Source organism: Enterobacter cloacae complex sp. 402C9 (assembly GCF_050030745.1).
Lineage (GTDB): Bacteria > Pseudomonadota > Gammaproteobacteria > Enterobacterales > Enterobacteriaceae > Enterobacter > Enterobacter intestinihominis.
In genome coordinates this window covers 2,808,652-2,862,715 of the sequence record NZ_JBLGUW010000001.1, presented here as the reverse complement: position 1 = coordinate 2,862,715, position 54,064 = coordinate 2,808,652, and the positions used below count along the sequence as shown (strand labels likewise).

Genomic DNA, 54,064 nt, shown 5'->3' with positions numbered 1-54,064 from the left:
ATCATACCTGGTGGGTGACGCTGCCTGCCGCGACCATGATTGGCCGTGAGATTATTATCTCTGCCCTGCGCGAGTGGATGGCGGAGCTGGGTAAACGCAGCAGCGTGGCGGTGTCCTGGATCGGTAAAGTTAAAACCACTGCGCAGATGGCGGCGCTGGTGTGGATGCTGTGGCGTCCGAATGCCTGGGTAGAGTGGGCCGGCATTGGTCTGCTGTGGGTTGCGGCGGTGCTGACATTGTGGTCAATGTTGCAATATTTGAACGCTGCGCGCGGTGATTTGCTTGAACAGTGATCGTTTCGGCTTAATTTTCAGCAAACGATCCTGAGATGCAAAAAATAACGTTGACTCATAACGTCATATCAGTAGAATGCAACGCATCGAACGGCGGCACAGTAAGCCGGACGATAATGAAATCAAGTGCTTAGCAAGTCGTTAAATAGTTACTTGATAACATGCGGGAATAGCTCAGTTGGTAGAGCACGACCTTGCCAAGGTCGGGGTCGCGAGTTCGAGTCTCGTTTCCCGCTCCAGATTAATGCATCGGCAGTTTGCGGGTGCAGGTCGAAAGACAAAAGATTTAAGGCGCGTTAGCAAAGCGGTTATGTAGCGGATTGCAAATCCGTCTAGTCCGGTTCGACTCCGGAACGCGCCTCCACTTTCTTCCCTGGCCGGATGGTGGAATCGGTAGACACAAGGGATTTAAAATCCCTCGGCGTTCGCGCTGTGTGGGTTCAAGTCCCACTCCGGCTACCATGGGAAAAAGCAGAATAATCAAAGCAATAAGCAGTGTCGTGAAACCACCGAAAGGTGGTTTTTTTATGACTGAAATTTGCTTTTCCGAAGATGCGTCCGAAGATGAATTTTCGTCGAACGCATATCCAATCAGTTCTTTTGCCCTCCGACTACCGGCACTACTTTTACCTTCCTGTCATAAATTGCTGTTTGTCTCGAATTTTTATGGCCGGAGATTGCCTGTTTCTCTTCGAGGCTACCCTCGAGATCAGAGATACCTTTTGCTTTCAGATCGTGGAAAGTAAAATCAATCGACAGGTGAGGGTATTTAGCCTGAGCTGCCAGCTTTGCCTCACGCCAGCGCGAGTTAAAACCATCGCGTGTGTATTTGCTTCCGCTGGGTTGATGGATAAGAAACATACTCCGTATGCCTGGCTTTAGAGGCAGTGCGCGCGCCAGCGAAACCGCTGCGCGTAAACGGGGTGTCCATGCCTTGATCTGCTTCACTCCAGTTTTACCCTGGCGGATAAATATCCCCATATCGCTGATCTGCTCTTCATTTAAAGACAGGACATCGCTCTGCCTGGCAACGCATAAGTAAGCGATCTCCATTGTGGCACGGACCACATCAGCCCCAACCTCATACACAGCATTGTATTCTTCATCCGTAACATATCGCTCGCGTGATACCTCCTTGAATTGCTTAACCCCCTGACATGGGTTTCTTTCCACATACCCACGTTCGTAGCCCCAACGGAATACCCGCGAAAGGAAACTCTTTTCCCTGTTTGCCTGTGTTCGGCTGGAAATACCACGCTGATCCATATAACGCCGAATGTGCTCGGGCTTTATTTTGTTGGGGTCTGTTTTGCCAAAAACAGGTAATACCTTACCTGAATATTTTGTGTAATCCTTTCTGGTCTCCGGTGACAAATCCATAAAGTCGGGAGAGGTCATAAACATATCCGCGAGGGTTTGGAATGTATTTTTCCTTACTTCTTCGCCCACAGCTTTCTCGAATGCCAGCCAGACAGCTGCCTGAGTTTCTTCAAGTGAGCACAGGCGTACAGCTTTATTATCTTTGGTCCGAAACTCATAGGCTGCTTTTCCGCGATATACCCGCGGCGGCATCCAGCTATCGGCAGGGTTTTTACGCTTTCCGGCCATCAAATACGGCTCCGAAATCTGGTTCTTCATCTTCGCGCACCGGGGTGATTTCCTGGTTGCGGTATTTTATGGGGTTCATAAAATGCCCCCATGTTGTTTTAGGGTGGCCGTCCGCTCTTTCCATAAAGAATATCCCGGCTCGACGCAGAGCATCGCATTGTTTTGATTTAAGCGGAGTCCCCGTCAGTTCTATCATCTCTTCTCTGGTGATAATGTCGTGATCGTGTCTCATGGTCTTTCCTCAACATGCGGTATATCGCATCGTCAGCGTCACTACAGGCGCGTTCGATATCTGACGTGGTCAGGGTCTTCTTTCGTACGCTCGCTGATAATTTTCCGATCTTGGTATCAAAGTCTGAGAGCAGGATTGCTCCGGGTTGCCAGTGCAGCATTGTGGCCTCCGTTGGTTAAGTGGGGCCACAATGCTATCGGCAGTGAGAGATTATTTCTGATTACGCTTAATCAGGTTCCCATCCATAAACGCTGCTTTCTCACGTGTAACCTTGACGTTCTCCGGAAGATGTAACCCCAGTTCGCTCCGGCTACGCGCTTCGATGATCCCGTTTGTTCCATCCGGAAACACCACGTGTACCGCATCACCTCTTTTGAGAGTCAGTTTCAGCATGATTAGCGCACCTGTAATGAACGTTCGCCGACTTCCAGATGTGCACCTGGTACCGGGTTAAGCAATTCTTCCGGAACTTCACCGCCATCGGCTTGGATTTGTGTTGCTGCTGCGGAGGCGGCTTCTATCGCTTCTTTGATTGCCTTTTTATCAGGGGCTATCACTGTCTGCACTGACACCATGTCATCAGGTAAAGCATCGACGTTATCGATCACAACGTTTACTGCACCCTGACGAGCAGTAAACGTGTTTCTTGGCGTTTTCAGTTTATCCAGGCCAGCGCCTAACAGGCATGACAGGATATATTTACGCAGGTGCTTGTCTTTATTTTCGAATGACTTTTTACGCTCAGCCAGACGTTTCATTTCTTCTTCGCAGGTTTTCGCGTGGCCCAGGTTATTGCGTGCCACCACCATAACAGCATCAAGACGATCAGCCAGTTCACCTTCAATCCCTCCCAGGGTGTCGGCGATCATTTCAGGTGTCAGTTCGTCGGAGGTCTCCAGCAGGTTCAACAGGCTGGAATAGTTATTTGCTAATGCGATTGCAGTTACGTTGCTCATGCTGTTTTCTCCTGGGCTTTGTTCAGTTCTTTAAGGCGCTCGTCTTTGATGGTGGTCAGGCGTCGCAGACGTTTACTCAGGTAACTGGCATGCTGGCTGTCGCCTTTAGCCTCAGCATCTTTACGGTGCACCTCCACTTCGCGGGCGATTGATGCGAATACTTTGGTCAGTTCGTTGGCAGAGACACCGGTTGCCAGCGTGTTTGCCACCCGCGTAAGTTTGTCGTCCAGCTCCTGGCGCAAGCGCGCAGCATCTTCTGCATTATCGCTGGCGATTTTAAGGGCGAATTCTTCTTTGTTTTTCTGCCGATATTCAGGGTTATCGTAGAGGCCCATAAAGATATCTGCGCTAAAACCGAGGGAAGAGAGCGCCTTTTTCGTGGCGTCGGTGAGCGATTTCTTTGTTGCCTCACCGTCGCATATCGGGCCGTATTTGCTCCCGTAGAGATAAGGGGTGCATCCGAATGAAATCTCTTCACCGCGCACGCCATCGCGCACATACCAGAGACGGATCTTAATAACGTGATGTTTCTCTGTGAGGTAGCCGCCAATGCCGTCTGGAATAAGCTCCCATGTATTGTTCCCGTCCTGGCCTTTTACTGTGCGGGTTATCGGCGCTCCATCGTCAAAACGCTCTTCGAGAATATCAACCCCCCAGCCAATACCTTTCGGTCCAAATTCACGGGTAGCCAGCATCGTCATGTATGTGCCGTTGATCGATGTGCCGCCACCGTTCTGAGTAAACTGTTTGGTAAAACGTTCATCAGTTTTAAAAACGCGTTTCCACAGGTCGAGATTTTCAAGCTCGGAACCTGTACGCTCGGTGATACTTTTTTCAACGTCATTAACGTTAGGGCGGGGATCTTCTTGCACCTGTTCGGGGGCTGGCTTTTCAGCACTAGTATCTTGCTCGCTGCTGTTCTTAGCCTGCTCTGATTCACTGGCGTAAACGCTGTAGCCCATCTTATTGAGTGTTTCGCGCGCGGCCTCTGCCTGTGAATCAGTAACCACTTCCGTTTTTTTCACCTCATTTGAGGCGTTTTGCGGAATGGGCTGAGTTTCAGTTTTCACCCACTTGGGATCGGCAGGGTCGCTTATACCTTCGACATATTCTCCACGCCCGGCTGCCAGCGATTTACTGGTTGCCTCCGTATCATTGGGATCCTGTTCAAGCACACCATTTTCGGCAAGCCAGCTGTCGATGTAACGACGCAATGAGTCAGGGAAGTGATGGGTATCTTTCGCCGGCACATTCTGAATCACGCCAAAAATAGTGTTGCGGGAATATTTGAGGATCTGCTCAGTAGTGCGCAGCGCCATGGACCAGCGTTTAAAGTCTGCCCGGTCTTCTTCAATGAGGCTCTCCGCCTGGCGCAAGGCGCTGACAGAGACAGTGGTTGCAGGTTCTATTGGCAGCAGCGCCAGAGCAATCTCCTGATCCAGTGTGGCATATGTGTGTTTATAACCGCGCTGTGGTGCAACCTGAATGTGGGTATTATCTTCCGTGCTGGTGCTGGTGCTGGTGCTGGTGCTGGTGATGTTCTGAGGCAGCATTTCTTCACGCTTACCCGGATTGTCAGTCCATTTTTTAATAAACGAGTAAAGCGCGGCACCGCCGGGTAACTGGTTCTCAAACTTCACATAAATTGCCTGCAGGAGATTATTAAGCCCTTCCTGGTGCATGTGGTGAACAGGCGGGTGCGCTTCCATCGCATTAAGGATGTAACGATTTAAGCGGTCATTAACCTCTTCATCGTACTGGCTGGTGTTCTCGAGGTTATCAAGATAATCGCGGACCTGAGAATAAAGATCGCCGTCCAGTTTCGAGAGGCCAAACAGTACCACCGTTGCAAAGCGTTCCCGCGGCGTGATGGACATGAAGTCTACTTTTTCATTACCTACAGGTAGATGGTTCATCTCGCTATTAGGTTCAGCGTCTGCCATCCACTTTTCACCATCGAACGTGTGGGATTTAGCAAAATGCTCGTCAAACTTTCCAATTTCCGGGTGGGGCTGACCTTCTGTGTTCTCCCAGATTTCAGGCTTGAAGAAGTTATCGCCATTCGCTGGATATTGCTCCCAGAGTTTACCCGTTACGATGCTTTCAGCGATTTTTTTGTTTGGCGCTTCCACGCTGATCGCCAGCGCAACAGCACCATCTTTGATGGCCGATTTTTTAGGCTTAAACAGACAGTTATAAATTGAGATTGTCACTTGGTCTTTCCTCTTTGGTTACTGGCGCGGGTCAGGCGCCGCTATCAAAACGGGATGTCACTTTCCTGGATTGTGGAATGGTCGATGCACAGCAGCTGCTGGATCTTGTCTTCGATGAAAGCGACGCGCTGGTGTGCCTGGTCGACAATTGACGCCTTTTCCTTCTGAAGGCGCTCAACTTGTTTACCGATGATATCGATCGGCTCTGGCTGGTTTATCTCAAGGCGAATAGTGCGCGTTTCCAGAAGCACATAAAGCTCCGGATAATTCTGTGACATGTCACAGGTTGCTACCGGGTAAATAGCTGGGGCATGAGGATTGGTTGAGGCGTGAATGTACAGAGTTACCTGCAGGGGTAGCGCTTCCATAGCGGCTCCTTACTGATGTATAATTCGAGCCGATCAGCGGCTCATGTCGTTGGTCTTTCCTCGGTACAGGGTTGGTCCCCTGTACCACCTCCGGGTGGTTTGGTCACTGTCCCGGGTAAAGAAGCCCACCTCGGTGGGTTTTTTTACGTCTGGTGCCCGTCTTTCCAGGCTGTCAGGGCTGGTCATGCCCGTTGGTCTTTCCTCGTATTCATTGCCGTGAAAAAAAGTGCCCCTCATGGAGACGAGGCAAAGACTACACACAGCAATTTTGGATTCGTTGCGGTCTTTCCCGCATGTCATCGTACTGGCGGCGACCCTCGAATTTGGTGCCTGTCTTTCCAGACTGTCAGAACGTTTTTCTGAACAACTGCCGCGTGGTTAGTGCGTCGTTGATGCTCTGGATATTAATAACGTTAATATAAATGGTCAATATTAATATATTAATTTTGGCAATATTTTTTGTATGACATTGATAAACATGGATAAAAAAAATCCCGGCGCGGTGGCCGGGTTTTGATGCAGATTGCTGGAGGGACTATTGTTTTCTGGCGGCTAAAAGCTCTTCGAAAAGCTTATCAAAATCTTGTATTTTTTCTTTTAAATCAGACAAATGCCTTTCTTTTTCGCTTTGTGGAAGTCTGTCATACAGTGTTATTAGTTCCACATGTTCTGGGCTGAGAAGCTTCCAGCCAGGCCCAGTTCTGTCCTCAATGTAATCCCCTGACTTACGCACATAGTTCATCATTTCGGCCAGATCTGGTCGAATAGCTTCAGGCTTAACCCCCAACAGAGACGCAAATTTGAGGGTGGCGTCCGTGTTTAAAGGAGTCGTACCGTTAAGGTAATGGCTTACCGAAGCCTGCGTGCTGAAACCAAGGGCCTCCGCCGCCTTTTCCTGAGTAAGGCGCAAAGTAACTTTTTTTGCATTCCATATCTCACGGAGACGTTTAGCTGCGTCAGTTTCAACTGCATCAAGGGTTTTCTTTCTCATGAGCGCATATTATTCGCAAAATTAATCAAGTTCTAAGGTCATTGATATTGACTAAAAATATTAACGTTATTAATATTCGGTTTAATCAACAACTGAGGATGTACGTATGAAGCTGAAAACTTACTTAAAGACATCCGGTGTAAGGCAACAGGCTTTCGCCGTACTCGTGGGGCGGACCCAGGGGTATGTCAGCCGTGTTGCTTCCGGAGAGTGTCTACTTGGGGCTGCCACGGCACTTAAATGGGCTGCTGCAACAGAATTCCAAGTAACACCACATGATCTGCGTCCTGATTTATATCCGAACCCAAAAGACGGGATTCCAGACAGGGCAGCAGCTTAACAACCAGCAACCAATAAATCTGATTAAGCCTAATCAGGTTTTCAGCGACAGGAGACGCGAAGGAAGTGGAAAACCTCGAAGAACTGAAACGGGAGATCTTCAACTGGGCCGTAGAGCGCGGGCAGGAACATGTTGCCATCGAAATCACACGTATGTGGTTCCGAATGGGTGGTAACACCAGCACGGTAAAGCTTCACCAGATGGAAGACCCAATGGGTAACGCCGACTGGCGGGCCATAAACAATAACCGCCAGCAAATTTTTCGCTGGTTACGTGGCGACACTAAAGCGGCAAGAGCCAAAACAAGAGCGCTGGCTAAGGCTATGGAAGCGGCGCTGCCTGCAGAACGATACGCGCAGCTGGGAATGACCACTCAGCACTTGATATGCGTAGCGATACGCGAGTTTGCCGCGGCGATCATCGCGCTACTGCTGGATGCCAGGGATAGACCGCAGAGGATAGCCCAGGCATTACAAGCCATCCAGGAAACACAGCGCCTGACCAGCGTTTAACTGTACCGAGGAAAGACCAACATGCTGAATTCAATTGACCGCATTACCTGGCGGAACGGCTTCCGTCTGAATGGCGCACCGGCCGTCATAGAAGACATCGAAGATATTTTCGAAGGCCGCCGCGCAGCTGCGTTATCTGTCTGGGCGCAGTATGAAAAACTGAAAGAAGAACTCCGCGAAATGAATTTGTCACCTGAGGAATATCAGGCGGCATGCCGTCAAATTGCTGAAACATTGGGGATCTGATTATGAGTATGACCCTGATGGCCCGCGCGATGGCAATTAAAACCGGAAACCCTATCCGCAAATTGGTGCTGATCAAACTGGCTGATAACGCCAATGACAGCGGTGAATGCTGGCCGTCGTACAAACATATTGCCGACCATTGCGAGTGCAGCAAGAGCGCTGTACGTGATCACATCGATGCGCTGATCGCTATGGGGCTGCTGGTGAAAGAAAACCGCCCTGGCGTCAAAAATGGTAAGGGTAATGCGTCGAATCTGTATTACATGAAACTCGATAACCCTATGCCGCCAAAAAGCATAGCCCCTATGCCGTCAAAAAGCACAGGTGTGCCGCCAGAAAGCACACCCCCTATGCCGTGTGGCGGCACCAGAACCAGTCACTCTTTTGAACCAGTCAATGAACCTAAAGATCCCCCTAACCCCCAAATGGGGGAGGGCGAGGAAATTATTCTCGCTGACGCGAAAAAAGCGCTCGAGTTTTATAACGACTGCACCGGTACCCGTTGCCGTGACGTTAAACCGTTCGTGCTCATGCTCACGCCGACCCTGACGCGTGAGGGGTATACCCTGGCCGAATTGCAGTTAGTTATCCGCTGGGTTCTGGCTACATGGCATCGCCGCGGCTCTGGCGCACCTAAGCCAGCAAATATCTGCCGGGTTAACCGGTTCGACGGTTATCTCGCTGACGCTGAGGCGTGGGCTACCACAGAGGCGAGTATTGATCCGGTAGCGGTTGTTGATGCCTACAACGAGATTTTCGCTGACGTACTTCCTGCCGCGACACTTGACGCTGATCGCCGCCAGAAAATTACGCGCCTCGCGGCTCACATGATGAATAAAACCACAGGTGCGTTTCTGGGTTACCTGGAAAAATTCCGCAATACCGCGCCAGATTTTTACTTTGGCGGCGAACACCGCGACGGCTGGCGCGCCAGTTTTGATTACCTGATGAAACCGGAAACACTGCGTAAGACAAGGGAAGGTGCACTGTGAGCCCTCAGGATCTCGAAGCCTGTGTGCTGGCTGGCCTGCTGAATGGCGGTGCCACTCCGGATGCGTTCGATGTGATCGCCAGCACGCCGGAGGAATCATTCAGCATCGGATTCCATCGCCGCGCTTTCAGCGAAATAAAAAAACAAGCCCTGGCGAACGGCATGATCGATATGCTTTTCATCAGCGAGGCTCTGGGTGGTTCAAGTCTGGCCGATTTGTCAGACATTTCCCGTATTCCTGCCACAGTACCAAACCTGAAAGGGTATGCAGGGAAGATGGTCAAAGCATGGCGCAGCAGGGCGCTGGCGAAACTGCTGCAGGAGGGGGCCGACGGCATCCGGCAGGCAGCAAACCAGGAGCAACGCGATCAGGTGGTCGAGAACGCCGTCGCGCAGCTGCTGGATATGACTGCTGACACTGGCGACATTCAGCCGGTACATATCAACGAGCTTTTGCCTGTTTACATGGATACCGTGCAAAAACGCATGGATGGTGATGAATCGACCCGCAATTTGTTGACGGGTATTTCGGATCTCGATAGCGCCACTGGAGGAATTAACCCACAGGATCTTATCGTCGTTGCTGGCCGCCCGGGAATGGGTAAAACAGAGTTCGCGCTCACCGTGGTGGAAGGGGTAACGGCCAAAGGCGGCGGCGCGCTGATTTTTAGTATGGAAATGGCGGCCACGCAGATCGTTGAACGCTCACTGGCTGGCGCCGGAAACCTTTCTGTATCACGGCTGCGTAACCCTCAGGACATGTATGACGAGGACTGGGCGCGCCTGACATCAGCGATGGCCACACTCAATGATCGTGATATCTGGATTGTTGACGCTACCGATTTGACCGTCGAACAAATCCGCGCCATTGCGGAAACTCACAAACGCCGCCACCCGCATTTAGCGATGATTATGGTCGACTACCTTGGTCTGATAAAAAAACCAAAAGCAGAGCGTAACGATCTCGCCGTTGCGCATATTTCGCGAAACCTCAAAACGATGGCTATGCGCCTGCACACGCCCACTTTCGCGCTGAGCCAGCTCTCCCGTGCCGTTGATGCGCGCCCGGCAGCACAGCGCCGCCCGGTGATGTCAGACCTGCGTGATTCCGGCTCTATTGAGCAGGACGCCGACAGCATCCTGTTTCTGTATCGCGACGAGGTTTATAACCCTGAAAGCCCTGCTGCAGGTGTTGCTGAGGTCATTCTCGGTAAGTGCCGCTTTGCCGCAGCTGGCACCGTGATCTACCAGGAATTCAAGAACGGCCATTTCTTACCAATCGATCAACATGTCGGGAAAGAGAAAACCCGTATTCAACTGGAGGCAGCCAAACCCAAAAAACAACCGCGTCGGTATTCCGACAAATACAACACCGAACCGTTTTAACCGCGCCTGACCAGCGCTAATTAACCAACGAGGAAAGACTAATGACCGATTTACTGTATGCAAAAACCACCAGCGCAGATGATGGTTGTGACTGGGGGCCAGTAATCATCTGGCGTATGAATGCTGGCGCGCGTGCCAGAAATCGTGCCTGTTACGTTCCGGCACCCCGCCCGATCCAGGTAAACCCTGTTTATCGCGTAGCGAAAACAAAAAAAGCACCTGTGCAAGCCGTTAACACCTCAGGGCGTTGGCTCAAAACCCACACTGCGACGGTTATCACTGCTAAAGGCGAAAAAACGGTAAAAATCCGCGAGACTGCCACCGTTTGGAGTGCCGGGAGCAATGAAAACTACGACAAGCTCACCGGGCAGCGCGTCGGCGCACCGGGCCGCTGCCGCCTCCTTCTGGAGTCGATCACTCCGATTGCACGCAAAGCAAAAGCGGAATCCCAAAAGGCCTCCGGAGAGTTATCAGCACAAAAGCTGGTGGCGCTGATGAAGGGCAAAACCCTTTCGTATCAGGGCATCCTCGCTGCGATCAAAAAATATCACCCGGACATCAATATTACCCCCGGCCAACTGCAAAAGCGTATCTGGCGCATGGTTCAGTCCAAATACGTTGGCATTGAGCGTCACGATGATATGCCGGTGACTCATTTCACCCTGAAAAGTGTTGATCCTCGTTTTTACACCCATTCAGAGAAAAGCGTGAAGGATTAAGGCATGGCCGGGGAATCGGATTACCTACCGCCCGGCTTACCCCTCAATCGCTCCAAATGGCCGCAGGAATTTCAGCTCAAAGAGCATTACGACATGCGCGCTGCCGCGCTCGTTCGCCAGCTCTATGAGAAGAAAACCACGCGTTACGCGGTCGTTCAGCAAATTGAGGCAACGCCGGAGAGTCAAAGAGAGTTTTTTAGAGAGCGCTTAAATTACTGGCGCGCGCAGAGAGAAGGGTTAAACGATGAATAACAAAGAATTAGTCAAATCCGGGCACGAACTGGCAAAAGCAATCAGCAGTGATACGCCGCTGATCGAGATCGCGAAGATGGTTTCTAATCTCGCCACTCAGTTGGATGTTCAAATCGCACGCTCTCACCAATTATCAATAGCACTGGAAGCCGCAGAGAAGCGGACCGCCGAGCTGAAAGCGAAAAAAGTAAAGATTAAACTGCCTGAATCATTCTATCCGGACGGTGATATCGACTGCCCGTTAGTTATCAATGAATACCAGATTATTGAGGCGATTGTTGCAGCAGGCTGCAAGCCGTTCGCAGTCTGCCCACGATGCAAGCGTGAGCTCGATTTAACCCACAAGCCTGACGGGGCGCATTATTGCCACGCCGCTGATACCGCTAAAGGAGAGTGAGTATGGCTGAGCAAACCGTTCTGGATATGTGCTGCGGTTCCCGCATGTTCTGGTTCAATAAACGCGATACGCGCACGCTCTTCGCCGATATTCGCAGCGAAGAGCACGAATTATGCGACGGCCGCCGCCTCGTTATCCGTCCTGATTTGATTGCAGACTTCCGCTCGCTGCCGTTTGCTGATGCGTCGTTTCCGGTTGTTGTGTTTGATCCCCCACACCTTGAGCGTGTCGGCCAAACGGCATGGATGGGTAAAAAATACGGACGCCTCAACAAAAAAACATGGCGGGCGGACATTCGCGCGGGGTTCAAAGAGGCTTTTCGCGTATTGCGGCCACACGGCGTACTCATTTTCAAATGGAATGAAACGCAGATCCCGGTGAGCCAGATTTTGGAGTTAACAGACGAGAAACCCGCTATCGGCCAGCGTACCGGGAAGAACGACAAAACCCACTGGATCATCTTTGTTAAGGACTAAGCTATGAGTGAAAACCAAGCAATAGTGTATCGTGACGAGAATAATCGCGTCATCGTTCTTGAACAGGGAGGCAACCGTAGGGAGTTCACTCCAAATGAGTGGCGAGTCATCTGCATGGCGGCAGACAGCGACATGGAGAATCGTGTCTATACCGCCACCAGAGCTATGGAGTTACGCCAACAGCGATGGGAGGAAGAACGGAAAAAGTTGATTTCTCGCATTGCCGAACTGGAGGGCGCTAATGGCTAAGACCGCAGCTGAACGTAAAAAAGCGCAGCGCGCACGCCAGGCCAAAACCGGTAACCGCAAGCTGGAGCTGCAGCTCGATGCGCAGGAGGTTGAAATGCTCGAGCGCAACTGCGCCGGCCGGCGCCCTGGTCGTGCGCCGTATGACATGACCGAGTATATCGCGCTGCTGATCCGCCAGGATGATGCACGGATGCGCAACCGCATTAAGCGTGTAAGCACCACCAAATGCACCAAGTGCGGCGACGCGCTTCCGGTTAAAAGCTGCATCATGTCAGGTGATTCGCAGTGCTGGATAACAGGTGGCTGGAAAAAATTCATACTGACAGTATGAGTCAGCAGAGCAAAGCATACTACCGCCGGAAACGGCGGTTTTTTTGTTTAAAAACAAAACAATACGTACTTGTATTTTTAATTATTTTAACGTTTTGTGCTCTTAAGGATTTGCACTTCCTGCCACTTGGGAGTATATATACTGTAATTTTATACAGTTGTTTGAGAGGGGGAGGCGTGATTGAAAAAACGGAGATTGGGGATCATCTTCCCGATAACGGCCGCGTACTCGTGACCCTCAGAAACGGCAAAATATCTGCCCTACGAACTGCTCATGATGATGAGCACCTTGCATCACTTAAGTCGTTGTTTGAACTGGCGGAATTGTCTGGTTTTACCATTGTCGGAAAAGACAAAACTAAGGTATAATTAGGGCATCGGACTGAACACCCGATAACCTGTATTTCTGAGCAATTGCTGCGCTAAAGGGGAAACCAATGGCGCAGTATTCTTTTGTAAAATCAGCAGGCGGAGTATTAATCCCGGCAACGCCAGAAGCGCGCGAATTTATCGAAAAAAAATGTCGCATGGGCGCTGTGCTTTACGCCGACTTTAAACAAGCGCGCAATCCGGCATTTCATCGCAAATTCTTCGCGTTGCTTAATCTGGGGTTTGATTACTGGCAGCCGACCGGCGGAACCATTTCCCCGGCCGATAAAAAACTGGTTCGTGGGTATGTGCAACTGGTGGCCCATTATGCCGGGCATGAAGAAACACTCCAGGAACTGGCCGATCAGTATCTCCGCGACGAAGCAGAAAAACGCGCCGGAAATATCAGCGCAGTAAAATCGTTTGAGGCGTTCCGTTCCTGGGTAACTATCCAGGCAGGTTTTTACACCGAATACGAAATGCCTGACGGCACCACCCGCAAAGAACCAAAATCCATATCGTTCGCAAAAATGGACGATATCGAATTTTCCCAGCTCTACAAATCCGTTCTCGATGTGCTCTGGAATTTCATCCTCTACCGCACGTTCCCAACACAGCAGGCCGCAGAAAACGCAGCCTCACAATTATTCAGCTACGCCGCGTAAGAAATATCGCCATGACTAACGACGATAAACGCTGGCTGGCAGACGTTGCCTCTCTGGGTTGCGTTGTATGCCGAAATCTTGGCTATGGCGCATCACCTGCAGAAATCCATCACATACGCACAGGGCAGGGAATAGCCCAACGTGCAAACCATAAAAAAACATTACCTCTGTGCGCACCTCACCACAGAACCGGCGGGCACGGCGTTGCTATCCACGCAGGTCAGAAAACATGGGAAAAAAATTACGGCACCGAGACTGAGTTACTGGATCAGGTGACCATTGAAGTGGGGGAATTGCGATTATGCAGAATTTAATTCCACTCTTGGCGGTAGCAGGAAAAACCAAAAAGTGGCATGGCGCCCAGCGTCAGGAAAGAACAATATTCTGTTTACCTTCTTTTCTCACCACAGCGGCGGGCGATTTTTCCCTTCTCTATGTTCGCGCGCGCGCGCGTTTTGGGGGCTGATAAATGCCGCTGGTTGCCACCTTCAAAACCGACTGGTTCCGGGTCATTACCGACCTGACCAGAAAAAACCTCACGACACAGGAAATTGCCAACGAACTTGGCGTTTCGAAATCTGCCGTTCTGGGCTGGAAGTCAGGATCAGAACCTCGCCACGGTCATGGTGAGGCACTTATTGCGCTCTGGTGCATGGCAACCAGCTCTGACAGAAAAAAATTACCCACGGTCTTGCATCGCCAGTGGTTCACCTTTCGGAAATCGCGTTTTGGTCGGGAAACTGACCAGACATGCAAATAACAATGACCGCTCAGCATTCATCCGGAGATAACTAAAATGGGTCGACCAAGAAAAAACGTTGAGGTGCCGGGGCAGGAAACTGCTGGTACCGATACAACCAATATCGTGGCGGAAGGGCAATTGCTTAATTCTGCCCCTGTCAACCAGACTGTAGCTGATACCCCAATTACAGCGACTGAGATCCTGACGCTTAACGCAGACGGCCAGCGCGCAGAACAGGAAGTTATCCAGCAGCGCGTTGCCAGTCTGTTGGACGATGCCGCACTTGCTGAGCGCAATACTCTGCTGGGTACCATCAACGAGAAGGGAGCGGCCATCATCGCCCGCTTTGAAACGCTGGGTTACACCGACCTGGCTGACCAGCAGCTGACCGACAATCTCGAATTCCTCCAGCTCGTCAAAAAAGCCACCACGGCGGAGCCCGCCGCGCCGCTGGGCTACGTGACGAACGACGAGGGCAAGCCGCAGCCGGTTACGGGTAAGCCCGTTCTGACTGAGCACGGCTGGCACGTTCCGGGCTAAGAGGGGGAATCGTTATGTGTGGAGGTGGAGCGCCAAAGGTCACGCAGACCGACCCGCAGGCCGAAGCGGATGCAGCTGCCGATGCAGCAGCAAAAGCGGCAAACGCCGATGCAGCAGCGCGCAAGAAGCGCAAGAAAGGCTCGTCCCTTCTCGCCAGTGGTGCAGAGGGTGCAGCTGATTCGGGCAGCTCTCTGCTGTCCTCTGGTGCGCAGGCAGCGCAGCAGAAAAACACTCTGGGGGCGTAACTGATGGATGAACTCGCCGTTAAGCTGATTAAGCGTTCCGACACGCTGAAAGCCAACCGCCAGCAGCATGAAAGCGTCTGGCGCGAGTGCTATGACTACACCTATCCGCTGCGCGGCGCGGGATTCTCTGACGAAGTGCTCGACGCTCAGAGCGCAAAACACAAGGTGGCGAAGCTACTGGACGGCACCGCCACCGACAGCGCACGCATGCTGGCCTCTGCGCTCATGTCCGGCATGACCCCGGCGAACGCGCAATGGCTGAACCTCGACAGCGAATCTCTGCCGGACGACGCCAAAGCCTGGCTGTCTGAGTGCGCCACGCTGGTCTGGGAAAATATCCACGCCGCCAACTTCGACGCCGAAGGCTACGAGGCGAATCTCGACGTGGTGTGCGCTGGCTGGTTCGTCCTGTACATCGACGAGGACCGGGAAGAGGGCGGCTACACCTTCCAGCAATGGCCGCTGGCGCAGTGCTATGTCACGTCCACCCGCAAGGATGGCATCGTGGACACGATCTACCGCCGCTACCAGCTGACCGCAGAGCAGGCCATCAAAGAATTCGGCGCGGACAAGGTCAGCGAGAAGATCCGCGACGCGGCGAAGAAAAAGCCCGACGATAAATTTGATTTCCTGCACTGCATTTTCCCGCGTGAAACCTACATGGTCGATGCCCGCCTGGCGAAGAACATGCGCTTTGCATCGTACAACGTCGACGTGAGCAACAAGCAGATTGTGCGCGAATCTGGTTATCACGAATTCCCGTGCTGCGTGCCGCGCTGGATGAAAATCCCCGGCGGTTCCTACGGCATCGGCCCGGTGTACGACGCGCTGCCGGACTGCAAAGAGCTGAACGAAACCAAACGCATGGAGAAAGCCGCGCAAGATCTGGCTATCTCCGGCATGTGGATTGCCGAGGATGACGGCGTGCTCAACCCGCGCACGGTCAAGGTTGGCCCGCGCCGTATCATCGTGGCGAACAGCACCGACAGCATGAAACCGCTGCTGACAGGCGCAGATTTCCAGGTAGCGTTTACCGCAGAAGACCGCCTGCAGGCGTCAATCCGCAAAATCATGATGGCCGACCAGCTGCAGCCGCAGGACGGTCCAGCCATGACCGCCACCGAAGTGCATGTGCGCGTCGCGCTGATTCGCCAGCTGCTTGGTCCGGTGTATGGCCGGTTCCAGGCTGAATATCTCCAGTTGCTGGTGGTGCGCTGTTTTGGCATTGCATTCCGCGCTGGCGTCTTCTCCCCGCCGCCTGAGAGCCTGCAAAACGCCAATTTCAATGTGCGTTACATCTCGCCTCTGGCACGCGCCCAGAAGCTGGAAGACGTAACGGCAATCGAACGCCTCGGCGCGAACGTGGCAAACCTCGCGGGCATCAACCAGGACGTTGTTGACCTCATCGATACAGACGAAGCCACTCGCGTTGTGGCTGAGGCTCTCGGCGTTCCGGCAAAAGTAATTCGCTCATCCGATGCTGTGGCGGATCTCCGCGATCAGCGCCAGAAAGCACAGCAGCAGGCCGCTCAGCAGCAGCTCATGATGCAGGCGGGATCCGAGGCAGCAGGAGCCGCAGGGCAGACCGCTGGCGCGGCAATAGGGCAACGACTGGCAGGTAACCAATGAGAATAAAACAGGCCACGCCTCAGGACTTTAAGCGCATTTTCGAGGAAATGCCTGGCGGCTCTCAGGTGCTGGAAGAGTTAACGCGCCGCTTTGGGCGCGCTGCGTACGTCCCCGGCGGTACCGAGGGCGACCGGGAAACATGTTACAGAGCAGGGCAGCGATCCGTACTGGATTACATCCTGCGCGAAATCAACAAGGCCGATGGAGTCGAAGACGATGTGGAAGCTTAAACACTTATTCATGAACGCAGAGCCGGGTGCAGAACAGCCAGGCGGTGGTAACGGAGGTGGTGAATATGGCGGCAATAATCCTGGTGCTGGCGAACCTTCTGGTAATTCTCTGCTCAGCACCGGCGCGGGCGAACCGGGTGCTAATGACTGGCTACCTGAGAAATTCCGCGTTATGGGCGAAGACGGAAAACTCAGTATTGAAAGCTCTGCCCGCAAACTGGCGGAAAATTACACTCACCTTGAAAAACGCATGGGGAGCGGCGACGCGCCGCCGAAAACGGCAGATGAGTATGCGCCTAAGGTAGAGGTCGAGGGATTCAACTGGGAAGAATTCAAAGCCGATCCGCGCATGCAGGGCTTCATGAAAACTGCGCACGCCAAAGGCATCACCAACGATCAGATGAGCTTTATCCTGGGCGAATACGCACAGCGCGCTCCTGAGCTGGTGGGTGGCGCCGCTGCGCTGGATTCGGAAGCGGCCACCACGCAGCTGCGCGAAGTGTGGAAGACTGACGCAGAGTTTAAGCAGAACATCGGTCTGGCTTTCCGCGCGTTCAACTCTCTGGCGGACGACGCCGATAAAGGCCGCATTGACGAAATCGGCAATAACCCGATGGTTATCCGCATGCTGGCTAAAGTCGGTGCTGAAATGCAGGAGGATGCGCCAGCGGGCGGCGATGTGAACCTCGAAGAGCAGCAGACCATTCGCGACCTGATGAAATCTCCGGCCTACATGGATCCAAAACACGCCGACCACGAACGCGTATCTGCGAAGGTCAAAGCGTATTACCAGCGTCGTTACGGCGATCAAACCGTAGCGTGACATGTCACGACAACTTAAAACGAGGAAAGACCAGTGAGCGAAGCAAAACCACAAGATGGTAGTACCGTTAAGGGATATCGCAGCCTGACCGAGACGGAAATCGGCGCAATGAACGATCTGAAAGCTATTAGCCGTAATTTCCTGGCTGAGATTGAAATGCTGTCTACCAACAGTGAATACGATCGTCGTTGGTTAGCCATCGCGAAAACCGATATGCAGACTGCATGCATGGCGGCCTGTCGTGCCGTTGCTCGCCCTGATGCGGATTGCTAACTCCTCAGCACTCTAACAAAAAGCCAGCCTAACCCGCTGGCTTTTTCATTTGGTCGGGATTCCGACCGCGCACCTCGCTAACAATCTCCCCACAACCAGCCCGGCGGGGACGCCGGATAACTGAATTTTCCCGCAGTGCGTACGCGCCACGCGCATTGTGTTAATCGGGCCGGGCAACCGACAACCCAGCAGGCGATATTTTCTGGAGTGATTGTTATGTCATTTGATACCAATAAGAACATGATCACCGCTGCGTTTATCACGCAGTTTCATGATTCTTTCGAAATCGCCGCGCAGCAGAAGGATTCCCGCCTGCAGGCTGCGGTAAACGACCGTGGGATGATCACCGGCGAAGCGTTCACCATTAACGATATGGGCACCATCGAAATGACGCAGATCACCACGCGTTTTGGTGACACCGTATGGGACCTGCCAGACGCTGGCACCCGTAATGCGTTGATGGCGGACTACGCTGTATTCGTGCCAGTTGAAAAACGTGACCTGCGTAAACTGCTGGCCGACCCGCAGGGTCCATATCTGCAGCTCACCCTGGCGGCCTCCAACCGCAAAAAAGACGATGTTGTTTATCGTGCTCTGCTCGACCCTGTGATGCGTAAAACGTCCAGCGGCGGTGCGTACGCACCGGTGGTGCTGCCTGCGTCGCAAAAAATCGTTGCTGGTGGCACGGGCATGACCAAAGCCAAGCTGATCGCCGCGAAAGCGATGTTCCGCCGCAACGAGTGCGATGAGCAGAACGGTGAAGAACTGTATATCACCTACAACGCCGACATGCTGACGCAGATCCTCAGCGATACCACGCTGACTTCTGCCGACTTCATGGCGGTGAAAATGTTGCAGGAAGGTGCTGTGTCCGGAAACTGGCTTGGTTTTAAGTGGCTGGCTTACGAAAAACTGGATTCTGCGACCGCAGGCGATCCGGCCGTGACCACCAAAACCGCCGTCGCATGGTGTAAATCCGCTGTGCATTTCGGTACCGGCGCTGAGTACAGCGTTGATATCGGCCCACGTCGCGATAAAAACAACACCATTCAGATCTCTGTTGATGCGTCTTATGGTGCTGGCCGTGCCAACGAGAAAAAAGTCGTCGCCATCGATTTTGTTGCTTAATGCCGCTGGTGTGTTTGCCGGGGACTACCCCCGGCCTTTTTTCATCTGAGGTTCTGCCATGACTTCGAGTGTATCGATCTGCTCAAACGCACTTCTGGCGCTGGGTGCTCACCCGATAAATGATTTCGACGAAGACACGGATCATGCCCGTCTTTGCGCCAACCTTTACCCTACTGTCCGCAATAAATTACTCCGCGCTCACCCGTGGAACTGCGCGATAAAACGCGTTGTGCTCTCACCTGTCAGTGCCGCGCCTGTCTTCGGGTATGGTTATCAGTTTTCTTTGCCTGGCGACCTGATTCGCGTTCTCTCTGTTGGCGAACTACGTGACGATATTGATTACCGGATTGAGGGAAGCCGACTGCTGGCTAACGTCGATGTGATTCGCCTGCGTTATATCTTCCGTAATGAGGACGAGTCCACATGGGATGCCGCGCTGGTGGATGTTGCTGAAATGACGATGCAGTCCAAGCTGGCGTATGCAGTGACCGGGTCCACCAGCCTGCGCGATAGTCTGGCGCAGGAGGCCTCATTCCTGCTGAAACAGGCAAAAGCCGTCGATGGCCAGGAAGAACCGCCGGAAGAGCTGGGCGGCTATCCAACTTATGAGTCGAGGTTCTGACATGCGCGCGAACCTTATAAAAACCAATTTTACAGCTGGCGAAGTTTCCCCACGTTTGATGGGGCGCGTTGATATTGCCCGCTACGCCAACGGCGCGAAGATTATCGAAAACGCGGTAGTGGTCGTGCAGGGTGGTGTTGTCCGCAGACCTGGTACCCGCTTTGCGGCGGCCACGAAATTCGGCAATAAAAAATCACGTCTTATTCCCTACGTGTTCAACCGGTCTCAGGCTTACATGCTGGAGTTCGGCGACGGCTACATGCGTATTTATCAGAACGGTAAGCAGCTGGTTAACGGCGACAATACGCCTTATGAAATCGCCAGCCCATACACCGCCGATATGTTGGCTGCCGTGAATTATGTCCAGGGCGCTGACACCATGTTTCTGGTTCATCAGTCTGTGAAGCCTCACCGCCTCCAGCGCCGTGGTCAAACAGACTGGGTGCTTGAACCGGCACCGTTCATCGTTGAGCCATTCGACGAGGTGCGCGATACACCGCAGAAATGGTGTAAGCCATCCGTCAAAGAGTTCGTGGGCTCTGAAATTACGCTGACCCTGAGCGATGCGGAACCGGGAGACACCCCAAATCCACCATTCACTGGCGCGGGCTGGGTTGCTCAGGATGTGGGTTCCTACGTTCGCCTTAACGGCGGTCTGGTGCTGATTAAAAGCATCACCAGTGCTCAGATTGCCGTCGGTACCATTCGCAGCGACCTGACGGCAACGCAGGCGGCATCGCCAGGATCATGGACGCGTGAGGACACAGTCTGGACCGATGAATTTGGTTACCCCGGCGCGGTGACGCTATACCAGCAGCGCCTTGTCCTGGCGGGTTCGCCAAAATATCCGCAAACAATCTGGTGGAGCGAAACGGGCGTTTATCTGTCCTTTGAGATTGGCACCGAGGATGATGACGCGATCAGCTTCACGCTGTCTTCAGACCAGCTCAACCCGATTGTGCATCTGGCGCAGATGAATACCCTGATTGCGCTGACATACGGCGGCGAGTTTACGATCACCTCCGGCAACGATGCAGCTATTACGCCGACCAATATCTCGGTGAAAAATCCGAGCCCGTACGGCTGCAACGGGATCCGCCCGGTGCGCGTTGGTACCGAAATCATGTTTGTGCAGCGCGCTGGCCGCAAACTCTACGCGGTAGCGTACGACCCGGACAGCTTTGTTTCCTATTCCGCCAACGATATGACGGTGCTGGCCGAGCACATCACCGCTGGCGGCGTGCTGGATATGGCATACCAGCAACAGCCGGATGCGTTTATCTGGATGGTCCGGGCTGATGGCGCTGCGGTCACGATGGCTATTGACCGTGGTCAGGATGTAATTGCATGGTCACGTCAGGTCACAGATGGCGCGTTTGAGTCGCTGGCGACCATCCCATCGGAAGCTGACGATGTGGTTTATGCGATCGTCCGTCGCGAGATAAACGGCCAGACCGTACGTTATGTCGAGGTGTTCGACAGCAAACTCTATACGGATTCAGCCATTACAGGGGCCAGCGGCGGCGATGGTGCTACGACATGGTCGGGGCTTTCGCATCTTGAGGGGCAGACGGTTGATGTGGTGGCCGATGGTGCAGTTATGCCGCAGTACACCGTTTCCTCTGGTCAAATCACCCTGTCACGTAAGGCTAAAAGCGTGGAGATCGGCCTGCACTTCGAAAGCACGATCGAAACGCTATCGCCGGAGGTTTCCACTACCGAAGGTACCACCCAGAATGCGAAAAAGCGTACCAGCGAAGTGACGATGCGGTTTCTCGATACTACAGGTGCAGAGTGCAACGGCCAGGTTATTCCGTTCCGCCGGTTCGGGCCGAAAATCCTCAACCAGCCAGCGCCACTTTTCACCGGCGATCACTACTGGGGAAAACTCGGCTGGGAACGCGGGGAAGACACTCTGCTTATCCAGCAGCGCCAGCCGCTTCCATTCCATCTTCTTGCAATTATTTTCACATTCACCAGTAACGGGGGCTGACATGGTACGTAACGCAACAGCCGGGGATATCCCGGCGCTGATCGAGCTGGGCGCGCGGATGTATATCGAATCCCGGTACTCGCAAAACTCACCATTCGATGAAGAAAAGTGTGCAGAGCTTGCCCGAAGCGTTATCGCGTCGCCCGCAGGGTGTGTACTGGTGGCAGAAAAAGAGGGGGTAGTCATCGGCTGGATGGCTGGTGGCATTGCTGAGCAGTGGTTCAGCCGACAGCTGATGGCCTTTGAGTATGGGCTCTTTGTCGCTCCGGAGCATCGCGGCGGCACTGCGGGCCCGCGTCTCGCTAAAGCTTTTATCACCTGGGCGAAAGAACACGGTGCCGCGCTCATAAACATGGGCATAACCACGGGCGTACATGAAGAACGCACCGGCGAAATGTATTCCCGTCTTGGTCTGAAACGTTCCGGCCTGCTGTATTCAATGGAGGTTTAAAAATGTGTACTGGCGTGGAAATTGCGGCTATTGGCGCATCCGTGCTTGCCGCCGGTGGCGCGGTTTATAGCGGGCAGCAGCAAAAGAAAATGTCCAACTATCAGGCTGCGCAGGCGGAAGCTGATGCCGAGGCTGCACAAGCAGCTGCACGGGTGGAAGCCGATCGCATCCGTAAAGCTGGACGGGCACAGGCAGCTGCAGCGCGAGCTTCTCTTGCCGGGTCTGGTGTGGACACGGGGGAAGGCACGGCGCTGCGTATTCAGTCCGATATCGTTGGCGATGCTGAGCAGGATGCTTACCAGACCATTCTGAACGGTACGAACCAGAGCGCCAGACTGAATTCTCAGGCGTCCGCTGACCGTATCTCTGGCCGTAACGCTTCAACATCTGGCTACATCAGCGCGGGTAGCTCTGTGCTTAGCGCGGGCGGTACCGCATATAACGGCTGGAAAAAAGCAGGGAGTAAATAACCGTGAGAATTCCAACGGGTAATTTTGGTAACGTTACGCCGCAGGCGAATCCTACCCGCGTCAGTGTCAGTAATGTCGGGCAAATAGGTAACGCAGTCGCAGGTCTGGGGGCGGCTTTAGGTCAGACTGCTGATGAGGTACAGCGCACGCAGGATAAAGCGGATGTGGCGGCAACCCAGGCTATCCTTACCGATCTTGATGCGAAATCCAGTGACCGCTGGGAAAACCCGGAGACCGGCGCGCTGGTAACCCGGCAGGGGTTCAAGTCTTCCGGCGTTGGTCTGGACATGGATAAACAGGACTCTTCCGACTACGAAGAGGCCCGTAAACGCGTACCGCAGAGCCAGCTGCAGTATTTTGACGCGCAGTGGAAAGCGGGTCAGATCCGCCGAGCCAGCACTTATAACAGCTTTGAGCGTAGCCAGACTGAACAGGCGCAGCGCCAGCAGCTCGACGCGACGGTTAAATCGTCTGTTGAACAGGAAGCGGGGGCGTTTGACGATCCGCAGGCTGCCGCACTGATTCGCAGCGCCCGGCAGCACTCAATTTCATTGTATGGCCAGGCGCAGGGGTGGTCACAGGAGCAAATAGACCAGGCTGTTTCTGAAGCCAATTTGCGAGCAATGGACCAGCGAGCCCAGAACTACGCGGTTACAAACCCACAGGGCTGGTTAAATGGCGATTTTCCCGTGAAAGATACCGGTGCGCTGGATATGCGCGCCATCGGGATTGTTGAATCCGGCGGTAAGCATTTTAATGCTGACGGCAGCATTATCACTTCGTCCGCCGGCGCGCAGGGAAAATACCAGCTGATGCCAGATACGGGCAAAGAGCTGGCGGCGAAGCGCGGAGTTGAATATAACCCGGCAGATGAAGAACAAAATGCCCTGCTGGCGAGCGATTACGCAAATCAGCTGTACGGTAAATATGGCTCTGAAATGCTGGCGGGTGCTGCCTATAACTGGGGTATGGGTAACGTTGACAAGCTGATCGCGAAAACCGGAGACCCACGCAAGGGCGAAATTTCTGAGTCTGAGTTTATCAGCAAGCTGCCCTCTGAAACTCGCGGGTGGCTGGCTCGGTACCGTAAAAATAAAACCGGTCTCGATCCTGTGTCGGTTAACAAAATCGATAACATTGCTGAGTCGAAAATCCGTGAGCAGCGTACAGCCCTGCGCGAGCAAATCGACCCTATCCTAAATAATACGATGGCGCAGCTGTATAACGGTGAAGTGCCGGATGCTATGCCTGATAAAGCGTCAATTATGTTTGCGTACGGTGAGCAGGGAGCAAAAGCCGTTAAGCAGCTCGATATCGCGATCAACAACGCCAAAACCTTCCAGGCGATACAGTACGTGTCCCCGGAACAGCAGCAGGCAGAAATCGCAAAGCTCAAACCTCAGGCAAATGACCCAGATTATGCGCTCAAGCTCGATGCGTATGGCAAGCTCGGCGCGCTGGTGCAGAAAAGCAATGAAGCGATACAGGCGCAGCGTGATACCCGTCGTTTTAACGAAGCGCTGTCTATGGGCGAGAAACTCGACCCTACCAATAAATCCATGCAAAAAGCCGCCGACGCCACGCAAACGGCGCAAAACTTCCGGATTAACGACGCCACCACCCATGACGGGATTGTGCAGCAGGTGGCCCAGACCGGGATCATTCCTTCGCAGGTAACCACCCAGTTATCGGCGATATCCCGCGCGCGCAGTCCTGAGGCGGTCCGTCAGGGGGCTGAGTTATTTAATCGCCTCTATGACACGGATCCCGCGTCTGTTGGCGACATGCCAAAGGATATGCAGGGATTTTATCTCACCGTTAAACAGCTTACCGATTCTGGCATGGCGTCCGAAACCGCTATCGAACAGGCGCAGAATCTGACCTACAACCAGACCGATGCACTCAAAGCGCAACTGGCATCAACCCAGAGCACCAAGGAGTACAAAAAAGACCGTGGCAAAGCGATGGATTCTGCGGTGAGCAGCATGTCGGGCTTCTTTAGCTGGGGAAATCCATCTGCCGACGATCAGACGCCGGAGGCCGCACGTTTCCGCAACGATTACCAGTCGCTGTACGACATCAATTACCGCACTACCGGCGGTAATGCGGATGCGGCCAAAAAAATGACCAACCAGCAGATCGCCCGCACATGGAGTATCAGCGAGGTTAACGGCGACGCAAAACTTATGAAATACGCGCCGGAGGCGCTCTATAACTACGGTCCGTCAGGCTGGCAAGCTGCACAATGGAAAGAAGAAAAAGAAAACCTGATGTACGGCGAGCGCAAGGGCGAGATCACCACCAGCCCAGCGCAGCTTGGGATCACTTCTGGTAACGCGGTAACTGTCACCAGCAAAACGCCGGAGTCGCGTATTGGCGGCGATCTGGAAATTACCCCTGATGTGCTGACGGCCCGCAATGGCGATTATGCCATCATGGTGCGAACAAAAGATAAGGATGGTATCGAGGCGGTACAACCGTTCTACGATTCGTACGGCAGGCCGATGCGCTGGAAACCGTTACTGGAAGAGTGGGCGCCATACAAAAAAATGCAGGAAGAGCGCGAAGAACATGATCGCAATGAGTTGCAACGCGGTCAGGATATTCGCGGGTTCAAAGATAAACACCGCGCGCTCGATGAACAATATAAACGTCTGCATAACGAGCGTATGGACAGGGTTAAAAATTACTTTTCGTGGAGCACTGAATAATGCCGGTATACGCCACTCCTGAAGAACTGAATAACGGATTCACTCCGGCGGGTAATGTTCTGGCAGCACCTACAGGATTTGATGTGCCTTTACCCGAAGGTACCAACCCTGAGCCTCAACAGGATGAGCCCTCTGTCTGGGGGGCAGCATTTCGCCAGAATAACCTGCTTGGCGAAATGTTCCGCCCGGCCAAACAGTTTGAGCCGGTAGAGGGTTATAACCCTTATGCGGATAAAACCGAGCTGCACGGGTACGAACAGTGGGGCTCGGCGTTTGCTGATTCCCGATCGCCGGAGGAGACCGCCTGGCTGAAACAACAGATTGACGACGAAAACGAGGACCGCAGGGTACTTTCCGAGGCTGGCGGCGAAGGTGTCCTCGCCAGCATTGCAGCCGGAGTGGTAGACCCTGTCACCGTAGCTTCCATGTTTATCCCCGGTGCGCAGGGCGGCGCGGTTGCCCGTATCGCGTCGCAGGCTGCAATCGGTGCAGCTGCAACAGCAGCGAGCGAGGTTGTGCTGAATAATCAGCAGATAACACGCACGTGGGGGGAAAGCGCCTCCCACGTCGCAGCGGGTGCGTTGATGAGCGGCGTATTCGCTGCTGCCGGGGCTGCGTTATCGCCATCTGTTCGCACTGCGGCCACGCGCGAAGTGGCTGACGCGCTCGATAATATGAGCATCACGTCAGCGACGGACACAGCTGCTGCCTCGCTCCCCGAAGGGGGCAGCGTCGGCGCGGCGAGAATCAGCGAGGCAACGCTCGAGGATCTCACTCCTGCAGCTGGCGGTCCGGTTGGTAAACTGGCACGCAAGGCGGGCAGTTATCTGACGCCGTTCACCCGTCTTATGGAGTCACCGTCCAAAACCTCCCGCCGTACGGCGCTGGAGCTGGCAGAAAATAACTACACACTGCAGGGTAACGCCCGGGGTATTGAGACACCCGTCGCGGCAGAAACCCGCGTTCGCGGGTGGCGTCGTGAAGAGGCCGCCGTCGTGGTGACGAACAAGCAGGCCTACAGCCAGTATAAAGCCGCTGGCGGTGACCTGAGTTTTTCCCAGTTCCGTGAGGAAGTCGGTAACGCCATGCGCAGTGGCGATGTGCATGCTAACCCGGTGGTGCAGGAAGCGGCGCAGGCAATGCGCACCGTGGTTAACCGGGTGAAAGTGGCGCAGCAAAAGCTTGGCCTGCTGCCGCCCGACGAGGAACTGAAAGCCATCGGCCAGGAAAGCTATTTCCCCCGCGTGTACAAAGTCGGCAAGATCGTCAACGAGCGTGATAAATTCCGCGAGATGCTGGTCGACTGGTGGTCGCGCGGCGAAAAAACCATGTCACGCGAAGAGGCGGAAATTACTGCTGATGCCACGATCAATAAAATCGTCGGCGCAAAAATTCCTCAGGATTTTGCGAACGTCTTTATGGTGAAAGCGGCAGGCAGTACCCGGTCGCGTACGCTCAGCGTTCCCGATCGCCTGATGAAAGATTATCTGGAGAGCGACGCCAATTATGTACTGCAGCGTCATATCCGCGAGGCGTCAGCAGAGGTTGAGCTGACGCGCGCATTCGGTAACAAATCGCTGGAAAAGCAGCTCAAGGATATTCAGGATGAATACGATGCGCTGATGCGTCAGAACCCCAAAGACCAGGCGAAGCTGGCGAAAGCCCGCGATAACGATATTCGTGATATCACTGCGCTGCGCGACCGTCTGGCGGGTACCTACGGCATGCCGGACGATCCATCATCATTTTTCGTACGTGCTGGCGCGTTCCTTCGCAGCGCTAACTTTGTTACCAAGCTGGGCGGTATGACCGTTTCCGCTATTCCTGATCTCGCCCGTGGTGTGATGGTTAACGGGTTTGGCAATACCATGCGCGGCTACTCTGCGCTGATAACCCGGTCGCCGGCATTCAAGGCCAGCCGGGCCGAACAGTTAAAAATGGCCGTCGGGCTGGAAACCATCCTGCATACCCGTGCGCGTACGATGGGTGACCTGGTAGACAGTTCCGCCCGCACTACAGCGGTAGAAGCGGGAATGGAGCGCGTCACCGATGCGTTCGGCAAGCTCACGCTGATGGGCCACTTCGACGATATGAACAAATCGGTAAACGGGATGATCACCTCCGACGGCATTTTGTCCGGCGCGTTCGCTGGCCGCCGCCTTGCCAAGCTCGGCATTAACGACAATATGGCCGCGCGTATCCGCAGCGAATTCGAAAAGCACGGCGAGGTAATCAATGGCTGGCATATCGGCAATTTTGAAAAATGGGACGATCAGCATGTGGCTGGTGTCTTCCAGTCGGCGGTGCTCAAAGACGTTAACAATACCGTTATCACACCGGGGATCGGTGATACACCACTGTGGGCCAGCACGCCGCTGGGTAAAACTATCTTCCAGTTTAAATCGTTCGCTACCGCGTCCTACAACCGCGCAACGCTGGGCGGCCTGCAGGAGGGAACCGGCCAGTTTTATTACGGTACCGCTTTCCAGATTGGCCTCGGCGCACTGACGTACGCACTTAAACAATCTGCAAATGGTAAAGAGGTTGACTGGTCGCCTCAGAAACTGGCCATTGAGGGTATCGACCGATCCGGTATTCTCGGCCCGCTGATGGAATATAACAACATGGCAGAAAAAGCCTCCGGCGGTATGGTGGGGCTGGGTGCACTGCTCGGTACCGGAACGCAGTCACGTTATGCCAGCCGTGGTTTTATTGGCTCTGCGCTTGGTCCAACGTTCGGCCTGCTCGATACCGTTACCGATGTGACCGCTGGCGTGCTCAACGGCGATGCTGGCGATCGGGTACTGCATAACGTGCGTACGCTGCTGCCGGGTAATAATCTTTTCTGGATAGCGCCGCTGATAAATCAGGTTGACCCCGGCATGCGGTAATCGGTCGGGATTCCGACCTCTGGACTGCTCCATCATAGCCCTGTATTCACTACGGGGCTTTTTTATGCATCAAGATTACAAAACACGCCTTACCGCACTGAGTGATAAACTCACCGACGTGGTGCTCGAAGAAGCCGATCCGGAAAACTGGCCGGGGGCGGGGAAGAAACCGAGCGAACTGACCAAGGATGAACGCGGCGATCGCTACTGGGATAAGAAGAATGCAGCCGCATCGCTGACGCTGCTGATTAAGGTGCACTCCCTGATTGGCATGCAAACGCGCGGCGGTACGCCATCCGATAATCCAGGTCAGGATGATGAAGCCTTTGCGCTGGGCCAGCAGGTTTCAAAAGCTGAGCGAGAGGCGGCCGCCATTATTGAGCGCCTGCAGAAAGGGAAAAAATGATTTCGTTCCTCGCCTTCTTTTTAATGTGGGCGGAGCGAATGAACTGGGACGTTCCGGACTGCCACTATCAGGCCTGCCACTGGCTGGAGCATCGCGGAAACCTCGCGGTGCTTCGTTGTTTCCGTGGTTTCGGTAAATCAACGATCCTTGCGGTCTATAATGCCTGGCGATACTACTGCGATCGTCAGTACCGAATTCTTCACCAGTCGGAATCAGACGGAACCGCGTATAAAACCAGCCGTGACACTCAGAACGTCCTGCGTAATCATCCGCTGACCAAAGGCATGCTCCCTGACGGGCAGGGAACCGTTGAGCAATGGTGGGTTAATGGCGCGCTGGATTTACGTAACGGCAGCATGTACGCAAAAGGCATCCTGTCTAACGTAACTTCGGCGCGCGCCAACGAATGCCAGAACGACGACGTGGAGGTACCACGTAATATCCAGACTCCGGAGGCGCGCGAAAAGCTGCGCTATCGCCTGGGAGAGCAAACCCACATCCTGATCCCCGGCGGCCGCAAGCTTTATATCGGTACACCGCACACACATGACAGCCTTTATGATGAGGTGGAGTCTATGGGAGCCGACTGTCTTACCATCCGGTTATTTGATAAAGAAAAGCGCATTGAAGCGAAAGAGGCCTCGCAGCTGCGCTACGCCGTGCCTTTTCGTCCGGATTATGTTTTTGCTGGCATCCACAAGGCGGCGCGGCTGTTGGTCGAAAATGTGGATTATAAGCTGACCGCCGACGGCGTTGAGTTTGCGGCCGCACCGGACACGGTTATCGATTTTTATGCAGACTGCGCCTGGCCTGAACGGTTCACCCGTGAAGAAATGGAAAACCGCCGCAAAGAAACCCGCACGATTAACGAGTGGGATAGCCAGTATCAGCTGCACAGTAAACCCGTTGGAGACGTTCGCCTCGACCCTGACCGCATCCGGGAATACAACATTCATCCTCAAATTCGCTATGCGAACCGTACGGCTTCGCTGTGGCTGGGTAACGTGCAAATCGTTGGTGCGGTCGCCTGGTGGGATGTGGCAACCGGTAAAGTTAAGGCCGACGCCTCGGCGTTCTCTCTGATACTTACCGACGCACGCGGCCACCTGTACTGGCATGTCTGCCAGGAGCTTACGGGGGAGCTGGCCGAATTCGACGACAACGACAAAATCACTGGCGGCCAGGTGGCGCAGATAAAAGAGTTGGTGCTCAAATATCAGATCCCGGTTGTGTGCGTTGAGGTAAACGGACCCGGCAGCTTCGCGGGTAAATTGCTGCGTCAGGCGCTCAAGGGTACCAGCTGTGGTGTTCGGGAAGAATTCAGCATCACTAACAAGCAGAAACGTATCCTTGACGCGTTTGAAGCGCCGCTGTCGTCGCGATTCCTGTGGGCACATACTGACGTGCTCGACGGCCCTGTGTACGACCAGATGCGTGACTTTAACCCGGCGTTGACCAACCAGCCGGACGACTTTATAGACTCTGGCGCGGGAGCAATAAGTCAGACCCCTGTACGCATCGGGAAAGTGGTCGGGATTCCGACCGGGCATGCGCGCGAAGATTGGCAGTTAAGTGACGGAGATCATCTGGTCGACGTCGATTACTAACCTGCCAGAGGTTTCCCATCATGTCGGTACCGAACCAGACTCCGTACATAATTTACAACGCTAACGGTCTGACGACCGTTTTTCCCTTCGAATTTTATATTATCAACGCCAGTGATATACAGGTGACCATTAACGGGACACCGGTCACCAGCGGTTATAGCGTCTCGGGTGCGGGCAACGTCGGTGGCGGAGATGTCATTTTTATCACTCCACCCGCCAACGGTTCTGTCGTGATGCTGGAGCGCGTGGTACCAACATACCGGCTCACAGATTACCAGGACAACGGCGACTTATTGGCTGATACGGTTAATAAAGACTTTGATCGTCTATGGATGGCTATTCAACGGTCATTTATTTATCTTGGGCTGGCACTTCGCCGGCCGCTTTTCGGTGGTCCATTTAATGCCGAAGGGTACCGGATTGAAAAGCTTGCGGATCCGGTGAACCCTCAGGATGCCGCTACAAAAAATTATGTTGAGTCGGTCTCCTTAGCAAAGGTTTTACGTGTACCGGAAAGCTCAGTAAAAGTTGTCCCGCCTGTAAGTCAACGCGCAAATAAACTTCTGGCATTCAATGCAGATGGAGATCCGATTGCTGTTCTTCCTGAATCCGGCTCTGCTGCGGATGTTTTAATCGAACTGGCAAAGCCAACCGGTGCAAATCTTTCGTGGTTTAAGCAGCCGGGGGTGGTAGAAGCTATTAGTTCTCCTGTTTCTGCACGCTTCATCAGAAAGTTAGATGCTGTTGCCGACTTTGGTGCTGATCCTACCGGGGCGACCGATTCTTATGCGGCCCTTCAGGCATGGGCTGATGCCTGTACCAGTAATGCTTACGTGACGGCAACAATTAATGGGATCTTCAAAATTAGCCAACCAGTTACATTTGTTGGGTTGCAGGGCCTTACGTTAATTGGTAATTGCTTTATCTATCCAATGTATACATCAGGAACTCACGTTCTTGGTTTCAAAAATGGTGCTGGTTTACGAATTTATGGCCGGGTTGAGGCTTCTGGGGTAAACCTTTTAGGAATTAAATCGGCATGCAAGCTATGGAGCGATGGTTCAGGAATTAGTTTCTCATACCTCTATGGATTGATTGGTAGTTATGCTCTGGTTGGTATTCAGTTCGGAGATTTGGCCTATCCTGGAGCTTTGGTTTCAGAGATGTCGTTAATGGGAGGGCATACGGTTGGTACTCCATGTGCTGTTAAGGCTATTGGTACTCAATGTTACATTAATATTATTGGCTTCGATGCGGTATCTGGTGCAGCAGGAGATCTCGAGCCTGTAACCCAATACACAATTACTATTGTAGGAGCACAAGTCAAACATATTGGTGGTGAATTGCAGCACAATAACAATATTTTTGGCGCAGGCGTGTTATTGTCACCAATAGCAGACCCTGATTTCGGTAATACTTATGGGAACTATTCAAGCTCAGAGGTGCATACTGAATGTGCAGCACAGCGCGTATTAATAGCAAATTTAGATGGTGTACCATCACCTATAAGTAACAGATCATCGGTATCAGTTTATGGGGACCATGGATACCACTCTCAAGATAATGGTGGTCTGATATCAGTTCATGATTCATCTTTAGCTGACTACGCTGGTAGTATCCACACTGATAATATGAGTCTGTATGCTCCGGTACAAAGAATTCAGCCAAACATTGTTGCTGGCCCGTTGACACATGTTTACTACGATGAAAGAGGATTCGGCACCAACTTCGTAAAAGGTTTGCAGGCTGTCTCTGGTGGAATACTGCATTTTACAGAAAGACCTGTTGCAATTCTTAAAAATGCTAATGGGCAGACATTAAATACATCGTTAAATACTGTTATATGGGCAGAACCAACGTTTAATGATGATACATATAGATGGCGAGCTAATATATCATCCGGCGTTTTTACTGTGCCCACTGGTGGTTTAAAAAACGTAAAAGTTGATTCTGTTATTAGAATTAACTCCGGCGCTACTATTTCACTTGATATTTTTGTTACGCCGTCAGGAAGTTCGCCAATAGTTAGATCTCTTACAATGCCAAAAGCCACTACTGCAAACGTATCTACTTTTCTTGGTGATTTAGCGGCTGGAGATAAGGTGTTTGCACAGGCAAAAATTGATTCTGGGACAGCGCAAACTAATGGCGGCGCTCTGGAAATGATGGTAATTACTGCATCACGATAATAAAAAAGCCCCTTTAAGGGGCTTTTATTTTACGGTTCAACGATAACGTTAGAATATATCTCTACAGTTTTTGAATTATATATTCCTATTTTTATTTCCTTAATCTTGTCTAGTTCTATGTTTTTAGCGTCGCTGTAAGTATACCAGTAACCATCAATAAATAGTGCTTGCTCAACGGTATCTTTATTGAAGGTCGAACCGTCTTTCATGAAAACATGAGAGTACAACGCATATCCATTGTTAAACAGTTTATTTATATCACCTACTGTGCGATATAATATTTTCGTATCACCTGAGATTTTATCATGGAAAAGACAAACACTTTCAAGTGTAACGCCATCAAAGATACGCTGTCCTACCTTAACATAATTACACTTACTTAGCGCTGAATAATCGAATCCAATTTGTTTTTCTGTAATGGTGTTCACGCCAAAATGGTAAAGCATGTACGGGTTCTGAAAAACTGGATATCCATCAGTGGTTTTTAGGAGTCTTGGGAAGTAATAATTAGGTATTACAGGGTCTTTGCTACCATTAGAAATTTGCTCAGCCAACATCTCCATTCTTATCTTTTCTTGCTTCCAGGTGCTTAGAACAGAATGAGTGAAGAATGTGTATGATGGAATAAAGTAAACGATACAGAACAGTAAAGCCACACCAGGAGCGACTAACCTTGCAATATTGGAATCATTTTCATCAAACCCAAAGATGATAAAAGATGTGGCTATCAGGAGCATGAAAAGCGATCCAATATATGCTCTCGCTGGCATGTATGGAGACGCGAGGAAGGCGGCATTGCACATAAGAGCAGCGATAAAAAACACTGCGGCAGCAACAAACGGTTTGCGGTCCTTGATTCCAATGATTGCGTGGCATAGGACCATAAAAATGATTACTAGGTAGACCTGCCAAAATCCTGTAAGAGAGTCAGGCATTCTCGTAAACAACTGAAGATCCAGCTTGCCTAAAAACGACAGAGAATGCCAGTCAGTAAAGACGAGTGAACGCTTGGCGGAGCCAGGGCTAAGAAGAAGAGCCGCCGCTCCAGCCAATAACCCTATCAGGTATGGGTAAGATACATTTAATTTTCTTGTGTATACCAGATAGCCAACTGTAAGGAGAATAAGAACTACAGATGTGTTTTCATTTGAGCAACCCGCGAGAAATCCCATTGCTAATGCGAGTGGTAATTTCCATGCTGCCATTTTCTCTTTCTGAAGAGCAACGATTACCATGAATAATGAGACATACATGGACGGCCATAGGTAGTTAGCAGAGCCAACGAACCAGAATGATGTTTCGCCAAGTGCAGGGTTTGCTATCCACATGAGAGTGAAAATTACAACCATCCCAATAGGGTATAGTTTGAATTTTCCGCGCAATACTGCACATGGAATAGAAGAAATCAGCACAGCTATTGCAGTGAAAGCCATAGCGTTAAGGCTCATATACACCGTATGGCTGGCGTATTTCATCATGTAAGCGCTGAATATGTTTGTGACTATTCGTCCGCTCCACTCTTTATAGTGCCCAAGCTGGTCATGCAAATTAGCAATGGCCATATAGAAATAGTCGTCAGAAAGGTGCGGGACGTGCAGACTCGGAATTAGCACCAGAATGAAAATAGCTGTAATTGTTAATATTGATGAGACCTTCATCTTCATTTTGTGTCCTTTCTCTTAATCAGGTATCTAGGTCGCATTTTGACCTCATTATAAATCCTTCCAATGTACTCCCCTAGTACTCCTATCCCTATCAACTGGACTCCACCAAGGAAAAGTATTGAAACTATCAGGGAGGGGTAACCACGAACTGCATTGCCAAACGCAACGGTGTCGATAATCATCCATGCCCCGTAAATGAAAGCAACACTGGCGACAAATAGGCCTATATAAGTCCAAATGCGCAGGGGGAAAGTAGAAAAACTGGTAATTCCCTCAAGAGCTAGGTTCCACAGCTTCCACCCATTGAACTTTGTGCTCCCGGCAATGCGTTCTGCGCGGGCGTATTCGACTACGTCAGTAGTTCCACCGACCCAACTTAATACCCCTTTCATAAAAAGGTTTCGCTCAGGCATGAGCTTAATGTTTTCTACCACCTCCCGAGACATAAGACGGAAATCACCAACGTTTTCTTCTATCTGCGGGTTACTAATTTTGTTGTGCAGCTTGTAGAACCACTCAGCGGTTTTTCGCTTGAGCCTGCCATCAGTAGAGCGGTCAGAACGCTTTGCCAGTACCATATCTGCCCCGGACTGCCACTTCTCTATTAGATGCGGAATGACTTCAATGGGGTCTTGCAGATCTACATCAATCGGGATAACTGCGTCACCAGAGGCGTGATCGAGGCCGGCGAAGAGGGCTGGCTCCTTGCCAAAGTTCCTGGTGAATGACAGAGATATTACGAGCGGATCTGCAACTGAGATAGCACTTATGATTGATTCAGTGGCATCCTTGCTTCCGTCATTGACAAAGACTATCTCTACTTCATGCTGCTTGAGTGCATCAAACTCCCGAACGGTTTTATAGAAGATGGGAATAGCTTCCTCTTCATTAAATACCGGAACGACCAGAGAAATTTTCATTTCGCATCCCTAAATACAATGAACTTTGAATATATAAATCCGCATACCAGGCTGATAGCGGAGAACACGATTAACGTGATGGGTGGTGCCAGGCCAGACTTATCAGCAGTCCAGCCCACTATTGCGCTCAGGGCGCCCATGAACCCAACATAAAGCATGTATCGCATAGTCGTGGTTGATGATTTGAACGTGAATCTGGCATTTGCGAAGAAGCTGAACGATACAGCCACAACAAACCCGGCAAGGTTACCGAGCGCCTGACTTGTATTAAATGCATAGATACAAATGGCAAACACCACCCAGTGAATGAGTGTGTTGATGACACCTATCGATGTGTATCGGGCGAATAACTTTAACATTATAAAAATCAGTGAATTCTAAAAGGTCTGAAGTGTAGCACCACAATAACTCTGGATCGACATTCTCTATATGGTCAGGATTCCGACCGTAGCCTAACCATACTCTTGCGGGACTACATAAATTTCCCTCCGGGGTAAGGTTTGGGGATGAATCCGCAAAACAACTGGCTGTCCTGGATCGGCAATGGGTTAACCACCCTTGCAGCTTATCTCGGCATTACCACTCTTGATTTAACATATCTCGTGCTTGCAGTTCTCGGTTTCCTGCTCTCGTTTCTTGGCTGGCTTGACCGCCGGGCAAAGATTAAAGCTGATCGCCACACATCCGCAGAACGTCTGGCATTAGACCGCCAGCGAACAAGAGCGGTTATCGAGTTCCTGAGCAAGTCGGATTCACACAACCTCGAACAGGCCGACGAAGTTGTCGCTAAAGTCCAGCGGGTGATGACTGAAACGGAGATTCAATCATGAATAGCCGGGCGAAACTAAGTGCCGCCGTTCTGGGGCTGGTACTCGCTGGTGCACCAGCATCGGTCATTCTCGATCAGTTCCTGAATGAGAAGGAGGGAAACAGTCTCACCGCGTACAAAGATGGCAGTGGCATCTGGACGATCTGCCGTGGCGCCACAATGGTTGATGGCAAGCCGGTGATACCGGGTATGAAACTGACGCAGGCGAAATGCGACCAGGTAAACGCCATCGAACGTAATAAGGCGCTGGCATGGGTAGACCGCAACATCAAGGTACCGCTGACAGAGCCGCAGAAAGCCGGGATTGCATCCTTCTGTCCGTACAACATCGGACCCGGCAAATGCTTCCCGTCAACGTTCTATAAGCGAATGAATGCCGGTGACCGAAAAGGTGCATGTGAGGCGATCCGCTGGTGGATCAAAGACGGGGGCCGTGACTGTAGACTGACCAAAGGCCAGAAGAATGGCTGCTATGGTCAGGTTGAGCGCCGGGATCAGGAAAGCGCGTTAGCGTGCTGGGGGATAGACCAGTGACGATAAAAGCAAAGCTGTTAGCACTGGCCGTTCTGCTGGCGTTTTTTGTCGGTACCTTTTATGTAGGTTACCTCAAAGGGTGGTATGCGCACAGCGAGCACGTTAACAGCCAGGCAAAAGTGAAGCAGAAGAAAGCTGAGAAAGCCGTCGCCATCGGCGAGCAGAAAGCGGCGGCGGCCAGTGCAGAGGGTAAAGTGATTTACCGGACCATTTACCGAGACGTGGTGAAATATGTTAACGACCCGAATCATGTTAAGTGCGATTTTGACGATCACGCTGTGCAGCTGCGTCAGCGAGCCCTCGACGCGGCCAACTCCATCAGCGGATTTGATGCAGGAGCCGTGCAAGGGAGCGAGTAAAGCTGGAACAGACAGCGACGAAGATCTGCAAGCAGACATCGAAACAGCGGAATGCCTGCGCCAGTTACGGCTGGATAAGTATCGTTGGCAAGCGTGGTACAGGGCTACGGAATGAAGCATTATTATTCACTAATCATTCCGAAGATTGGCACCAAAGAGATTGTAAGTTCATGTATTTAAGCTGGTGTTATTTGGGGCTATGTTCGGAAAAATTTTCTAATGCGTTGATTTTACTGATTTTAACAACCAATTTAAAATCCCTCGGCGTTCGCGCTGTGTGGGTTCAAGTCCCACTCCGGCTACCATGGGAAAAAGCAGAATAATCAAAGCAATAAGCAGTGTCGTGAAACCACCGAAAGGTGGTTTTTTTGTGCCTAATTTTCGCCGTTCGCCATTCGCCATTCTTTCGCCATTCAGCTTCACCACAAAAAGAGGGCATTACTGCCCTCCGACTACCGGAACTATAGGAATTTTTCTATCATAACGTGCTGTCTGTGACGCGTTTTTATGACCAGCGATTCCCTGTTTTTCGTTAAGCGTTCCTTCCAGATCCGATATCCCTTTAGATTTGCTGCTACGAAGTTAGGTTATGGTAATAACCAGGCTGAGTTAGTCTATGGCGTCGTTGATCTCTCTTTATCGGCATATGGTGCGGGCAGAAAAGTTTTGCGTCCCAGAGAGAGGTCCTGGAGTTTATTCCACGATTATATCAGAGGTTGGCAAGAGGCTTTTAAAACCGCAATGGCGCTGGATTTGACCAGTGGAAGCATTACGGGGTGGCAGATGTACCAGATAGCAAAAGAGAATTGATTATGTCTCAAGAGTTAGAATTTTCGCTTCATCCACCTGTTTGGCCTGCCGTGGCCTATTTTATTGTATCTATTGCAATTTTTCTCTTGCTTTATCTCGGCAAACTAAAAGTTAACAGGCTGCATAAATACCCGCTATTTATCGCGTATAGGGTGTTTGTAATCGCTATTGCAGCCGTTCAGATAAACATCTTTGCCAATGGCTACGAGTTTGTCAGCAGCTTTTTGCATATAGATTTTGACCCCTATCGCTATGACTCGGTATATTGGGGCTCATTGTTTTTCTCCATAATTTACTTGCTGGCATTGCCCCGTAACAAGTTTTAGCATAATGAATTTTTCATTTAAGGGACGCTATGTCTTTACCGCCATTGTATGCACTGCGTGCGTTTGAAGTTGCTGCGCGGTTGAACTCCTTCAGTAAAGCCGCTGAAACGCTCAATATTACGCCGGGCGCGGTCAGCAGACATGTCCGTACCCTTGAACTGTGGTTCGACTGCGAGCTTTTCAAAAGGCAAGGTCCTCGCGTGGAGGTCACTGAAGCCGGGCGAGTGCTTGCCGGACAGCTTAACGAAAGCTTCACGAGCATTGAATGGGCCTGCCGGGCATTTCGCAGTGAAAACCATCTGCTGCGGTTAAAAACACCCAGCACCCTGACCATGAGATGGCTTCTCGACGTGCTGCGATCTTTTCGCAACAACCATCCAAAACCGCAGGTGGAGATTGCCAGCGTCTGGATGGACATTGACACCGTTGATTTCAATCTTGAGCCATACGACTGCGCCATCCTTCTCGGTAATGGCCGTTTTGGTGAGACAACGGAAAGCCAGCTGCTTTTTCATGAATGGCTTATCCCGGTTTGCACCCCATCGCTTATCGAACCGGCCCGGCAGCAGCTTTCGCAATGCGATTTGATCCATCCTTCACCGGACAGACGTGACTGGCGGCGCTGGCTGCGAAGAACAGGATTGTTTCCGGGGCTCGATATGAGCAGCGGCATGGTGTTTGATACCCTTGAACAGGGAAGTATCGCCGCGATGAACGGGCACGGCATCGCTATCGCCGACCTGCATCTCACGCTTGATGCCCTGAAAAGCGGCCTGCTGGGCCTGCCGTTCAGGGAAGCTATCGCGACGGGAGATGGTTACTACCTCGTCTGGCCAAAAAATTCGCTCAAAAGAGAGAGCATCCAGCACCTTCTGGGCTGGCTGCAAAACCATACCCCGGTCGTTCCGGCTCTGGATATCGATTACCTGGAATACGATGAAAGCCGGGTTTATTAATACCGTTATGAGTAAGAGATGTTGGCCATCTTTTTATAGCGTTCTGGCAAAGCGCTGTTCAGGCTGAGTACCTTATCCAGAATATAAAATGCTGGCGTGTTTTTCTGCTGCTCAGCGTCAATAATTGCACCGCGTAATATCGTGGCGGCAGACGAAATCCTGTGAAAATATTCTTCAGTCTCAGGCGTCTGTAATTCACCCGACGTGGCGTAGCGCACGTGCGGCCAGCCGGAGAAGTCGAGCAGCGGAAGGGGCTTTCCTGCTTCAGGATGACAGGCTGAAATCAGCGCAGCCGCTTGCTTAGGGTCGCGATGGGCAACGGACAGCATGTATACGCGCTGCGAAAACGGTGACAGAGCCTCTGAGTGATGTTTCTTAGCCATAAGCATGGCCATAAAATCCTGTAAATCATCGGCTGAATCGGTGTCAGGTGGTAATACAGTTTTCAATAACTGATATAACGCATCAAGTGTCATATTTGCCCCGGATCCTCTTATCATTATTATTCAGTTTGCGGCTGAACGTTTTATCGACCCGCGTAAAGGCGGGTCGTGAAGATGATATTTGAATGCGGTCGCATCAGAAAAACGATTAATAATGGCAATCACTGTGAGTTTTTCTCACTATAGCCTCCAGGCTTCACACGCCGCCCAGGTACGCCTTCCTCACCTCCGGATCCTTTAGCAACGCCTCGCCGCTGCCGCTTAACCGAATCTGGCCGTTAACCATCACATAGCCGCGGTCGGACAACTTCAGCGCGTGGTGGGCATTCTGCTCGACCAGAAAAATCGTCATTCCGTTACGGGCCAGTTCGCGCAGCGTCTGGAAGATCTGTTTAACCACGATTGGTGCGAGGCCGAGGCTGGGTTCATCCAGCAGCAGAAGTTTAGGACGGCTCATCAGCGCCCGGGCGATAGCCAGCATCTGCTGTTCACCGCCGGAAAGCGTCATCGCCCGCTGATTACGCCGCTCCCTGAGGCGAGGGAAGAGGTCGAACATGCTTTGCATATCTTCAGCTGCATGCTGATTGCCGACGGGGATTGTCCCCATCAGCAGGTTCTCTTCTACAGACATATCCGGGAAAATGCGTCGTCCCTCAGGTGCCTGCGCGATGCCGCCGGTGGCAACATAGTGGGTGGATTTGTGGCTGATATCCTCGCCGCAGAAGAGGATCTGCCCGTTGCGGATCCGGGGCTGACCAAAGACAGACATCAGTAATGTTGACTTCCCCGCGCCGTTAGCGCCAATCAGGGCCACGGTTTCCCCTTTGTTTACCTCAAGTGAAACCTGCTTCAACGCCTGGATCACCCCGTAAAAAACGTCCACATTATGAAATTGAAGCATCGGTGCGCTCACAGATTTACCTCGCTTTCGTCGGTGCCCAGATACGCGGCAATCACTTTTTCATTGTGCTGGATCTCAGCCGGTTTACCTCTGGCAATCACATCGCCGTGATCGAGCACAATGATGTCATCTGAAATGCCCATCACCATCCCCATATCATGCTCGATCAGCAAAACCGTGATGTCGTGGTGGTCGCGCAGGAACCGGATGATCTCGCTCAGCTTGTGCGTCTCCACCGGGTTCAGGCCGGCAGCAGGTTCATCGAGACAAATCATCTCCGGGCCGGTGCACATGGCGCGGGCGATTTCGAGGCGTCGTTGCTGGCCATAGGACATTTCCCCGGCCAGACGGTTCGCGCAATCTACCAGATCCACCACCTCCAGCCAGTAAAACGCCCGGTCCAGCGCCTCGTTCTCTGCCCGACGATACGCAGGGGTGTTCAGCACCCCCGCCAGCAGATTGCGGTTGACGCGCATGTGCTGTGCCACCAGCAGGTTTTCCACAACGGACATCTCGCGGAACAGGCGGATGTTCTGAAACGTGCGCGCAAGACCCGCGCGGTTCACCAGATGCGTGCCGCCAAACATCTTATAGAACAGGCGTTGACCAAGCTGCGCCGGGCTGAGCCAGTCGCCCGGCTGGAGTTTCTGGCCGAGCACCTGAATGACATTGGTAGTTTTATTTCGTGCATTGAACAGAATGTTGCCGCCGGAGGCCCGGTAGAAACCGGTCAGGCAGTTAAAGACGGTTGTTTTTCCCGCTCCGTTAGGCCCAATGAGTGCAGTAATAGAGCCGCGCTGCACCTCAAGATTGACGTCGATTAAGGCCTTGATCCCGCCGAAGTGCATCATCAGATGTTCTACACGCAAAATCGTTGCGTTCATGGCGCCACTCCTTTACGCACGGCAAATCCGCTGCGGTTGATGCGGATCAGACCGCGAGTACGCCAGATCATCATCACCACCATCAGCATGCCAAACAGCAGCACGCGGTATTCCGCAAAGCTGCGCAGCAGTTCCGGCGTGACGGTCAGCACAAAGGCGGCCAGTACGACGCCGACGGTGGAGCCCATCCCGCCCAGGACCACAATCGCGAGGATGAGGGCCGATTCAAAAAAGGTGAAAGAGGTGGGGTTAACAAACCCCTGCCAGGTGGCAAAAAACACCCCGGCGATACCTGCCATCGATGCGCCCAGAGTGAAGGCCGAGAGTTTGACCAGAACGTGATTCAGCCCCATGGAACGGCAGGCAATCTCATCCTCACGGAGCGCTTCCCACGCCCGTCCAATGGGCATTCGGGTCAGCCGGTGTTTAATGTACAGCACCAGCATGACTACCAGGAAAAGCACCGCATAGATGAAGATAAACTTCATGTTGGGGTTATAGGTCAGGCCGAAGAACTCGTGGAAAGGGACGCCGCCTTCTTTGGCGCGTCGGCCAAACTCCAGGCCAAAAAAGGTCGGGGCAGGGGCTGAAACGCCGTTAGGCCCGCCGGTGAAGGTAAGCCAGTTGTTCAGCACCAGACGGATGATCTCGCCAAACCCGAGCGTGACGATGGCGAGATAATCCCCGTGCATGCGCAACACCGGAAAGCCGAGCAGGGCGCCCGCGCCCGCAGCCATTAGCGCCGCCAGCGGCAGCATGCTCCAGAACCCAAGCCCCAGATACTGATACCCGAGCGCCAGTCCGTAAGCGCCGATGGCATAGAAGGCGACATAACCCAGATCCAGCAACCCTGCCAGGCCAACGACAATGTTCAGCCCAAGACCGAGCAGGACGTAAATCAGTCCGAGTATAGCGACCGTCAGAAAGTATTTTGTGGCCACAAACGGGAAGCAGATCGCCAGCGTGACAATCAGCGGAATGATCCAGCGCATGCGGCTTTTATACGCCGGTGGCCGGACATACACCCCCGCATTGTCAGATTCAAACCGCGCCTGTAAACGTCTTCCGGCCGCCGTAGCTGAAAAGGCGCTCAGCAAAAAGCGTCCCACCATCACCGTGCCTACAATCCACGCCAGCCGCTGGCCGTCAAAGGTAAAGCTGTAACCATCCAGTATCACGCCCGCAATCGGGCCGAAAATAATCAGGGCGATCATTCCGGAAAAAATCGCGTCCAGAATGCAGCGCTTCAGGGAAAAGCCGTCAGAGGTCATCGCGTTGTTCCTTACACTTTAGCCACGACAGGGCGGCCCAGCAGCCCCTGAGGACGGAAGATCAGGATTAATACCAGCAATCCAAACGAGAACACGTCTTTATAATCCGAGTTCACCATCCCGGAGAATTGCGCTTCTGCGACGCCCAGAATCAGCCCGCCAAGCATCGCACCGGGCAGAGAGCCGATGCCGCCCAGCACCGCCGCCGTAAAGGCCTTGATGCCGATAACGAACCCGACGTAAAAATCAAAGGTGCCGTAATTCATGGTGATCAGCACGCCCGCCAGCCCGGCCATGGCTGCGCCGATAACAAACACCAGCGAAATAATTCTGTCGGTGTTGATACCCAAAATGGAGGCCATCTTACGATCCTGCTGCACCGCACGGCACATGCGCCCTAAGCGGGTACGGTTGATAATCCAGGTCAGCACCAGCATGCCCGCGAACGAGGCGATGAGAATAAAGACTTTGGTATAGGTTATCTGGACAAACCCTTCGCCGAGGTGAAAACGCAGCACGCCATCCAGCATGGTCGGTACGCCCTGCTGCCGTGGGCCCTGGCTGAGCTGGACGTAGTTTTGCAGTATCAACGACATCCCGATGGCCGAAATCAGCGGCGCCAGACGCGTCGAATTGCGTAGCGGCTTATAGGCGATGCGCTCAATCGTCCAGCCATAAACGCCGGTGACCACGATGGTGAAAACCAGGGTTCCCAGGATCAGCAGCGGAAAGGAGTGGAGTCCAAAAAACGCCAGCAGGGCCAGGCCAATCGCCGAGAGATAGGCGGAGATCATATACACTTCGCCGTGGGCGAAATTGATCATACCGATGATGCCGTACACCATGGTGTAGCCGATGGCGATAAGACCATAGACCGAACCCAGCGTTAAGCCATTAATTAATTGTTGCAGGAAGAATGTACTCATGGTCGCGCACCTGAATAAAGGGTTACGCCGACAGTCAGACCTGCCGGCGTTGAGCAGATTCCGTCCCGTTATGGCACTTCTTTATATTTGCCTTTGTCGTCCCACTGGTAGACCACGTAGTCAGACACTTTGAGGTCACCTTTGCTGTCCCAGGCTTTTTTACCCATCACCGTGTCGACAGGGTTGGCCTTCAGCCACTCGCTGGCTTTTGCGGAATCCGTCCCTTTCGTGGCCTTGAATGCCGCTGCGATAGCCTGCACAGACGCGTAGGCGTAGAGGGTGTATCCTTCTGGTTCGAATTTACCGGCGCGGAATTTCTCGATGACGGCTTTTCCGTCCGGGATCAGGCGCGGGTCTTTACCGAAGGTCATGTAAATACCGTTGGTGTACTGCGCCCCACCGGCGGCGGTGACCATCTCTTCATTGACGATACAGTCTCCCGAGAAGAACTTCGCCTGCACGCCCTGTTCACGCATCTGGCGAACCAGCGGGCCCGCTTCCGGGTGACAGCCCCCGAAGAACACCACGTCTGGTTTTTGTGCGCCAATTTTGGTCACCAGCGCGTTAAAGTCTTTCTCCCCACGGGACAACCCTTCGTACATCACATCCTTAACGCCGCGTTTCGCCAGCGCCGCTTTAGTGGCGTCCGCCAGCCCCTGACCGTAGGTGTCTTTATCGTGGATGATGACGACCCGTTTGGCTTTAAGCTTATCAAGAATAAAATCGCTGGCGACCTGGCCCTGCTGGTCGTCACGTCCGCACATGCGGAACATATCGCTCATGCCCCGCTCGGTAATAAGCGGGTTCGTTGAGCCGGGGGTGATGGAGAGGATCCCGGCATCGCTATAGACCTCGGAGGCGGGCATGGTCGACGAGGAGCAGAAGTGGCCGACGACCGCTTTCACTTTATCCTGATCGACTAAGCGGTTGGCGACGGCAACGGCCTGTTTGGGTTTGCAGGCGTCATCGCCCTGAACCAGTTTGATTTTCTCACCGTTGATCCCGCCAGCGGCGTTAATGTCTTCCGCCGCCTGCGTAGCGCCATGCCAGTATTGATCGCCATAGGTTGCGTTCGGGCCTGTGAACGGCCCGGCCACGCCGATCACGATATCGGCCTGTGCAGAAAAGGCCGTCACCAGACAACCGGCCAGCAACAGGGAGAGGGGAGTTTTGGTAAATTTCAGCGACATTATTATGTTCCTTAGCAAAGAGGTTTTTGCACCAGGTATAAACCCGAACGCCTGATGGCATCGTAAATCCAAAAACAAGAGCGAGAACAAAATGCACTTTAGAAGCAATCTCGTGCTTAATACGGCGAGGATCCCACGCACCGCGAAGCGCGCAGAACATTAAGCAAAAAGGTTGCCAGAATGGTTAATCCCTTGACCGGGTCACAACACGTTGAGTATAGAGCGCCGTTTTATGCGCCTTTGCGGGATGAGATGAATTTACAGCGGAGATCACATCTCCTTAACAACAAAGCCCATAAGTTGTGCAACGGTCACGATTTGCACGTTTTTGCAGCAATAAAGACCTAAACTTCAGATAGGCATGCGCGGCGATATATGTCAGGATCGTTTTTTTTATCAGGAGTATCAGCAATGGCTGAAGGCCCATTAAATGAAAGCGAGATGGCGTGGCTGGAAGAGACATTAATCTCTTACGGACACGACGATGCATCCGTGATTGACGTGTCCGAACTGGACGGCATGCTTACCGCAGTACTTTCCGGTCCCGTTGTGGTGGAGCCCGACACCTGGCTGGTGGCGGTATGGGGTGGTGAGAAGTATATTCCACGCTGGAAAAACGATCGTGAGATGAACCGTTTTATCGATCTCTGCTTTAAGCACATGAACGATATTGCCGAGCGCCTGAGCGAATACCCGGATCAGTTTGAACCGCTGTTTGGCTATAACGACGTTGACGGTCAGAGCTATACCGTAGTGGAAGAGTGGTGCTATGGCTACATGCGCGGCGTGGCGCTGACGGACTGGACATCCTTGCCGGAAGCGCTGGAAGCGGATCTGGCGGTGATTGCCCTGCACGGAACGGAAGAGAACAGCGAGAAGCTGGATGCGCTGACCGAAGAGGAGTATATGGCCAGCATCGAGAGCATTCAGCCTGCGGCGCTGCGTTTGTACAACTACTGGGTGGCTAATCCGCAGCAGTCGGAAGCGAAAAAGCCGATCGTGAACGGGTCGAAGGTGGGACGTAACGATCCGTGTCCGTGCGGGAGCGGGAAGAAGTTTAAGAGTTGCTGCCTGCATTAAATCATTAATTACTGTGGCCTGAATGGGGCACGGGTGTTGAGTCCCCGCTAAAATCGGCGAACCGGAGACCAGATGACAAGGGCTGGACGCCATGGATGGCGGCCAGAGGCGAATCGAGACAGGATGTCGAGTTGAGCCGACCGCAGGCAGATGGTCGGGAGGTGAGCGCAGTGCGAAGCACCGATTTTCCGCGGGGCCGCGGGGATTGATAAGGGGGCCGCGGCGGCCCCCTTATCCCGTTCACATGCTGTGAAAAAATCATATTCTGTTGATCTTAAGGTGAACGGAACACTACCTCAGGACCTGTATAAATAAGTTATCCCACTTCCGGCAGCATCCCCGCTGCAATCAAAATCTGCACCAGAATAATCACCACCCCACAACCAAACACCACGCACAGCAGCGGCTTACCACCCGCCACGCGGTATCCTTGCTGCGGATGTTGCTGGCGGCTCTTCCACGCCAGCAGGGAAGGCAGCAGCAGGGCCAGTACCGATAACGCCACGCCAGCATACCCCAGCGCCATCACAAACCCGCGCGGATAAAAGAGCGCGAAGGCCAGCGGCGGCAGGAAGGTCATCGCCCCCGTCTGTAAGCGTCCGGCAACGGTATTGCGACGCTGGAACAGATCCGCCATATAGTCAAACAGGCCAAGCGCCACGCCGAGGAAGGAGGTTGCCAGCGCCAGGTCTGCAAACAGATGTACCGCCAGCTCCACGTGTGAAGAGGCCACTACGTTACGCAGGGCAACCAGGAATCCATTCAGACCAGAATGCTCTGCCATCAGGCCGATAAAGGTGGTGGAATCAATACTGCCCAGCGTCACCAGCTGCCAGAACAGGTAAGCAATCAACGGAATGGCGCTGCCGATCACAAAGACGCGGCGCAGCTTGCGAATATCACCGTTCATATAACTCACGATGCTCGGCACGCTGCCGTGAAAACCGAAAGAGGTGAAAATCACCGGGATGGCCGAAAGCGCCAGACCTTTCTCCAGCGGGAGGGAGAGCAGGTTAACCTTGTGCACATGCGGTGCCAGCAGCACCAGCATCACAACAAGGAAGAGAATTTTGGCGCTGAACAAAAAACGGTTAAACAGATCGACCAGCGACGTGCCCGCACAAACCACACCGCCACCGATCAGCGTAAAGACAATGGCGCCTGTTTCCGGTGAAAGCGACGCACCGAAGCCGTCATTGATACTTGACGCAATTAGCTCCCCGGCGCCGCTGATGTAGGCGGCGGTCAGCGCGTACATCAGGAACATCATGCTGAAACCGGTGATCCACTGCCCGTAGCGTCCAAGATAGCGTGCAGCCAGGGAGCCTAAGCCGGTATCGGCAGGGACATGTTGATATACCTCCAGCAATAATAGCGCGGTGTAACACATCAGGGCCCAAAGACCGCCCAGCAGCACTACGGTAACCCCAAACCCGACGCCGGCGGCAGCCAACGGCATGGCCAACATTCCTGCGCCAATTGTCGTTCCGGCGACGATAAAAATACTTCCCAGAGTTCTGTTCTTCACGCTTTCCTCTACAACGCTTCCATACCGCGACTCATTCTGCGGCGCAGAGTAAGGGAAAAGCACCATCTCGTCAAATCACCGTTACATAGGGTGTAATGATTAATTTACAAAAAGAAAGGGGGAACCTGCGCCTGCGCAAAGCGTGCCGTGGAGGGAGCATTTAGTCTGCTTTTTATTTGCGAGAGGTAATGATGTCAATTCACGGACACGACGTGCTGAATATGATGATTGAGTCAGGTGAGCGTTATACGAAGGAGAGTCTGGTTGAGGCGATACATGCCCGCTTTGGCGAAGCGGCGCGTTTCCATACCTGTTCAGCTTCGGAAATGACAGCCGCGGAGCTGGTGGCGTTTCTGGCGGCGCGCGGAAAATTCATTCCGGCAGCAGATGGATTTTCCACGCACGAAAGTAAAATTTGCCGTCATTGAATAAAGCGGTGCTGAAAACTCAGCACCGCTTTTCTATTAATTCTGCGTGTCGAGCGTCGACAGCTCTTTATCAATGAAGTACAGACCTTCCCCAGATTTACCTGCCAGAGATAATTTATCCAGCACGGATTTAAACAGCTTCTCTTCTTCGTGCTGTTCAGCCACATACCACTGAAGGAAATTAAAGGTTGGATAATCCTGACTGGTCATGGCGGCATGAGCCAGTTCATTTATTTTCTGGGTGATCAGCTGTTCGTGCTCATAGGTGGCACGGAACAGTTCATCAAGAGAGCCGTACTCGGCGAAAGGCGATACCACGTTATCAATGCGCGGCAGGCTGCCGGTGTCCGTCAGGTAATCAAACAGACGCTGCATGTGCGTCATCTCTTCCTGGGCATGACGACGCAGGAAGGCGGCAGCCCCTTCAAAGCTGTGATAGCTGCACCAGGCGCTCATCTGCTGATAAAGCAGGGAAGAAAATAGCTCAAGATTCATTTGCGCATTGAGCTTGTCGATCATTTCAGTTTTTAACATGGTGCAGCTCCGGTTTATTAATTCTGGTTCACGATGAGCGACACTATAATTTGTTATTTAATTATTTGCAAAAAGTAAAATAAATATTTATTTATTAAAAATACGAATGGGAATAAAACGCATTGCCGCCATTTATATTTATTAATGAGAATTATTTTTGTTCTTATTAAATAAACTGCCAGCGTGACTGGCAGTCGCGGTTAATACCACGGATTCTGGCTGGAAGAGGTAACGGCATATCCCTGACATTTATACTGAATGGTCACACTTTCGTTCAGACAGAGTGAACCGCTGATCAGGGTGCAGGTTTTAATCGGCTGCCCGTAGGCTGACGCGGAGGCGTAGCCCATGCGTTGGCAGGCCTTTGTTGCCGTACCGTTATTAACATAGTCATCAGACCAGGCGTTTTGGAGCATGGTCTGGCCATAGTCGAGGCGCACAATTCCGTTTGGGGCATCAGTACTACTGACTTCTGCCTGACGGTTGATGCTGCACCCGGCGAGCAACAGGATCGTTCCGGCTATGATTACACGTTTCATGTTTCACTCTGCGTGACGGGAAATACGCCATTGTAACCAACGCGACGGGACGCAATGGCCGGAATAGCCGGAGGATCTGCCCTTTCACTGTACAACGAGCCGGGCCACCGCGCGAAATTGTGAGCGCATCTTTGTTTTTTAAAACAAGTTTTCACTTAATTTGAAAGTGCGTTTGTTTGATAGTAAGGTTAAGTTGAAAAGGTATCCACAGCGGGATCGCCCGCCATGCATTCAGGAGAGACAAGATGAAAATTGCACTGATGATGGAAAACAGCCAGGCCGCTAAGAATCCCATCATCCTTAATGAGCTGAAAGCCGTTGCTGATGAGAAAGGTTTCCCGGTCTATAACGTCGGTATGAGTGATGAGAACGATCATCATCTCACTTATATTCACCTGGGCATCATGGCGAGCATTCTGCTTAACGCTAAAGCCGTTGATTTTGTTGTCACCGGCTGCGGTACCGGGCAGGGCGCGTTAATGTCCCTGAACATCCATCCGGGTGTGATTTGCGGTTACTGCATCGATCCTGCGGATGCTTTCCTGTTTGCGCAAATCAACAACGGTAACGCGCTTTCTCTGCCGTTTGCGAAAGGCTTCGGCTGGGGAGCAGAACTGAACGTACGCTTTATCTTTGAGAAAGCGTTTACCGGACGCAATGGCGAAGGCTATCCACCAGAGCGTAAGGAGCCGCAGGTGCGTAACGCCGGTATTCTGAACCAGGTGAAAGCGGCGGTGGTAAAAGAAAACTATCTGGATACCCTGCGTGCAATCGATCCTGAGCTGGTTAAAACCGCCGTCTCAGGCCAGCGCTTCCAGCAGTGCTTCTTCGAGAACTGCCAGGACAAAGAGATCGAAGCCTTCGTGCGCGGTATTGTTGGCTGATTTCCTTTGCCGGGCGGTGCGTTGCCCGCCCGGCACAGAGCCTTACTTTTTCGATGATACCGCGCTGCCTGCATTTTTGGTCAGACGCAGCGTGTCAACCATTCCCACCAGGCAGATCAGCGCGATCGCCACAAATGCCAGCCGGAAGCTCATTCCCGGCATGCCGGCAATCCCCATCTTCTCACTGACTTTTTCCCCGATACGAATACCAATTGCCCCGAGCGTGATCCCAAGTCCCACGGCAAGCTGCGTTGCGGTTGAAAACAGCGTATTGGCATAGCTCATCTGCGCCGAGGGTACATCCGCAAAGGCCAGCGTACTGATGGCTGTAAACTGGATCGAACGAAAAACGCCACCCAGATAGAGGATCAGCATGACGAGCCACACAGGAGTCTGCGGCGTAAGAAAGGCGCAGGCCAGCAGCGCCAGGACATTCAGTGAACCGTTAATCAGCAACAGCCGCTTAAACCCCAGGCTGCGGATCAGGGGCGTCGTCGCCGGTTTAATGGTGAGATTGCCTACGAAAACGGCCAGCACCAGCAGGCCAGAATGGAACGCGTCCATGCCAAAGCCGACCTGGAACATCAGCGGTAACAGGAACGGTACCGCGCTGATGGAGGCGCGAAACAGCGATCCGCCGTACAGGGTGACGCGAAACGTTGGCACTTGCATCGCATCGAGCCTGATCATCGGCCAGGTTGCCCGCTTAAAGTGGCGCAGCGCCAGGCTCAACGCGGCGACACCGACGATAAACAGCGTGGCGGTTAATCCTGTCCGCAGAGGCTCTGCGCCCATCAACTCCATCGCATAAACCAGGCTCACCATGGCAAGGGTGGTGACCACAAAACCCGGTAAATCAAACGGTCGGCGCGTATCTTCATGCAGGTCTGGAATGATTCGCAGTGCCAGCAAAATGGCGATTATCCCCAGCGGCACATTAATAAAGAAGATCCAGCGCCAGTCGGCATAGCTTGTAATGAACCCGCCCAGCGGCGGGCCGATGATCGGCGCGACCAGCGCAGGCCACGTCAGGGTGGCGATTGCCGTGATGAGCTGATGCTTTGGCGTTGTACGTAACACGGCCAGGCGACCCACAGGCACCATCAGCGCGCCACCCATGCCCTGGAAGACGCGCATTGCGACAAACTCCTCGAGCGTGGTGGACAGGCCGCAAAATACCGAGGCCAGCGTGAAGATCGCCAGCGCGAGGGCAAATACTTTTCGCGCGCCGAAGCGGTCGGCGATCCAGCCGCTGGCGGGGATCAGCACGGCAAGGGTGATCAGGTAGGCGCTGATGCCGATATTCAGATCCACGGCCTGTACGCCGAAGCTTTTTGACATATCCGGCAATGCGGTGGCGATCACCGTCCCGTCCAGAAACTCCATAAAGAAAGCACCGGCCACCAGCAGTGCCGCAGGCGATAATCCATGGCTCTCTTTGCCGGATACGTTTTCACTCATTCTCTTCCTGCCCGCTCAAAAAATTTTATAAAAATTTACTGGAATTTATAAGTCTGTAACGTGCGGATTTATCGTGCCTTTTTTTAACAAACCGGCAGCACTGAGGGTTTGTTAACCGTGATGCAGGTCACAAAATGGTTGATTTTTGTGATGACGGTCATATTATAAGCGTATTGATAATAACACCTGCATAACACGTTACTGGAGCAACATAATGAAACTGCGCAAAATCCTGAAAAGCATGTGGGCTAACTACTGCACAACGTTTAAAGACGTCCCACCGGGTGCGATGTTCTGATAAAAAAACCTGCTTCGGCAGGTTTTTTTATGTCTGCGGACGACGAGAGGGAGATGGAAGGGCGTCTGTTTTGCTACTATGGCGGCCTTTGAATAAGGAGAAGCCCATGTCACAAAACCTGAGCGCCGATCAGGAACTGGTATCTGACGTCGTCGCCTGCCAGCTGGTTATCAAACAAATCCTTGATGTGATTGACGTTATCGCGCCGGTTGAGGTACGCGAAAAGATGTCGACCCAGCTAAAAAACATCGATTTCACCAATCATCCTGCTGCTGCGGATCCGGTTACGCTCCGCGCGATCCAGAAAGCGATCGCGCTGATTGAACTGCGCTTCACGCCGCAGGGTGAGTCACATTAAAATAAACCGATGTTTTAAAATTAGAAACCGTTTTCTGATTTTACGTCGAAGGGCGACAGAGTCTGTCGCCCGCAGAAGGTTCAAAAGAACGTCTGCACCAGCAGATAGCTCACCACGCAGGCACAGCTGACGCCAATCAGACCCGGCAGAATAAAGCTGTGGTTGATGATGAATTTACCGATGCGGGTGGTGCCGGAGCGATCGAATCCAATACAGGCCAGATCGCTCGGATAGGTGGGCAGCACAAAGTAGCCGTAGGAGGCCGGGAAGAAGGCCACCAGCATTTTCGGATCGATGCCTAACATCAACCCCATCGGGGCGACTGCGGTTAAGGCCGCGGCCTGGCTGTTGACCAGTTTCGACACCAGAAACAACACGATGGCATACGTCCAGGGATGACTCTTCACTACCCCCTCCAGTGCCATTTTCAGTTCGTCGAGATGCGCCTGGAAAAAGGTATCGCTCATCCATGCCACGCCAAACACCGAGAAGATGGCGACCATCCCCGCCTTAAATACCGCTCCGTTTGAAATGGCCGACGCATTAACCTTACAGGTCATCAGCATGATGGCCCCGGCAATAAGCATCATCATTTGAATAACAAGGTTCATCGACAGGGCCGTCATTTTGCCTTTGATCTCAAACGCCGGACGCAACTCGGGCAACGCACCCAGCAGGACCACAACGGCAATCCCGGCGAAGAAGATCCACGTTGACAAGTAGGCCTGTTTAGGGAAACGCTGATCCATCAACGTCTCCGTTCCCCCATAGATAAACTCCCGCTGTTTCGGATCTTTCAGCTTTTCCTGAAATTCAGGATCGTCTGCGAGGTTTTTTCCCCGGCGCAGGCTCCACAGTGCCGCAATGGCGACGCCAGACAGTGAGGCCGGTACGGAAACGGCGAGGATTTCGAGGATCCCCCACGCGTGGCCGATACCGTTCTGCGCACCCAGAATTGAGACCAGCGAAACGACGGCCACGGAAACGGGGGAGGCGGTGATCGCCATCTGTGAGGCCACCGAGGCCACCGCCATCGGCCGTTCCGGGCGAATGCCTTTTTTCAGGGCGATATCCGCGATAATGGGAAACATAGTGTAGACGACGTGGCCGGTCCCGCAGAGAAAGGTCAACATCCAGGTGGTAAACGGCGCGAGAAGGGTGATGTGCTGGGGATGTTTTCGCAGCAGGCGCTCTGCGAATTGCATCATCACGTTCAGGCCACCGGCGGTCTGTAGTGTTGCCGCGCAGCCGATGACGGCGAGGATCGTGAGCATCACGTCAACCGGCGGTTTACCGGGTTGCAGACCAAAGACAAAACTCAAAATAAACAGGCCGATGCCGCTTATCAGCCCCAGGCCCATCCCGCCGAAGCGGGTACCTACCAGCAGGCAGAGGATAATGACAATAAACTCAATGGTGATCATGATGCTCCCTCGTTAATGAATGTAATTAAACAAATCATTACACGATGTGTGGTTATTCATTGGGAGCAAGATCTGATTTGTTAAATGTCAGCAAAAGCAGGGAGTTGGCACCCACTCCCTGACGGGCTGAGGGATCCCCAGTAATTTGAAAGCAAAAGCGATAACGTTGCCTTCAGAATAACTGAAGGCTTTCAGCGATGCCTCGGTCCGGCTGTAAATCGCTGAGGCGTTTCCTGTAGGCCGGGGCGAGGCGCAGGGATGCGCCGAGAGGGCGGGCTTTACAGGGATGTTACCTCCGCCCGTCCCCGATAAGCCGGAAGGAATAAGCCGAAGGTACCGCGAAGCGGCGATTTTCCGCCGGAAGCCCGGGTCGCCAGGGTGGTGGCGACTGAGCCACCCTGGCACGTTCACCGGTTATGCCGTGACAGAGTAGCAAGGAACATAAAGTGAACGGAATGACCACCAGAGCCGTATGTTCCCCCTCACCCCAGCCCTCTCCCTCAAGGGAGAGGGGGCCGTCTGTGCAGGCATTATTTTGTGGGGAACTCTCAGCCCTGACGGGAGCGGGTGAAGGAACTTAGTGGTGTTGCACGGTAGCTATGTCGAGAAGATGGCGGTCCGTCTGCTCCAGACAGATCCCCGCGCGTTTCGCGTTGCGGATTTCGTCTGCGAGCGTTTTCAGCAGCATGCCATCCTGCTGCTGTTCTCTGTCCATATCACGTAAAAACTTGAGGGTAATGATGTCCTGTTGCGCTTTGGCTTCATCGGCCAGCTTGTTCAGCTTCGTACAGCGTTGCTCATACTCTTCAAGCGTTTTCTGGAACAGTTCCTCCAGAGAGGAGTAATTATCTTCAATCGTTTCAAGCTCTTTGACTGTGGGATTGGCGCCGATGGCTTTCAAAAAGTTAAAGACACGCATCATGTGCGTGACGTTACTTTGCGCCTGAGTACGAAAGAAGGTGGCAGTGCCGTTG

The 54,064-nt window shown here is 52.8% G+C and carries 66 protein-coding genes, 3 tRNA genes and 1 pseudogene (2 of these 70 running past the window's edge); 47 read left to right on the top strand and 23 right to left on the bottom strand.

The window, feature by feature from the left end; genetic code table 11:
• The 4 genes from pgsA to ACQG1K_RS13735 form a co-directional block, all read left to right on the top strand.
• Positions 1–293 carry the 3' portion of a CDP-diacylglycerol--glycerol-3-phosphate 3-phosphatidyltransferase gene (pgsA, locus tag ACQG1K_RS13750; protein WP_003859652.1) on the top strand. Its footprint begins 256 nt before the window's first position, so the window shows 293 of its 549 coding nt (coding positions 257–549); its start codon lies beyond the left edge, outside the window; the stop codon is at positions 291–293.
• A gap of 163 nt (positions 294–456) precedes the next feature.
• Positions 457–532 (top strand) — tRNA-Gly (locus ACQG1K_RS13745).
• A 51-nt stretch (positions 533–583) separates the two neighbouring features.
• A tRNA-Cys gene (locus tag ACQG1K_RS13740) sits at positions 584–657 on the top strand.
• Positions 658–668: 11 nt separating this feature from the next.
• A tRNA-Leu gene (locus ACQG1K_RS13735) sits at positions 669–755 on the top strand.
• Between the two features lie 129 nt (positions 756–884).
• Here ACQG1K_RS13735 and ACQG1K_RS13730 read toward each other — a convergent pair.
• The 7 genes from ACQG1K_RS13730 to ACQG1K_RS13700 all read right to left on the bottom strand — a co-directional run bounded on the left by ACQG1K_RS13730 (position 885) and on the right by ACQG1K_RS13700 (position 6,661).
• Positions 885–1,901, bottom strand: coding sequence for a tyrosine-type recombinase/integrase (locus tag ACQG1K_RS13730; RefSeq protein WP_367074632.1), 1,017 nt, complete (start codon positions 1,899–1,901; stop codon positions 885–887).
• Positions 1,885–2,133, bottom strand: a complete 249-nt coding sequence (locus ACQG1K_RS13725; protein ID WP_032609568.1) for a DUF4224 domain-containing protein — start codon at positions 2,131–2,133, stop codon at positions 1,885–1,887. The genes ACQG1K_RS13730 and ACQG1K_RS13725 overlap by 17 nt, the downstream gene beginning before the upstream one ends.
• A gap of 210 nt (positions 2,134–2,343) precedes the next feature.
• Positions 2,344–2,526 carry a hypothetical protein gene (locus ACQG1K_RS13720; protein WP_367074230.1) on the bottom strand — a complete coding sequence of 61 codons (183 nt, stop codon included), beginning with the start codon at positions 2,524–2,526 and terminating at the stop codon, positions 2,344–2,346.
• A 2-nt stretch (positions 2,527–2,528) separates the two neighbouring features.
• Entirely contained in the window at positions 2,529–3,089 is a 561-nt protein-coding gene (locus ACQG1K_RS13715) for a siphovirus Gp157 family protein (protein ID WP_367074231.1), read from the bottom strand.
• Positions 3,086–5,296: a hypothetical protein gene (locus ACQG1K_RS13710; protein WP_367074634.1), complete on the bottom strand. Its 2,211-nt coding sequence runs from the start codon at positions 5,294–5,296 to the stop codon at positions 3,086–3,088. The genes ACQG1K_RS13715 and ACQG1K_RS13710 overlap by 4 nt, the downstream gene beginning before the upstream one ends.
• Before the next feature lie 50 nt (positions 5,297–5,346).
• Complete coding sequence (locus tag ACQG1K_RS13705) at positions 5,347–5,670, bottom strand: hypothetical protein (RefSeq protein WP_150343348.1); 324 nt, start codon at positions 5,668–5,670, stop codon at positions 5,347–5,349.
• Between the two features lie 535 nt (positions 5,671–6,205).
• On the bottom strand, positions 6,206–6,661 hold the full coding sequence (locus ACQG1K_RS13700) for a helix-turn-helix domain-containing protein (protein ID WP_057067674.1): 456 nt from the start codon (positions 6,659–6,661) through the stop codon (positions 6,206–6,208).
• A gap of 106 nt (positions 6,662–6,767) precedes the next feature.
• Between ACQG1K_RS13700 and ACQG1K_RS13695 the strand changes: the two genes are divergently transcribed.
• From ACQG1K_RS13695 to ACQG1K_RS13540, 32 genes are all read left to right on the top strand, one after another.
• A complete protein-coding gene (locus ACQG1K_RS13695) occupies positions 6,768–7,001 on the top strand; it encodes a YdaS family helix-turn-helix protein (RefSeq protein ID WP_057067936.1) in 234 nt (77 codons plus the stop codon).
• 65 nt (positions 7,002–7,066) lie between these two features.
• Positions 7,067–7,513, top strand: coding sequence for a toxin YdaT family protein (locus ACQG1K_RS13690; RefSeq protein ID WP_017384468.1), 447 nt, complete (start codon positions 7,067–7,069; stop codon positions 7,511–7,513).
• A 21-nt stretch (positions 7,514–7,534) separates the two neighbouring features.
• A complete protein-coding gene (locus ACQG1K_RS13685; RefSeq protein ID WP_150343351.1) occupies positions 7,535–7,759 on the top strand; it encodes a hypothetical protein in 225 nt (74 codons plus the stop codon).
• A gap of 2 nt (positions 7,760–7,761) precedes the next feature.
• A complete protein-coding gene (locus tag ACQG1K_RS13680; RefSeq protein WP_059346975.1) occupies positions 7,762–8,751 on the top strand; it encodes a helix-turn-helix domain-containing protein in 990 nt (329 codons plus the stop codon).
• Positions 8,748–10,136 carry a replicative DNA helicase gene (locus ACQG1K_RS13675; RefSeq protein ID WP_065420221.1) on the top strand — a complete coding sequence of 463 codons (1,389 nt, stop codon included), beginning with the start codon at positions 8,748–8,750 and terminating at the stop codon, positions 10,134–10,136. Before ACQG1K_RS13680 ends, ACQG1K_RS13675 begins: the two co-directional genes overlap by 4 nt.
• Before the next feature lie 41 nt (positions 10,137–10,177).
• On the top strand, positions 10,178–10,855 hold the full coding sequence (locus tag ACQG1K_RS13670; RefSeq protein WP_059346974.1) for a hypothetical protein: 678 nt from the start codon (positions 10,178–10,180) through the stop codon (positions 10,853–10,855).
• 3 nt (positions 10,856–10,858) lie between these two features.
• The gene (locus ACQG1K_RS13665; protein WP_367074235.1) at positions 10,859–11,107 is read left to right on the top strand and encodes a hypothetical protein; all 249 of its coding nucleotides are present in this window, start codon (positions 10,859–10,861) and stop codon (positions 11,105–11,107) included.
• A complete protein-coding gene (locus ACQG1K_RS13660) occupies positions 11,100–11,504 on the top strand; it encodes a hypothetical protein (protein ID WP_059346972.1) in 405 nt (134 codons plus the stop codon). The genes ACQG1K_RS13665 and ACQG1K_RS13660 overlap by 8 nt, the downstream gene beginning before the upstream one ends.
• Before the next feature lie 2 nt (positions 11,505–11,506).
• Positions 11,507–11,980: a class I SAM-dependent methyltransferase gene (locus ACQG1K_RS13655; protein WP_367074237.1), complete on the top strand. Its 474-nt coding sequence runs from the start codon at positions 11,507–11,509 to the stop codon at positions 11,978–11,980.
• 3 nt (positions 11,981–11,983) lie between these two features.
• The gene (locus tag ACQG1K_RS13650; RefSeq protein WP_054830280.1) at positions 11,984–12,229 is read left to right on the top strand and encodes a hypothetical protein; all 246 of its coding nucleotides are present in this window, start codon (positions 11,984–11,986) and stop codon (positions 12,227–12,229) included.
• Positions 12,222–12,560: a hypothetical protein gene (locus ACQG1K_RS13645; RefSeq protein WP_059346971.1), complete on the top strand. Its 339-nt coding sequence runs from the start codon at positions 12,222–12,224 to the stop codon at positions 12,558–12,560. Before ACQG1K_RS13650 ends, ACQG1K_RS13645 begins: the two co-directional genes overlap by 8 nt.
• Positions 12,515–12,928, top strand: coding sequence for a hypothetical protein (locus ACQG1K_RS13640; RefSeq protein ID WP_426759373.1), 414 nt, complete (start codon positions 12,515–12,517; stop codon positions 12,926–12,928). Before ACQG1K_RS13645 ends, ACQG1K_RS13640 begins: the two co-directional genes overlap by 46 nt.
• 68 nt (positions 12,929–12,996) lie before the next feature.
• Positions 12,997–13,593, top strand: coding sequence for a DUF1367 family protein (locus ACQG1K_RS13635; protein ID WP_054830279.1), 597 nt, complete (start codon positions 12,997–12,999; stop codon positions 13,591–13,593).
• Positions 13,594–13,604: 11 nt separating this feature from the next.
• Positions 13,605–13,907, top strand: a complete 303-nt coding sequence (locus ACQG1K_RS13630) for a Ref family recombination enhancement nuclease (protein ID WP_071886559.1) — start codon at positions 13,605–13,607, stop codon at positions 13,905–13,907.
• A complete protein-coding gene (locus ACQG1K_RS13625; protein ID WP_155616775.1) occupies positions 13,895–14,059 on the top strand; it encodes a hypothetical protein in 165 nt (54 codons plus the stop codon). The genes ACQG1K_RS13630 and ACQG1K_RS13625 overlap by 13 nt, the downstream gene beginning before the upstream one ends.
• 3 nt (positions 14,060–14,062) lie before the next feature.
• Positions 14,063–14,353 carry a hypothetical protein gene (locus ACQG1K_RS13620; protein WP_054830278.1) on the top strand — a complete coding sequence of 97 codons (291 nt, stop codon included), beginning with the start codon at positions 14,063–14,065 and terminating at the stop codon, positions 14,351–14,353.
• A gap of 36 nt (positions 14,354–14,389) precedes the next feature.
• Positions 14,390–14,875 carry a hypothetical protein gene (locus ACQG1K_RS13615; RefSeq protein WP_059346970.1) on the top strand — a complete coding sequence of 162 codons (486 nt, stop codon included), beginning with the start codon at positions 14,390–14,392 and terminating at the stop codon, positions 14,873–14,875.
• Positions 14,876–14,889: 14 nt separating this feature from the next.
• On the top strand, positions 14,890–15,120 hold the full coding sequence (locus tag ACQG1K_RS13610) for a hypothetical protein (RefSeq protein WP_023305508.1): 231 nt from the start codon (positions 14,890–14,892) through the stop codon (positions 15,118–15,120).
• Positions 15,121–15,123: 3 nt separating this feature from the next.
• Positions 15,124–16,749 (top strand): portal protein, encoded by a 1,626-nt coding sequence (locus ACQG1K_RS13605; RefSeq protein WP_367074241.1) that lies wholly within the window; start codon positions 15,124–15,126, stop codon positions 16,747–16,749.
• Positions 16,746–16,979: a hypothetical protein gene (locus ACQG1K_RS13600; protein ID WP_001619031.1), complete on the top strand. Its 234-nt coding sequence runs from the start codon at positions 16,746–16,748 to the stop codon at positions 16,977–16,979. The genes ACQG1K_RS13605 and ACQG1K_RS13600 overlap by 4 nt, the downstream gene beginning before the upstream one ends.
• Positions 16,966–17,802: a hypothetical protein gene (locus ACQG1K_RS13595; RefSeq protein WP_367074243.1), complete on the top strand. Its 837-nt coding sequence runs from the start codon at positions 16,966–16,968 to the stop codon at positions 17,800–17,802. The genes ACQG1K_RS13600 and ACQG1K_RS13595 overlap by 14 nt, the downstream gene beginning before the upstream one ends.
• 33 nt (positions 17,803–17,835) lie before the next feature.
• The gene (locus ACQG1K_RS13590; protein WP_054830271.1) at positions 17,836–18,075 is read left to right on the top strand and encodes a DUF7681 family protein; all 240 of its coding nucleotides are present in this window, start codon (positions 17,836–17,838) and stop codon (positions 18,073–18,075) included.
• A gap of 216 nt (positions 18,076–18,291) precedes the next feature.
• Positions 18,292–19,203: a phage capsid protein gene (locus ACQG1K_RS13585; protein ID WP_367074245.1), complete on the top strand. Its 912-nt coding sequence runs from the start codon at positions 18,292–18,294 to the stop codon at positions 19,201–19,203.
• 58 nt (positions 19,204–19,261) lie between these two features.
• A complete protein-coding gene (locus ACQG1K_RS13580; protein WP_059346967.1) occupies positions 19,262–19,825 on the top strand; it encodes a hypothetical protein in 564 nt (187 codons plus the stop codon).
• Between the two features lies 1 nt (position 19,826).
• Positions 19,827–21,818, top strand: coding sequence for a hypothetical protein (locus ACQG1K_RS13575; RefSeq protein ID WP_059346966.1), 1,992 nt, complete (start codon positions 19,827–19,829; stop codon positions 21,816–21,818).
• A 1-nt stretch (position 21,819) separates the two neighbouring features.
• Positions 21,820–22,269 carry a GNAT family N-acetyltransferase gene (locus tag ACQG1K_RS13570; RefSeq protein ID WP_059346965.1) on the top strand — a complete coding sequence of 150 codons (450 nt, stop codon included), beginning with the start codon at positions 21,820–21,822 and terminating at the stop codon, positions 22,267–22,269.
• A gap of 2 nt (positions 22,270–22,271) precedes the next feature.
• Positions 22,272–22,739 (top strand): hypothetical protein, encoded by a 468-nt coding sequence (locus ACQG1K_RS13565; RefSeq protein WP_023305517.1) that lies wholly within the window; start codon positions 22,272–22,274, stop codon positions 22,737–22,739.
• A gap of 2 nt (positions 22,740–22,741) precedes the next feature.
• On the top strand, positions 22,742–25,450 hold the full coding sequence (locus ACQG1K_RS13560; RefSeq protein WP_059346964.1) for a transglycosylase SLT domain-containing protein: 2,709 nt from the start codon (positions 22,742–22,744) through the stop codon (positions 25,448–25,450).
• Complete coding sequence (locus ACQG1K_RS13555; RefSeq protein ID WP_059346963.1) at positions 25,450–28,341, top strand: hypothetical protein; 2,892 nt, start codon at positions 25,450–25,452, stop codon at positions 28,339–28,341. The genes ACQG1K_RS13560 and ACQG1K_RS13555 overlap by 1 nt, the downstream gene beginning before the upstream one ends.
• 64 nt (positions 28,342–28,405) lie before the next feature.
• Positions 28,406–28,747, top strand: coding sequence for a hypothetical protein (locus ACQG1K_RS13550; RefSeq protein ID WP_047359753.1), 342 nt, complete (start codon positions 28,406–28,408; stop codon positions 28,745–28,747).
• Entirely contained in the window at positions 28,744–30,354 is a 1,611-nt protein-coding gene (terL, locus tag ACQG1K_RS13545; protein WP_059346218.1) for a phage terminase large subunit, read from the top strand. Before ACQG1K_RS13550 ends, terL begins: the two co-directional genes overlap by 4 nt.
• 20 nt (positions 30,355–30,374) lie before the next feature.
• Positions 30,375–32,543 (top strand): phage tail fiber protein, encoded by a 2,169-nt coding sequence (locus tag ACQG1K_RS13540; RefSeq protein WP_367074248.1) that lies wholly within the window; start codon positions 30,375–30,377, stop codon positions 32,541–32,543.
• A 29-nt stretch (positions 32,544–32,572) separates the two neighbouring features.
• Here ACQG1K_RS13540 and ACQG1K_RS13535 read toward each other — a convergent pair whose 3' ends face one another.
• From ACQG1K_RS13535 to ACQG1K_RS13525, 3 genes are read right to left on the bottom strand one after another with little or no spacing between them, the layout of a single operon-like run.
• On the bottom strand, positions 32,573–34,207 hold the full coding sequence (locus ACQG1K_RS13535; RefSeq protein WP_367074250.1) for a DUF6056 family protein: 1,635 nt from the start codon (positions 34,205–34,207) through the stop codon (positions 32,573–32,575).
• A complete protein-coding gene (locus ACQG1K_RS13530) occupies positions 34,204–35,127 on the bottom strand; it encodes a glycosyltransferase family 2 protein (RefSeq protein WP_367074252.1) in 924 nt (307 codons plus the stop codon). Before ACQG1K_RS13530 ends, ACQG1K_RS13535 begins: the two co-directional genes overlap by 4 nt.
• A complete protein-coding gene (locus ACQG1K_RS13525) occupies positions 35,124–35,486 on the bottom strand; it encodes a GtrA family protein (protein ID WP_054830380.1) in 363 nt (120 codons plus the stop codon). Before ACQG1K_RS13525 ends, ACQG1K_RS13530 begins: the two co-directional genes overlap by 4 nt.
• A 147-nt stretch (positions 35,487–35,633) precedes the next feature.
• Here ACQG1K_RS13525 and ACQG1K_RS13520 point away from each other — a divergent pair, with 147 nt between their 5' ends.
• The 3 genes from ACQG1K_RS13520 to ACQG1K_RS13510 are packed head-to-tail and all read left to right on the top strand — an operon-like array spanning position 35,634 to position 36,849.
• Complete coding sequence (locus tag ACQG1K_RS13520) at positions 35,634–35,957, top strand: hypothetical protein (RefSeq protein ID WP_063202146.1); 324 nt, start codon at positions 35,634–35,636, stop codon at positions 35,955–35,957.
• Complete coding sequence (locus tag ACQG1K_RS13515) at positions 35,954–36,490, top strand: lysozyme (protein WP_059346959.1); 537 nt, start codon at positions 35,954–35,956, stop codon at positions 36,488–36,490. The genes ACQG1K_RS13520 and ACQG1K_RS13515 overlap by 4 nt, the downstream gene beginning before the upstream one ends.
• Positions 36,487–36,849, top strand: coding sequence for a hypothetical protein (locus ACQG1K_RS13510; RefSeq protein WP_367074255.1), 363 nt, complete (start codon positions 36,487–36,489; stop codon positions 36,847–36,849). Before ACQG1K_RS13515 ends, ACQG1K_RS13510 begins: the two co-directional genes overlap by 4 nt.
• A gap of 438 nt (positions 36,850–37,287) precedes the next feature.
• Here ACQG1K_RS13510 and ACQG1K_RS13505 read toward each other — a convergent pair.
• Positions 37,288–37,419 (bottom strand): annotated as a pseudogene (locus ACQG1K_RS13505) (integrase); the annotation flags it as partial.
• Here ACQG1K_RS13505 and ACQG1K_RS13500 point away from each other — a divergent pair.
• Genes ACQG1K_RS13500 through ACQG1K_RS13490 form a run of 3 tightly spaced genes read left to right on the top strand, consistent with a single transcriptional unit; the run spans position 37,357 to position 38,941 of the window.
• Complete coding sequence (locus tag ACQG1K_RS13500; RefSeq protein ID WP_226862944.1) at positions 37,357–37,659, top strand: DUF4225 domain-containing protein; 303 nt, start codon at positions 37,357–37,359, stop codon at positions 37,657–37,659. The pseudogene ACQG1K_RS13505 and the gene ACQG1K_RS13500 overlap by 63 nt on opposite strands.
• A gap of 2 nt (positions 37,660–37,661) precedes the next feature.
• Positions 37,662–37,985 carry a hypothetical protein gene (locus tag ACQG1K_RS13495; protein ID WP_023306512.1) on the top strand — a complete coding sequence of 108 codons (324 nt, stop codon included), beginning with the start codon at positions 37,662–37,664 and terminating at the stop codon, positions 37,983–37,985.
• A gap of 29 nt (positions 37,986–38,014) precedes the next feature.
• Positions 38,015–38,941 carry a LysR substrate-binding domain-containing protein gene (locus tag ACQG1K_RS13490; RefSeq protein ID WP_032624025.1) on the top strand — a complete coding sequence of 309 codons (927 nt, stop codon included), beginning with the start codon at positions 38,015–38,017 and terminating at the stop codon, positions 38,939–38,941.
• A 5-nt stretch (positions 38,942–38,946) separates the two neighbouring features.
• Here the strand turns inward: ACQG1K_RS13490 and ACQG1K_RS13485 are convergent, their stop codons facing one another.
• From ACQG1K_RS13485 to ACQG1K_RS13460, 6 genes are all read right to left on the bottom strand, one after another.
• Positions 38,947–39,417, bottom strand: a complete 471-nt coding sequence (locus tag ACQG1K_RS13485; protein WP_038416290.1) for a hypothetical protein — start codon at positions 39,415–39,417, stop codon at positions 38,947–38,949.
• Between the two features lie 163 nt (positions 39,418–39,580).
• A complete protein-coding gene (locus tag ACQG1K_RS13480) occupies positions 39,581–40,297 on the bottom strand; it encodes an ABC transporter ATP-binding protein (RefSeq protein ID WP_367074258.1) in 717 nt (238 codons plus the stop codon).
• Entirely contained in the window at positions 40,294–41,169 is an 876-nt protein-coding gene (locus ACQG1K_RS13475; protein WP_367074260.1) for an ATP-binding cassette domain-containing protein, read from the bottom strand. Before ACQG1K_RS13475 ends, ACQG1K_RS13480 begins: the two co-directional genes overlap by 4 nt.
• Positions 41,166–42,440: a high-affinity branched-chain amino acid ABC transporter permease LivM gene (gene livM / locus ACQG1K_RS13470; protein ID WP_426720837.1), complete on the bottom strand. Its 1,275-nt coding sequence runs from the start codon at positions 42,438–42,440 to the stop codon at positions 41,166–41,168. Before livM ends, ACQG1K_RS13475 begins: the two co-directional genes overlap by 4 nt.
• Before the next feature lie 11 nt (positions 42,441–42,451).
• Positions 42,452–43,366, bottom strand: coding sequence for an ABC transporter permease subunit (locus ACQG1K_RS13465; protein WP_003859667.1), 915 nt, complete (start codon positions 43,364–43,366; stop codon positions 42,452–42,454).
• A 68-nt stretch (positions 43,367–43,434) separates the two neighbouring features.
• Complete coding sequence (locus ACQG1K_RS13460; RefSeq protein WP_367074263.1) at positions 43,435–44,556, bottom strand: branched-chain amino acid ABC transporter substrate-binding protein; 1,122 nt, start codon at positions 44,554–44,556, stop codon at positions 43,435–43,437.
• Positions 44,557–44,967: 411 nt separating this feature from the next.
• Between ACQG1K_RS13460 and ACQG1K_RS13455 the strand changes: the two genes are divergently transcribed.
• On the top strand, positions 44,968–45,636 hold the full coding sequence (locus ACQG1K_RS13455; protein ID WP_063199226.1) for a YecA family protein: 669 nt from the start codon (positions 44,968–44,970) through the stop codon (positions 45,634–45,636).
• A 316-nt stretch (positions 45,637–45,952) separates the two neighbouring features.
• On the opposite strand, the gene tyrP is transcribed toward ACQG1K_RS13455, so the two are convergent.
• The gene (gene tyrP, locus ACQG1K_RS13450) at positions 45,953–47,164 is read right to left on the bottom strand and encodes a tyrosine transporter TyrP (protein WP_032622450.1); all 1,212 of its coding nucleotides are present in this window, start codon (positions 47,162–47,164) and stop codon (positions 45,953–45,955) included.
• A 188-nt stretch (positions 47,165–47,352) separates the two neighbouring features.
• Between tyrP and ACQG1K_RS13445 the strand changes: the two genes are divergently transcribed.
• Positions 47,353–47,592 (top strand): YecH family metal-binding protein, encoded by a 240-nt coding sequence (locus ACQG1K_RS13445; protein WP_032622412.1) that lies wholly within the window; start codon positions 47,353–47,355, stop codon positions 47,590–47,592.
• Between the two features lie 36 nt (positions 47,593–47,628).
• Here the strand turns inward: ACQG1K_RS13445 and ftnA are convergent, their stop codons facing one another.
• Both ftnA and yecR read right to left on the bottom strand, forming a co-directional pair.
• Positions 47,629–48,126: a non-heme ferritin gene (gene ftnA, locus ACQG1K_RS13440; protein ID WP_022648525.1), complete on the bottom strand. Its 498-nt coding sequence runs from the start codon at positions 48,124–48,126 to the stop codon at positions 47,629–47,631.
• A gap of 200 nt (positions 48,127–48,326) precedes the next feature.
• Positions 48,327–48,665: a YecR family lipoprotein gene (gene yecR, locus ACQG1K_RS13435; protein WP_022648524.1), complete on the bottom strand. Its 339-nt coding sequence runs from the start codon at positions 48,663–48,665 to the stop codon at positions 48,327–48,329.
• Positions 48,666–48,910: 245 nt separating this feature from the next.
• Between yecR and ACQG1K_RS13430 the strand changes: the two genes are divergently transcribed.
• Positions 48,911–49,549, top strand: a complete 639-nt coding sequence (locus tag ACQG1K_RS13430; RefSeq protein WP_003859680.1) for an RpiB/LacA/LacB family sugar-phosphate isomerase — start codon at positions 48,911–48,913, stop codon at positions 49,547–49,549.
• Between the two features lie 42 nt (positions 49,550–49,591).
• Here the strand turns inward: ACQG1K_RS13430 and ACQG1K_RS13425 are convergent, their stop codons facing one another.
• Positions 49,592–51,010 (bottom strand): MFS transporter, encoded by a 1,419-nt coding sequence (locus ACQG1K_RS13425; protein ID WP_032624029.1) that lies wholly within the window; start codon positions 51,008–51,010, stop codon positions 49,592–49,594.
• Positions 51,011–51,224: 214 nt separating this feature from the next.
• On the opposite strand from ACQG1K_RS13425, the gene azuC reads away from it, so the two are divergent.
• Positions 51,225–51,308 (top strand): stress response protein AzuC, encoded by an 84-nt coding sequence (azuC, locus tag ACQG1K_RS13420; protein WP_003859682.1) that lies wholly within the window; start codon positions 51,225–51,227, stop codon positions 51,306–51,308.
• Between the two features lie 106 nt (positions 51,309–51,414).
• A complete protein-coding gene (locus tag ACQG1K_RS13415) occupies positions 51,415–51,666 on the top strand; it encodes a DUF2766 family protein (protein ID WP_003859683.1) in 252 nt (83 codons plus the stop codon).
• 80 nt (positions 51,667–51,746) lie between these two features.
• On the opposite strand, the gene ACQG1K_RS13410 is transcribed toward ACQG1K_RS13415, so the two are convergent.
• Both ACQG1K_RS13410 and ACQG1K_RS13405 read right to left on the bottom strand, forming a co-directional pair.
• Positions 51,747–53,090 carry an anaerobic C4-dicarboxylate transporter gene (locus ACQG1K_RS13410; RefSeq protein WP_023306499.1) on the bottom strand — a complete coding sequence of 448 codons (1,344 nt, stop codon included), beginning with the start codon at positions 53,088–53,090 and terminating at the stop codon, positions 51,747–51,749.
• 577 nt (positions 53,091–53,667) lie between these two features.
• A protein-coding gene (locus ACQG1K_RS13405; RefSeq protein WP_022648520.1) for a non-heme ferritin-like protein crosses the window boundary here: on the bottom strand, positions 53,668–54,064 show its 3' portion. It continues 107 nt past the right edge of the window; 397 of the gene's 504 nt are visible here — the last part of the coding sequence; its start codon lies off the right edge, out of view — the gene reads right to left on this strand; the stop codon is at positions 53,668–53,670.

Coding starts and splice junctions, on each gene's coding strand:
- ACQG1K_RS13730 (WP_367074632.1), bottom strand. CDS start 1,901: ATGGCCGGAAAGCGTAAAAACCCTGCCGATAGCTGGATGCCGCCGCGG.
- ACQG1K_RS13725 (WP_032609568.1), bottom strand. CDS start 2,133: ATGAGACACGATCACGACATTATCACCAGAGAAGAGATGATAGAACTG.
- ACQG1K_RS13720 (WP_367074230.1), bottom strand. CDS start 2,526: ATGCTGAAACTGACTCTCAAAAGAGGTGATGCGGTACACGTGGTGTTT.
- ACQG1K_RS13715 (WP_367074231.1), bottom strand. CDS start 3,089: ATGAGCAACGTAACTGCAATCGCATTAGCAAATAACTATTCCAGCCTG.
- ACQG1K_RS13705 (WP_150343348.1), bottom strand. CDS start 5,670: ATGGAAGCGCTACCCCTGCAGGTAACTCTGTACATTCACGCCTCAACC.
- ACQG1K_RS13700 (WP_057067674.1), bottom strand. CDS start 6,661: ATGAGAAAGAAAACCCTTGATGCAGTTGAAACTGACGCAGCTAAACGT.
- ACQG1K_RS13695 (WP_057067936.1), top strand. CDS start 6,768: ATGAAGCTGAAAACTTACTTAAAGACATCCGGTGTAAGGCAACAGGCT.
- ACQG1K_RS13685 (WP_150343351.1), top strand. CDS start 7,535: ATGCTGAATTCAATTGACCGCATTACCTGGCGGAACGGCTTCCGTCTG.
- ACQG1K_RS13680 (WP_059346975.1), top strand. CDS start 7,762: ATGAGTATGACCCTGATGGCCCGCGCGATGGCAATTAAAACCGGAAAC.
- ACQG1K_RS13670 (WP_059346974.1), top strand. CDS start 10,178: ATGACCGATTTACTGTATGCAAAAACCACCAGCGCAGATGATGGTTGT.
- ACQG1K_RS13665 (WP_367074235.1), top strand. CDS start 10,859: ATGGCCGGGGAATCGGATTACCTACCGCCCGGCTTACCCCTCAATCGC.
- ACQG1K_RS13660 (WP_059346972.1), top strand. CDS start 11,100: ATGAATAACAAAGAATTAGTCAAATCCGGGCACGAACTGGCAAAAGCA.
- ACQG1K_RS13655 (WP_367074237.1), top strand. CDS start 11,507: ATGGCTGAGCAAACCGTTCTGGATATGTGCTGCGGTTCCCGCATGTTC.
- ACQG1K_RS13650 (WP_054830280.1), top strand. CDS start 11,984: ATGAGTGAAAACCAAGCAATAGTGTATCGTGACGAGAATAATCGCGTC.
- ACQG1K_RS13645 (WP_059346971.1), top strand. CDS start 12,222: ATGGCTAAGACCGCAGCTGAACGTAAAAAAGCGCAGCGCGCACGCCAG.
- ACQG1K_RS13635 (WP_054830279.1), top strand. CDS start 12,997: ATGGCGCAGTATTCTTTTGTAAAATCAGCAGGCGGAGTATTAATCCCG.
- ACQG1K_RS13630 (WP_071886559.1), top strand. CDS start 13,605: ATGACTAACGACGATAAACGCTGGCTGGCAGACGTTGCCTCTCTGGGT.
- ACQG1K_RS13625 (WP_155616775.1), top strand. CDS start 13,895: ATGCAGAATTTAATTCCACTCTTGGCGGTAGCAGGAAAAACCAAAAAG.
- ACQG1K_RS13620 (WP_054830278.1), top strand. CDS start 14,063: ATGCCGCTGGTTGCCACCTTCAAAACCGACTGGTTCCGGGTCATTACC.
- ACQG1K_RS13615 (WP_059346970.1), top strand. CDS start 14,390: ATGGGTCGACCAAGAAAAAACGTTGAGGTGCCGGGGCAGGAAACTGCT.
- ACQG1K_RS13610 (WP_023305508.1), top strand. CDS start 14,890: ATGTGTGGAGGTGGAGCGCCAAAGGTCACGCAGACCGACCCGCAGGCC.
- ACQG1K_RS13605 (WP_367074241.1), top strand. CDS start 15,124: ATGGATGAACTCGCCGTTAAGCTGATTAAGCGTTCCGACACGCTGAAA.
- ACQG1K_RS13600 (WP_001619031.1), top strand. CDS start 16,746: ATGAGAATAAAACAGGCCACGCCTCAGGACTTTAAGCGCATTTTCGAG.
- ACQG1K_RS13595 (WP_367074243.1), top strand. CDS start 16,966: ATGTGGAAGCTTAAACACTTATTCATGAACGCAGAGCCGGGTGCAGAA.
- ACQG1K_RS13585 (WP_367074245.1), top strand. CDS start 18,292: ATGTCATTTGATACCAATAAGAACATGATCACCGCTGCGTTTATCACG.
- ACQG1K_RS13580 (WP_059346967.1), top strand. CDS start 19,262: ATGACTTCGAGTGTATCGATCTGCTCAAACGCACTTCTGGCGCTGGGT.
- ACQG1K_RS13575 (WP_059346966.1), top strand. CDS start 19,827: ATGCGCGCGAACCTTATAAAAACCAATTTTACAGCTGGCGAAGTTTCC.
- ACQG1K_RS13570 (WP_059346965.1), top strand. CDS start 21,820: ATGGTACGTAACGCAACAGCCGGGGATATCCCGGCGCTGATCGAGCTG.
- ACQG1K_RS13565 (WP_023305517.1), top strand. CDS start 22,272: ATGTGTACTGGCGTGGAAATTGCGGCTATTGGCGCATCCGTGCTTGCC.
- ACQG1K_RS13555 (WP_059346963.1), top strand. CDS start 25,450: ATGCCGGTATACGCCACTCCTGAAGAACTGAATAACGGATTCACTCCG.
- ACQG1K_RS13550 (WP_047359753.1), top strand. CDS start 28,406: ATGCATCAAGATTACAAAACACGCCTTACCGCACTGAGTGATAAACTC.
- terL (WP_059346218.1), top strand. CDS start 28,744: ATGATTTCGTTCCTCGCCTTCTTTTTAATGTGGGCGGAGCGAATGAAC.
- ACQG1K_RS13540 (WP_367074248.1), top strand. CDS start 30,375: ATGTCGGTACCGAACCAGACTCCGTACATAATTTACAACGCTAACGGT.
- ACQG1K_RS13535 (WP_367074250.1), bottom strand. CDS start 34,207: ATGAAGATGAAGGTCTCATCAATATTAACAATTACAGCTATTTTCATT.
- ACQG1K_RS13530 (WP_367074252.1), bottom strand. CDS start 35,127: ATGAAAATTTCTCTGGTCGTTCCGGTATTTAATGAAGAGGAAGCTATT.
- ACQG1K_RS13525 (WP_054830380.1), bottom strand. CDS start 35,486: ATGTTAAAGTTATTCGCCCGATACACATCGATAGGTGTCATCAACACA.
- ACQG1K_RS13520 (WP_063202146.1), top strand. CDS start 35,634: ATGAATCCGCAAAACAACTGGCTGTCCTGGATCGGCAATGGGTTAACC.
- ACQG1K_RS13515 (WP_059346959.1), top strand. CDS start 35,954: ATGAATAGCCGGGCGAAACTAAGTGCCGCCGTTCTGGGGCTGGTACTC.
- ACQG1K_RS13500 (WP_226862944.1), top strand. CDS start 37,357: ATGACCAGCGATTCCCTGTTTTTCGTTAAGCGTTCCTTCCAGATCCGA.
- ACQG1K_RS13495 (WP_023306512.1), top strand. CDS start 37,662: ATGTCTCAAGAGTTAGAATTTTCGCTTCATCCACCTGTTTGGCCTGCC.
- ACQG1K_RS13490 (WP_032624025.1), top strand. CDS start 38,015: ATGTCTTTACCGCCATTGTATGCACTGCGTGCGTTTGAAGTTGCTGCG.
- ACQG1K_RS13485 (WP_038416290.1), bottom strand. CDS start 39,417: ATGACACTTGATGCGTTATATCAGTTATTGAAAACTGTATTACCACCT.
- ACQG1K_RS13475 (WP_367074260.1), bottom strand. CDS start 41,169: ATGAACGCAACGATTTTGCGTGTAGAACATCTGATGATGCACTTCGGC.
- livM (WP_426720837.1), bottom strand. CDS start 42,440: ATGACCTCTGACGGCTTTTCCCTGAAGCGCTGCATTCTGGACGCGATT.
- ACQG1K_RS13465 (WP_003859667.1), bottom strand. CDS start 43,366: ATGAGTACATTCTTCCTGCAACAATTAATTAATGGCTTAACGCTGGGT.
- ACQG1K_RS13460 (WP_367074263.1), bottom strand. CDS start 44,556: ATGTCGCTGAAATTTACCAAAACTCCCCTCTCCCTGTTGCTGGCCGGT.
- ACQG1K_RS13455 (WP_063199226.1), top strand. CDS start 44,968: ATGGCTGAAGGCCCATTAAATGAAAGCGAGATGGCGTGGCTGGAAGAG.
- ACQG1K_RS13445 (WP_032622412.1), top strand. CDS start 47,353: ATGATGTCAATTCACGGACACGACGTGCTGAATATGATGATTGAGTCA.
- ftnA (WP_022648525.1), bottom strand. CDS start 48,126: ATGTTAAAAACTGAAATGATCGACAAGCTCAATGCGCAAATGAATCTT.
- yecR (WP_022648524.1), bottom strand. CDS start 48,665: ATGAAACGTGTAATCATAGCCGGAACGATCCTGTTGCTCGCCGGGTGC.
- ACQG1K_RS13430 (WP_003859680.1), top strand. CDS start 48,911: ATGAAAATTGCACTGATGATGGAAAACAGCCAGGCCGCTAAGAATCCC.
- ACQG1K_RS13425 (WP_032624029.1), bottom strand. CDS start 51,010: ATGAGTGAAAACGTATCCGGCAAAGAGAGCCATGGATTATCGCCTGCG.
- azuC (WP_003859682.1), top strand. CDS start 51,225: ATGAAACTGCGCAAAATCCTGAAAAGCATGTGGGCTAACTACTGCACA.
- ACQG1K_RS13415 (WP_003859683.1), top strand. CDS start 51,415: ATGTCACAAAACCTGAGCGCCGATCAGGAACTGGTATCTGACGTCGTC.
- ACQG1K_RS13410 (WP_023306499.1), bottom strand. CDS start 53,090: ATGATCACCATTGAGTTTATTGTCATTATCCTCTGCCTGCTGGTAGGT.